The 57671-nt window shown below is 29.8% G+C and carries 59 protein-coding genes and 2 pseudogenes (2 of these 61 only partly in view); 21 read left to right on the top strand and 40 right to left on the bottom strand.

Annotated features, from left to right (window positions below; translation table 11 throughout):
* On the top strand, nucleotides 1-563 hold the 3' portion of the coding sequence (locus AAH949_RS09045; RefSeq protein WP_348518560.1) for a methyl-accepting chemotaxis protein. 1558 nt of this gene lie to the left of the window's left edge; the window shows 563 of its 2121 coding nt (coding positions 1559-2121); the start codon falls outside the window, past its left edge; its stop codon occupies nucleotides 561-563.
* A gap of 218 nt (nucleotides 564-781) precedes the next feature.
* Here AAH949_RS09045 and AAH949_RS09040 read toward each other — a convergent pair whose 3' ends face one another.
* From AAH949_RS09040 to AAH949_RS09030, 3 genes are all read right to left on the bottom strand, one after another.
* On the bottom strand, nucleotides 782-928 hold the full coding sequence (locus AAH949_RS09040) for a hypothetical protein (protein ID WP_166739667.1): 147 nt from the start codon (nucleotides 926-928) through the stop codon (nucleotides 782-784).
* 12 nt (nucleotides 929-940) lie between these two features.
* Nucleotides 941-1108, bottom strand: a complete 168-nt coding sequence (locus AAH949_RS09035; RefSeq protein ID WP_243832604.1) for a hypothetical protein — start codon at nucleotides 1106-1108, stop codon at nucleotides 941-943.
* A gap of 217 nt (nucleotides 1109-1325) precedes the next feature.
* Nucleotides 1326-1502, bottom strand: coding sequence for a hypothetical protein (locus tag AAH949_RS09030; protein WP_166739668.1), 177 nt, complete (start codon nucleotides 1500-1502; stop codon nucleotides 1326-1328).
* 168 nt (nucleotides 1503-1670) lie between these two features.
* On the opposite strand from AAH949_RS09030, the gene AAH949_RS09025 reads away from it, so the two are divergent.
* On the top strand, nucleotides 1671-3662 hold the full coding sequence (locus AAH949_RS09025) for a methyl-accepting chemotaxis protein (RefSeq protein WP_134238773.1): 1992 nt from the start codon (nucleotides 1671-1673) through the stop codon (nucleotides 3660-3662).
* 175 nt (nucleotides 3663-3837) lie between these two features.
* On the opposite strand, the gene AAH949_RS09020 is transcribed toward AAH949_RS09025, so the two are convergent.
* From AAH949_RS09020 to purM, 4 genes are all read right to left on the bottom strand, one after another.
* The gene (locus AAH949_RS09020; RefSeq protein ID WP_348518559.1) at nucleotides 3838-4803 is read right to left on the bottom strand and encodes a glycosyltransferase family 9 protein; all 966 of its coding nucleotides are present in this window, start codon (nucleotides 4801-4803) and stop codon (nucleotides 3838-3840) included.
* A gap of 121 nt (nucleotides 4804-4924) precedes the next feature.
* Complete coding sequence (locus AAH949_RS09015) at nucleotides 4925-6130, bottom strand: hypothetical protein (RefSeq protein ID WP_348518558.1); 1206 nt, start codon at nucleotides 6128-6130, stop codon at nucleotides 4925-4927.
* 9 nt (nucleotides 6131-6139) lie between these two features.
* On the bottom strand, nucleotides 6140-6883 hold the full coding sequence (locus AAH949_RS09010) for a class I SAM-dependent methyltransferase (RefSeq protein ID WP_348518557.1): 744 nt from the start codon (nucleotides 6881-6883) through the stop codon (nucleotides 6140-6142).
* Nucleotides 6880-7869 carry a phosphoribosylformylglycinamidine cyclo-ligase gene (purM, locus tag AAH949_RS09005; RefSeq protein WP_348518556.1) on the bottom strand — a complete coding sequence of 330 codons (990 nt, stop codon included), beginning with the start codon at nucleotides 7867-7869 and terminating at the stop codon, nucleotides 6880-6882. Before purM ends, AAH949_RS09010 begins: the two co-directional genes overlap by 4 nt.
* 57 nt (nucleotides 7870-7926) lie before the next feature.
* On the opposite strand from purM, the gene coaE reads away from it, so the two are divergent.
* The 3 genes from coaE to AAH949_RS08990 are packed head-to-tail and all read left to right on the top strand — an operon-like array spanning nucleotide 7927 to nucleotide 9969.
* Nucleotides 7927-8532, top strand: coding sequence for a dephospho-CoA kinase (coaE, locus tag AAH949_RS09000; RefSeq protein WP_348518555.1), 606 nt, complete (start codon nucleotides 7927-7929; stop codon nucleotides 8530-8532).
* A complete protein-coding gene (gene dapF, locus AAH949_RS08995; protein ID WP_348518554.1) occupies nucleotides 8529-9278 on the top strand; it encodes a diaminopimelate epimerase in 750 nt (249 codons plus the stop codon). The genes coaE and dapF overlap by 4 nt, the downstream gene beginning before the upstream one ends.
* Complete coding sequence (locus tag AAH949_RS08990) at nucleotides 9253-9969, top strand: glucosaminidase domain-containing protein (RefSeq protein ID WP_348518553.1); 717 nt, start codon at nucleotides 9253-9255, stop codon at nucleotides 9967-9969. The genes dapF and AAH949_RS08990 overlap by 26 nt, the downstream gene beginning before the upstream one ends.
* On the opposite strand, the gene AAH949_RS08985 is transcribed toward AAH949_RS08990, so the two are convergent.
* The 10 genes from AAH949_RS08985 to purB form a co-directional block, all read right to left on the bottom strand.
* A complete protein-coding gene (locus tag AAH949_RS08985; protein ID WP_348518552.1) occupies nucleotides 9966-11000 on the bottom strand; it encodes an ATP-binding protein in 1035 nt (344 codons plus the stop codon). The two genes, AAH949_RS08990 and AAH949_RS08985, sit on opposite strands and share 4 nt — an antisense overlap.
* Before the next feature lie 108 nt (nucleotides 11001-11108).
* Entirely contained in the window at nucleotides 11109-11657 is a 549-nt protein-coding gene (locus tag AAH949_RS08980) for a hypothetical protein (RefSeq protein ID WP_134238781.1), read from the bottom strand.
* A gap of 90 nt (nucleotides 11658-11747) precedes the next feature.
* Nucleotides 11748-12842, bottom strand: a complete 1095-nt coding sequence (locus tag AAH949_RS08975) for a DNA adenine methylase (protein ID WP_134238782.1) — start codon at nucleotides 12840-12842, stop codon at nucleotides 11748-11750.
* Nucleotides 12843-12893: 51 nt separating this feature from the next.
* A complete protein-coding gene (locus tag AAH949_RS08970; protein ID WP_348518551.1) occupies nucleotides 12894-14753 on the bottom strand; it encodes a flagellar assembly protein A in 1860 nt (619 codons plus the stop codon).
* Nucleotides 14746-15447, bottom strand: coding sequence for a hemerythrin family protein (locus AAH949_RS08965; protein WP_348518550.1), 702 nt, complete (start codon nucleotides 15445-15447; stop codon nucleotides 14746-14748). The genes AAH949_RS08970 and AAH949_RS08965 overlap by 8 nt, the downstream gene beginning before the upstream one ends.
* 6 nt (nucleotides 15448-15453) lie before the next feature.
* Nucleotides 15454-15969 (bottom strand): translation initiation factor IF-3, encoded by a 516-nt coding sequence (infC, locus tag AAH949_RS08960; RefSeq protein WP_134238785.1) that lies wholly within the window; start codon nucleotides 15967-15969, stop codon nucleotides 15454-15456.
* On the bottom strand, nucleotides 15966-17774 hold the full coding sequence (thrS, locus tag AAH949_RS08955) for a threonine--tRNA ligase (protein ID WP_134238786.1): 1809 nt from the start codon (nucleotides 17772-17774) through the stop codon (nucleotides 15966-15968). Before thrS ends, infC begins: the two co-directional genes overlap by 4 nt.
* Before the next feature lie 128 nt (nucleotides 17775-17902).
* Nucleotides 17903-18706, bottom strand: coding sequence for an undecaprenyl-diphosphate phosphatase (locus AAH949_RS08950; RefSeq protein ID WP_134238787.1), 804 nt, complete (start codon nucleotides 18704-18706; stop codon nucleotides 17903-17905).
* Between the two features lie 165 nt (nucleotides 18707-18871).
* Nucleotides 18872-21241, bottom strand: a complete 2370-nt coding sequence (locus AAH949_RS08945) for a ribonucleoside-diphosphate reductase subunit alpha (protein WP_348518549.1) — start codon at nucleotides 21239-21241, stop codon at nucleotides 18872-18874.
* 15 nt (nucleotides 21242-21256) lie between these two features.
* The gene (purB, locus tag AAH949_RS08940) at nucleotides 21257-22585 is read right to left on the bottom strand and encodes an adenylosuccinate lyase (protein ID WP_348518548.1); all 1329 of its coding nucleotides are present in this window, start codon (nucleotides 22583-22585) and stop codon (nucleotides 21257-21259) included.
* A 90-nt stretch (nucleotides 22586-22675) separates the two neighbouring features.
* Here purB and AAH949_RS08935 point away from each other — a divergent pair, with 90 nt between their 5' ends.
* The gene (locus AAH949_RS08935; protein WP_348518547.1) at nucleotides 22676-23569 is read left to right on the top strand and encodes an RluA family pseudouridine synthase; all 894 of its coding nucleotides are present in this window, start codon (nucleotides 22676-22678) and stop codon (nucleotides 23567-23569) included.
* Here AAH949_RS08935 and AAH949_RS08930 read toward each other — a convergent pair.
* The gene (locus AAH949_RS08930) at nucleotides 23566-24828 is read right to left on the bottom strand and encodes an MFS transporter (protein ID WP_348518546.1); all 1263 of its coding nucleotides are present in this window, start codon (nucleotides 24826-24828) and stop codon (nucleotides 23566-23568) included. The genes AAH949_RS08935 and AAH949_RS08930 overlap by 4 nt on opposite strands.
* Nucleotides 24829-24953: 125 nt before the next feature.
* Here AAH949_RS08930 and AAH949_RS08925 point away from each other — a divergent pair, with 125 nt between their 5' ends.
* The gene (locus AAH949_RS08925) at nucleotides 24954-25979 is read left to right on the top strand and encodes a glycosyltransferase family 9 protein (RefSeq protein WP_348518545.1); all 1026 of its coding nucleotides are present in this window, start codon (nucleotides 24954-24956) and stop codon (nucleotides 25977-25979) included.
* Here the strand turns inward: AAH949_RS08925 and AAH949_RS08920 are convergent.
* The 4 genes from AAH949_RS08920 to AAH949_RS08905 are packed head-to-tail and all read right to left on the bottom strand — an operon-like array spanning nucleotide 25976 to nucleotide 28705.
* Nucleotides 25976-26995 carry a radical SAM protein gene (locus tag AAH949_RS08920; RefSeq protein WP_348518544.1) on the bottom strand — a complete coding sequence of 340 codons (1020 nt, stop codon included), beginning with the start codon at nucleotides 26993-26995 and terminating at the stop codon, nucleotides 25976-25978. The two genes, AAH949_RS08925 and AAH949_RS08920, sit on opposite strands and share 4 nt — an antisense overlap.
* Nucleotides 26992-27093 carry a hypothetical protein gene (locus AAH949_RS08915; RefSeq protein ID WP_243832605.1) on the bottom strand — a complete coding sequence of 34 codons (102 nt, stop codon included), beginning with the start codon at nucleotides 27091-27093 and terminating at the stop codon, nucleotides 26992-26994. The genes AAH949_RS08920 and AAH949_RS08915 overlap by 4 nt, the downstream gene beginning before the upstream one ends.
* Entirely contained in the window at nucleotides 27090-28154 is a 1065-nt protein-coding gene (gene rlmN / locus AAH949_RS08910) for a 23S rRNA (adenine(2503)-C(2))-methyltransferase RlmN (RefSeq protein WP_348518543.1), read from the bottom strand. Before rlmN ends, AAH949_RS08915 begins: the two co-directional genes overlap by 4 nt.
* Nucleotides 28155-28168: 14 nt before the next feature.
* Nucleotides 28169-28705: a purine-nucleoside phosphorylase gene (locus AAH949_RS08905; RefSeq protein WP_134238795.1), complete on the bottom strand. Its 537-nt coding sequence runs from the start codon at nucleotides 28703-28705 to the stop codon at nucleotides 28169-28171.
* A gap of 90 nt (nucleotides 28706-28795) precedes the next feature.
* Between AAH949_RS08905 and rsmA the strand changes: the two genes are divergently transcribed.
* Genes rsmA through AAH949_RS08890 form a run of 3 tightly spaced genes read left to right on the top strand, consistent with a single transcriptional unit; the run spans nucleotide 28796 to nucleotide 32355 of the window.
* Nucleotides 28796-29593: a 16S rRNA (adenine(1518)-N(6)/adenine(1519)-N(6))-dimethyltransferase RsmA gene (rsmA, locus tag AAH949_RS08900; protein WP_348518542.1), complete on the top strand. Its 798-nt coding sequence runs from the start codon at nucleotides 28796-28798 to the stop codon at nucleotides 29591-29593.
* Nucleotides 29565-31553: a ribonuclease J gene (locus tag AAH949_RS08895; RefSeq protein ID WP_348518541.1), complete on the top strand. Its 1989-nt coding sequence runs from the start codon at nucleotides 29565-29567 to the stop codon at nucleotides 31551-31553. Before rsmA ends, AAH949_RS08895 begins: the two co-directional genes overlap by 29 nt.
* Nucleotides 31554-31593: 40 nt before the next feature.
* Nucleotides 31594-32355: a pseudouridine synthase gene (locus AAH949_RS08890; RefSeq protein ID WP_134238798.1), complete on the top strand. Its 762-nt coding sequence runs from the start codon at nucleotides 31594-31596 to the stop codon at nucleotides 32353-32355.
* A gap of 15 nt (nucleotides 32356-32370) precedes the next feature.
* Here AAH949_RS08890 and AAH949_RS08885 read toward each other — a convergent pair whose 3' ends face one another.
* From AAH949_RS08885 to AAH949_RS08860, 6 genes and pseudogenes are all read right to left on the bottom strand, one after another.
* The gene (locus tag AAH949_RS08885) at nucleotides 32371-33393 is read right to left on the bottom strand and encodes a hypothetical protein (RefSeq protein WP_348518540.1); all 1023 of its coding nucleotides are present in this window, start codon (nucleotides 33391-33393) and stop codon (nucleotides 32371-32373) included.
* A gap of 122 nt (nucleotides 33394-33515) precedes the next feature.
* A pseudogene (locus AAH949_RS08880) lies at nucleotides 33516-33716 on the bottom strand (NADPH quinone reductase MdaB); the annotation flags it as partial.
* Nucleotides 33674-34783, bottom strand: coding sequence for a hypothetical protein (locus AAH949_RS08875; protein ID WP_348518539.1), 1110 nt, complete (start codon nucleotides 34781-34783; stop codon nucleotides 33674-33676). The gene AAH949_RS08875 and the pseudogene AAH949_RS08880, both read right to left, overlap by 43 nt.
* Before the next feature lie 83 nt (nucleotides 34784-34866).
* Nucleotides 34867-35451 carry an NAD(P)H-dependent oxidoreductase gene (locus AAH949_RS08870; RefSeq protein ID WP_348518538.1) on the bottom strand — a complete coding sequence of 195 codons (585 nt, stop codon included), beginning with the start codon at nucleotides 35449-35451 and terminating at the stop codon, nucleotides 34867-34869.
* An 8-nt stretch (nucleotides 35452-35459) separates the two neighbouring features.
* Nucleotides 35460-35894, bottom strand: coding sequence for an aminoglycoside 6'-N-acetyltransferase (gene aac(6'), locus AAH949_RS08865; protein WP_134238802.1), 435 nt, complete (start codon nucleotides 35892-35894; stop codon nucleotides 35460-35462).
* Between the two features lie 7 nt (nucleotides 35895-35901).
* On the bottom strand, nucleotides 35902-37092 hold the full coding sequence (locus AAH949_RS08860) for an MFS transporter (protein WP_348518537.1): 1191 nt from the start codon (nucleotides 37090-37092) through the stop codon (nucleotides 35902-35904).
* Nucleotides 37093-37230: 138 nt separating this feature from the next.
* Here AAH949_RS08860 and AAH949_RS08855 point away from each other — a divergent pair, with 138 nt between their 5' ends.
* Nucleotides 37231-37581 (top strand): helix-turn-helix domain-containing protein, encoded by a 351-nt coding sequence (locus AAH949_RS08855; protein WP_348518536.1) that lies wholly within the window; start codon nucleotides 37231-37233, stop codon nucleotides 37579-37581.
* A gap of 101 nt (nucleotides 37582-37682) precedes the next feature.
* On the opposite strand, the gene AAH949_RS08850 is transcribed toward AAH949_RS08855, so the two are convergent.
* From AAH949_RS08850 to AAH949_RS08840, 3 genes are all read right to left on the bottom strand, one after another.
* Nucleotides 37683-38315: a CatA-like O-acetyltransferase gene (locus tag AAH949_RS08850; RefSeq protein WP_348518535.1), complete on the bottom strand. Its 633-nt coding sequence runs from the start codon at nucleotides 38313-38315 to the stop codon at nucleotides 37683-37685.
* 167 nt (nucleotides 38316-38482) lie between these two features.
* Nucleotides 38483-39562, bottom strand: a complete 1080-nt coding sequence (locus AAH949_RS08845; protein WP_348518534.1) for an NAD(P)-dependent alcohol dehydrogenase — start codon at nucleotides 39560-39562, stop codon at nucleotides 38483-38485.
* Between the two features lie 527 nt (nucleotides 39563-40089).
* Complete coding sequence (locus AAH949_RS08840; RefSeq protein ID WP_348518533.1) at nucleotides 40090-40227, bottom strand: hypothetical protein; 138 nt, start codon at nucleotides 40225-40227, stop codon at nucleotides 40090-40092.
* 236 nt (nucleotides 40228-40463) lie between these two features.
* On the opposite strand from AAH949_RS08840, the gene AAH949_RS08835 reads away from it, so the two are divergent.
* The 6 genes and pseudogenes from AAH949_RS08835 (at nucleotide 40464) to AAH949_RS08810 (ending at nucleotide 47145) form a co-directional block, all read left to right on the top strand.
* Entirely contained in the window at nucleotides 40464-42716 is a 2253-nt protein-coding gene (locus AAH949_RS08835; RefSeq protein ID WP_348518532.1) for an N-6 DNA methylase, read from the top strand.
* Complete coding sequence (locus AAH949_RS08830; protein ID WP_348518531.1) at nucleotides 42713-43396, top strand: restriction endonuclease subunit S; 684 nt, start codon at nucleotides 42713-42715, stop codon at nucleotides 43394-43396. The genes AAH949_RS08835 and AAH949_RS08830 overlap by 4 nt, the downstream gene beginning before the upstream one ends.
* Entirely contained in the window at nucleotides 43362-43766 is a 405-nt protein-coding gene (locus AAH949_RS08825) for a hypothetical protein (RefSeq protein ID WP_348518530.1), read from the top strand. Before AAH949_RS08830 ends, AAH949_RS08825 begins: the two co-directional genes overlap by 35 nt.
* Before the next feature lie 224 nt (nucleotides 43767-43990).
* Nucleotides 43991-45604, top strand: coding sequence for a hypothetical protein (locus AAH949_RS08820; protein ID WP_348518529.1), 1614 nt, complete (start codon nucleotides 43991-43993; stop codon nucleotides 45602-45604).
* 168 nt (nucleotides 45605-45772) lie between these two features.
* Nucleotides 45773-46239 (top strand): annotated as a pseudogene (locus AAH949_RS08815) (SAM-dependent DNA methyltransferase); the annotation flags it as partial.
* 27 nt (nucleotides 46240-46266) lie between these two features.
* The gene (locus tag AAH949_RS08810; RefSeq protein ID WP_348518528.1) at nucleotides 46267-47145 is read left to right on the top strand and encodes an aminoglycoside 6-adenylyltransferase; all 879 of its coding nucleotides are present in this window, start codon (nucleotides 46267-46269) and stop codon (nucleotides 47143-47145) included.
* Between the two features lie 2 nt (nucleotides 47146-47147).
* On the opposite strand, the gene AAH949_RS08805 is transcribed toward AAH949_RS08810, so the two are convergent.
* The 9 genes from AAH949_RS08805 to AAH949_RS08765 form a co-directional block, all read right to left on the bottom strand.
* Nucleotides 47148-47555 (bottom strand): cyclophilin-like fold protein, encoded by a 408-nt coding sequence (locus tag AAH949_RS08805; RefSeq protein WP_348518527.1) that lies wholly within the window; start codon nucleotides 47553-47555, stop codon nucleotides 47148-47150.
* 91 nt (nucleotides 47556-47646) lie between these two features.
* A complete protein-coding gene (locus AAH949_RS08800) occupies nucleotides 47647-48078 on the bottom strand; it encodes a MerR family transcriptional regulator (protein WP_348518526.1) in 432 nt (143 codons plus the stop codon).
* Between the two features lie 26 nt (nucleotides 48079-48104).
* Nucleotides 48105-50744: an AAA domain-containing protein gene (locus AAH949_RS08795; RefSeq protein WP_348518525.1), complete on the bottom strand. Its 2640-nt coding sequence runs from the start codon at nucleotides 50742-50744 to the stop codon at nucleotides 48105-48107.
* A gap of 68 nt (nucleotides 50745-50812) precedes the next feature.
* Nucleotides 50813-51577, bottom strand: coding sequence for a carboxymuconolactone decarboxylase family protein (locus AAH949_RS08790; protein WP_134238813.1), 765 nt, complete (start codon nucleotides 51575-51577; stop codon nucleotides 50813-50815).
* A 132-nt stretch (nucleotides 51578-51709) separates the two neighbouring features.
* Entirely contained in the window at nucleotides 51710-52129 is a 420-nt protein-coding gene (locus tag AAH949_RS08785) for a cupin domain-containing protein (protein WP_134238850.1), read from the bottom strand.
* A gap of 75 nt (nucleotides 52130-52204) precedes the next feature.
* Nucleotides 52205-53221, bottom strand: a complete 1017-nt coding sequence (locus AAH949_RS08780) for an alpha/beta hydrolase (protein WP_134238814.1) — start codon at nucleotides 53219-53221, stop codon at nucleotides 52205-52207.
* 49 nt (nucleotides 53222-53270) lie between these two features.
* On the bottom strand, nucleotides 53271-54149 hold the full coding sequence (locus AAH949_RS08775; RefSeq protein ID WP_348519158.1) for a glycosyltransferase family 9 protein: 879 nt from the start codon (nucleotides 54147-54149) through the stop codon (nucleotides 53271-53273).
* A 16-nt stretch (nucleotides 54150-54165) separates the two neighbouring features.
* Entirely contained in the window at nucleotides 54166-54297 is a 132-nt protein-coding gene (locus tag AAH949_RS08770; RefSeq protein ID WP_348518524.1) for a hypothetical protein, read from the bottom strand.
* Nucleotides 54298-54341: 44 nt separating this feature from the next.
* Nucleotides 54342-55535 carry an MFS transporter gene (locus AAH949_RS08765; RefSeq protein WP_348518523.1) on the bottom strand — a complete coding sequence of 398 codons (1194 nt, stop codon included), beginning with the start codon at nucleotides 55533-55535 and terminating at the stop codon, nucleotides 54342-54344.
* A gap of 154 nt (nucleotides 55536-55689) precedes the next feature.
* On the opposite strand from AAH949_RS08765, the gene AAH949_RS08760 reads away from it, so the two are divergent.
* The 4 genes in view from AAH949_RS08760 to arsB are tightly spaced (at most 10 nt apart) and all read left to right on the top strand, a layout consistent with a single transcriptional unit that may run on beyond the window.
* Nucleotides 55690-56631, top strand: a complete 942-nt coding sequence (locus AAH949_RS08760) for a permease (protein ID WP_134238816.1) — start codon at nucleotides 55690-55692, stop codon at nucleotides 56629-56631.
* A gap of 10 nt (nucleotides 56632-56641) precedes the next feature.
* Entirely contained in the window at nucleotides 56642-56962 is a 321-nt protein-coding gene (locus tag AAH949_RS08755; RefSeq protein ID WP_134238817.1) for a metalloregulator ArsR/SmtB family transcription factor, read from the top strand.
* Complete coding sequence (locus tag AAH949_RS08750) at nucleotides 56959-57381, top strand: arsenate reductase ArsC (protein WP_134238818.1); 423 nt, start codon at nucleotides 56959-56961, stop codon at nucleotides 57379-57381. The genes AAH949_RS08755 and AAH949_RS08750 overlap by 4 nt, the downstream gene beginning before the upstream one ends.
* Nucleotides 57375-57671 carry the start of an ACR3 family arsenite efflux transporter gene (gene arsB / locus AAH949_RS08745; protein WP_134238819.1) on the top strand. Its footprint extends 729 nt past the window's final position, so the window shows 297 of its 1026 coding nt (coding positions 1-297); it begins with the start codon at nucleotides 57375-57377; the stop codon falls past the right edge of the window. Before AAH949_RS08750 ends, arsB begins: the two co-directional genes overlap by 7 nt.

Genomic DNA, 57671 nt, shown 5'->3' with positions numbered 1-57671 from the left:
ATCTTTTATCTGTTGAGTCTGAAAAACTTCAAAAAGCCGTAGAAACATTAAATCAAAGCTCTAGTTCTCAAGCCGCATCTTTAGAAGAAACAGCTGCTGCTTTAGAAGAAATTACTTCTTCAATGCAAAATGTGTCACAAAAAACAAGTGATGTTATTACTCAAAGTGAAGAAATTAAAAATGTTACAAGTATTATTGGAGATATAGCTGATCAAATTAATCTTTTAGCATTAAATGCTGCTATAGAAGCCGCAAGAGCTGGAGAACACGGAAGAGGTTTTGCAGTTGTGGCCGATGAGGTTAGAAAACTAGCAGAGAGAACTCAAAAATCTTTAAGTGAAATAGAAGCAAGTGCAAATTTACTTGTTCAATCAATTAATGATATGGCAGAAAGTATTAAAGAACAAACCATAGGCATTACTCAAATTAATGATGCAGTTGCCCACATAGAAAATGTTACTCAAGAAAATGTAAAGATTGCTAATGATTCTTCTATTATTTCTAATAGTGTTAGTACGATTGCAAATAATATTTTAGAGGATGCAAAAACTAAAAAAATCTGATTTTAAGAATAAAGGAGCTCTGTTCCTTTATTCTTTGATATTTCTCAATATTTAAAAATTCTAGTTTAAAATCCCATTTTTACTTTATTTTAGCATTTTTGCGATGAAAACTACAGCTTTTTCACCTAAGCTTGATGAAAAACTAAAATTGACGGTATTATATTTGATGATCTTTTGGCAAATTAAGTATTTGGATAAATTTGAAAACACAAACTAAATCATATCTTAGCTACAAAAAACAATCTTGGCATAGACAAAAGCACATTATTATCTTTTTGTGGTGGAAAAAAGGTGCAAGTTTTACTTTTAATTCTTTGTTTTTCTAAATATGGACGAAGTCCAGAGCCTTTATACCACTTAATCACTTCATCGAAATTCTATAAAATATGATAATAAGTGCTTTGCCAAATTTCAACTTCTTTAAAATAATTTTGTAAAATATCATAATACTCATAAGGCTCTAAAGCATAAAATATCCTAGAATTTAAGCCATATTTTTGTGTAAGTGTTTCTAAATTTTGATGAAAAATCGAATTTTTGATCAAAGGAAGTTGTGCTGCAAAAATACCATTTTTATTTAAAAGCTCTGAAAGTTCTTTGAAAAGCTTGTTTTGATTTTCTATCCAATGGATACTCGCATTAGCAAATATAGGATCAAATTTAGTCTGTATATTTAAAAGTTCGTAGTTAATATCAAACTTAGCAAAATCATAATTTTTAAGATTCTTGCTTTTTCAAGCATATCCAAAGAATTATCAATGCCTAAAATTTGAGCATTTTAAAAGAATTTTGTAAAATTTGAGTGCTATTTGCAGGACTACAGCCTAAATCCAAAATATTATTAATATTGCTTTGATTTTCAAATTTATTAATCAAATCAAAAACTGCCACATTGCGTTCTTGTTCAAATTTTAAATATTGAGTTGCATCCCACTGCATTTTGTTTCTTTTTTCCTATTTAATCTATTTTAATAAAAACAATCTTTAAAATTTTTAAGGTTTTATATTTATTTTTATATGAAAAAATTTATTACTTAATATTTTAATTTATAAAAATGTAATATAATTGTTTTTGGTTTTTGTATGAAATAATCGAGGAGAAATATTATGAAACAAAGAAGTGTAAAAAGTAAGTTGATTTTACTTATTGTAATCGTTTTTGTTGTAATTATAGGTGTATTAAGTACCTTTAATTATAAATCCACTTCAAATGAAGTTATGAATCTATATGGAAGTATACAAAGAGGGGTTTTGGATGCCTCATATACAACTGTAAATATTTCTATGAATATTGAAGCTCAACAGCATTTAGAAGCCATTGCAAAAGAAATTTTAGCTATGGATCATCAAAATATTATTGCTCAAAGACAAATTCTTCTTACAACTCAAAATCTTATTAAATATCCAACAATGTTTATTGCTTATGAAAATGGAGATATTATTATACAAGATGAAGGACAACGCAAAGAGCTTTCTAATAACTGGGATCGTACTGCTACTGATTTTAGACAAAGAGATTGGTATAAACAAACCAAACAAAGCTTAAAAAGTATAGTTACTCCTGTTTATGAATCAAATTCTGGAGCGAATGCTGGAAAAAGTGTTGCCACTATCACTTATCCTTTGATAAAAAATGGACAATTTATTGGAGTTTTGGGTTTTGATATTTTTATTGAAGGTTTTCAGGAAAGATTTGTAAATTTCAAAAGAAGACAACTTCCTAGCTTGGATGTATATATCACCGATACTACGGGTAGAATTATTTCTCATGCAGATCCTAAGGTTGTTGCGCATAAAGAATTGTATCCACAAGAAATTCAACTTCAAAAACTTCTTCAAACTTCACAAAAAGGTAGTTTTGAATATATTGATATGACAGGATATGAAAGAATAGGTTATTACAAACAATTTCCTTTTGGCTGGACTATAGTAGCTTCTGTAGCAAAGAAAGATTATGTTGGTGGCATCAGAGATAATTTCTTATATGCTACAAGTATATCGATAACTTTACTTTTGATTGGTTTGATTATATTATTTTTCTTTATTAAAAAACTCATTAGTCCCTTAGAAAAAATTAAAGATGTTTTATTGCACTTCTTTAATTATTTGAATCATGAAACCAAAGAGAATCCAAAATTGCTTAATATATCGAGTAATGATGAATTTGGTGTGATAGCTAAGGCTATTAATAATAATATAGAAAAAACAGAAAGTAATTTAAAACAAGATGAAGAATTGGTAAAAAATGCTCTTGAGGTTATTGAAATTACTAAGTCAGGTGATCCAACAAAAAGAATTACTCCAACAGGTTCAAACCCTCAATTAAATCAACTTAGAAATTCAGTTAATGAGTTGCTAGATCTTATTTGTTCTGCTGTATGCAAGGATTTACCAGCTCTTAATAAGGTATTTGATTCTTATACAAATTTAGATTTTACCACAAGCATTGATAATGCTCAAGGTAGAGTTGAGATTGTAACTAATATACTTGGCGATGAAATCCGCAAAATGCTAAAAGCTTCTTTAGAATTTGCTCATTTACTTTCTAGCGAGTCCGAAAAACTTCAACAAGCGGTTGGGGATTTAAATAAAAGTTCAAATGTTCAAGCCGCATCTTTAGAAGAAACAGCTGCTGCTTTAGAAGAAATTACTTCTTCAATGCAAAATGTGTCACAAAAAACAAGTGATGTTATTACTCAAAGTGAAGAAATTAAAAATGTTACAAGTATTATTGGAGATATAGCTGATCAAATTAATCTTTTAGCATTAAATGCTGCTATAGAAGCCGCAAGAGCTGGAGAACACGGAAGAGGTTTTGCAGTTGTGGCCGATGAGGTTAGAAAACTAGCAGAGAGAACTCAAAAATCTTTAAGTGAAATAGAAGCAAATGCAAATTTACTTGTTCAATCAATTAATGATATGGCAGAAAGTATTAAAGAACAAACCATAGGCATTACTCAAATTAATGATGCAGTTGCCCACATAGAAAATGTTACTCAAGAAAATGTAAAGATTGCTAATGATTCTTCTATTATTTCTAATAGTGTTAGTACGATTGCAAATAATATTTTAGAGGATGCAAAGAAAAAGAAATTTTAAAATAAAAAAGAAGGATTAATTTCCTTCTTTACTTCAAATTTTTTAAATTCTTTCTTATTTTTTAAATAAAATTCCATAGGTTTTCCTATATTTTCTTCTTTTTAATCATCTGTGTGCAATAGCAATTTTATGAGATATTTTTTAAGCAATTTGCAAAATATTATGAAATTTCTATTTAATCACTCATCAACTCATCCAATCTTTTTAAAACTTCTTCTATGATTTCCTCGCTTTCGCTTTTACTTAAATCACTTTGCTTTTTAGAGATGAAAACATAATTTTGATTAAAAGTTTTCCAGTATAAATCATCTTTATAAGGATATAAACCTATGCTTGGAATTTTAATATTAGAAGCTAGGTGAATAGTTCCTGTGCTAGGACTTATCAAGCATTTTGAAAAATAAAGCAAAGCAAGTAAATTTAGAATATCATCATCATTTTTAAAAATATAAATTTGATTTTTATCTGCATTTTTAAAAGAATTTAGATTATCAATGAAATTTTGATGCACTGCTTCAAAGGTTGGGATAACTATTTTGTATTTTAAACTAGCTTTACAAATTAATTTTATATAGCAATTTATGCTTAAATTATAAGGCGTAGTGATAGCAAAGGGATTGATAATGAGAAAATCTTTTTCTTTTAAATTATGGCTCATTAGAAATTCTTTAATTATATTTTTATTTTTTAATGGAATTGGAATTTGATTATTAAATGTTAAAGTATTGATTTTTTTATCATAAAGTTTTGGATTTATTTTTCTTGCATAATAAAGCATTTTTGCTCTTATGGTTTTATCTTTAAAAAATTTCTTAATAAAACTATCATTAATTGTAATACACCTAAAGTTTAAAAAACTCAACCATTTAAGACGAATTATAATGCGTTTGGCATTGCTTTGAAGTAAAAATTTGATCAAAAAACTTTTAGAATGAAAAGCTATCAAATAATCGCAATGATGAGCATTGATTTGTTTTATAATTTGGGGATAATTTTCTTTTGCAGATGAAGAAATGAGTTCAAAATTATCTATAAAGTCAAAATTTTGTAATAATTTTTGAGTATTTTTTGCACCAAATACAACAAGTTTTGCTTTAAAAATAGTTTTGATCGCATAAAGCATATCTAAGCTTGCAACCATATCTCCTATAGAATGTGGGCAATAATATCCTACACAAAGACGATTGCCCCCCCCCTAAAATTTCATTTAAATTTCGCATTTTTATCCTTTATTTATTTGTATAAATTTCGCTTTTGCTATCTTAACAAATTTTAACACTTTTTTGTCCTTTTAATTTAAGCCAAAAAATTAAAAATGAAATGAAATAAGCAACTTGAAAAAGTATTATACCTACTAAGAATAATTTTTCAAATACAAGATGATTAAGCGTTATAAGCAAGGATGTATAACATATTGCTACAAATCCATTGCAAGTAAAAAATATAAAAACAAGATAGAAAAGCTTTTCTTTTGTAATTTGAACTAAACTTTTAAAGAATAAAAAGGCGAGGATAATACAGCATAGGTTTAATACTATTATCAAACTTCCATATGCAGTTTTAGACATTATAATAGAAGGAGGAGTAAAAAGAATATAGTCACAAAAAACACTTAAGCCTTGCCATATGAGAAAATAAATAAAAAGTTTGTAAGTTTTTAACTTTTTACAAAACAAAAACACGCTAAGCAAAGCTAAAATTGTTGCTATATAAAATAAAGTTCTTCTTATATAAAGCTCTGCGTTATAATCAAGGCCAACAAAAGATATAAAATATTGAAAAATTATAAATACTAGAACAAGCAAATTTAAAATTATAAATGAAGCCATTGTGATTTTAATCCATTTTAAATCGAAAACCTTTTTTTGTTCTTTAGCCAATCTTTCTTCTAAATTTACAATTTCTTGCTCGTCAAATTCTTTAAATTTTATCCATGCTACAAGCTTTAAAATATAGCCTATTAACACTCCTATAGCACCCAAACCAAATAAAGGTAAAGTACAAATTCCTATAAAATAAGCCCAAAAAGCATTAATAAAATACTTTTGCTTCGTTACTCTTGCAATTTCATAATAAAAGGCTTTAAAAAAAGGAAAAATTAAAGCCAAAGTAATATAAAAAAGCACGCAAAAAGTGCCTATGGCCAAAAATGCATTATCTTCATTAAAATAAAGTCCACCAAAAATATCGATTCTAGGCTTTAGAATTACAAATAAAACACTTACATTAATAAGAATTCCAAAAAATCCAATTCCTGCAACGATAAACAAATTTTTAAATAAATTCTTAGTACCACCATAAATTTTTAAATCATAAAGCACAATAAAAAATAAAATCCAACTTGCAAGAGCAAATAAAACTCCAAGATAAGGAATGATACTTAAAAAGCCACAAACAATACTCGCTATGGCTTTGAAGCGAATTTCTTTTATCTTTTTTTGAAGTAAAATTTCATTTAAGCTTTGCATTTTTATCCTTTACTTAATACATTCACACAAAAACATTTCGCTTTTATCATCTTTAGCAATTTTTTTATCAAAAGAAGAATAAATAAAAAAACGCTCAAATTCAAGTTCTTTTAAAATATTTTTAATTTCTTTTAAATCATAAAGATGAATTTTAAAGTCCATCTTTTCACTTTGCAAAAGCTTATCTTTATCATATAATTCATAAATAGAAGGCGAAAATTGTGTTTTAGAAAATTCATCATAATGATTTTTATTCTTTAAAATGAGATCAAAATTTTGTTCTGTTTTGACTTTAACACTTATTTTATAATCATTATCATCTTTGTATCTAGTCATAATAGTATCAAGTGCAAAGACTAATTTTCCATCTTTTTTCAAAAAAGATTTTAAATTTCTTAAAAGCCTTTTGCACTCATTTATATCAGTAATCAAGCATAAAGAACCTGAACTAATAAAAATATAATCAAAACTCTCATCGCTTTTAAAATCTAAAATATCACATTTTGTGATTTTTGCATTAGGGGTTTTTTCTTTGAGTTTTTCTAACATACTAGCAGAATTATCCACTCCGCTAATATCAAAACCTTGCTCTACAAAGGGCAATAAAAACCGCCCACTTCCACACATTAACTCTAAAATTTTTTCTTCCTTTTTTGCATAAGAAAGATAAAAATCTAATTCATCCTTAGGGGCTTTTGCATGCAAAATTTCATACATTTTCGTACATAAAAAATCATAATAATTTGCTCTCACTCTAAAACAACGCCTTCATTAATCGTGATTTCACCGATGATAAACGCGTCTGAATTTTCTAAAACTTTGCTTACACTAGAAGGATCAACGACTAAAACCAAACCAACTCCCATATTAAAACTTCTATACATTTCGCTTTCTTCTACTGCTTCGCCTATATGGTAAAAAATTTCCGGAGTTTTTAGATGATGTTTGCGTATGATTGCACCCATTCCGCGAGGTAAAACGCGTGGTAAATTTTCCACCAAACCTCCGCCAGTAATGTGTGCTAAGGCTGATATATAAGGCTTTAAAGCAAGAAAATCACGCACATAAATCCTTGTAGGCTCTAGTAAAACATCGATTAAATTTTTACCTTCTATCTTATCATCAAATTTAAGTTTTAAGCTTTCAAAAAGCACTTTTCTAGCTAAAGAATAGCCATTTGAATGGAGTCCAGAGCTAGGAAGTGCTAGCAAAATATCGCCATTTTTTACAAATTTACTTCTATCGATTTCATCTTCTTCTGCTACTCCCACTGCAAAACCGGCTAAATCAAAATCATCTTTTGCATACATTCCAGGCATTTCAGCAGTCTCTCCGCCAATTAAAGCACAATTTGCCATTTTACATCCATTAGCAATACCTGCCACAACAGCTTTTGCTACTTCTACTTCAAGTTTAGCCGTAGCATAATAATCCAAAAAAAACAAAGGCGTAGCAAAATTACAAATTAAATCATTAACACACATTGCAACCAAATCTTGCCCTATGGTGTCGTATTTTTTTGCATCAATAGCTAAGCGAAGTTTAGTGCCAACGCCATCAGTTGCACCTAAAATTACAGGATTTTTAAAGCCACTTGGCATTCTAAAAGCACCTGCAAAAGAGCCAATACCTCCTACAACACTATCATTAAAAGTTTCTTTTACTAAAGGTTTTATTGCCTCTACAAAGGCATTGCCATTGTCTATACTTACTCCAGCATCTTCATATGAAATTTTCATTTATTTTCCTTTAAGAATTAAAAAGGTATTTTATCTAAAATATCTAAAGGTTAAATTATGAAAAATGCCTATTTTGTAACAGCTTCCATTGCTTGTGGCAAAAGTACTTTTATACAAATAGCCAATTCTTTAGGCTTTAAAAGCCTTAGTGCGGATGCGATTGCACATCAAATTTTGGATGAAAACGCTTTAGAGCTCGCACAAATTTTTTCTCAATTTAGCACACTGAATTTATTAAAAAAAGATGGGAAAATAGACAGAAAAATTCTTGGAGAAATTATTTTTTCAAATAAAGAAGCTAAAAAAACTTTAGAAAATTTCACTCATCCAAAAATAAGGGCAAAAATTCTAGAACAAATGCAAATTTTGGATAGAGAAAACAAGCCTTTTTTTGTTGAAATTCCGCTTTTTTTTGAAAGTGGTGCTTATGATAATCTTGGTAAAGTGATTTTGATTTATGCTCCAAAAGAACTTAGTTTAAAAAGGATAATGCAAAGGGATAATTTAAGCTTAGAAGCTGCAAAATTAAGACTTAATTCTCAAATGGATATTGAAGAAAAATTTAAAAAAGCGGATATAGTCATTAAAAATACCCTTTCTTATGCTGATTTTAGGCAAGAATGTGTTAGAGTAATAGAAAATATTTCCAAAGGAAAAGCGTGAAATTTTATAAATATTGTGCAAGTGGTAATGATTTTATCATAACAAATGCTGATGAAAAAAAAGACAGAAGCGCTTTAGCTAAAGAGCTTTGCAACCGCTATAAAGGCATAGGAGCAGATGGTTTTATCGCAATCTTACCGCATGAAAAATACGATTTTGAATGGGAATTTTATAATAATGACGGCTCAAGAGCCTCAATGTGCGGCAATGGCTCAAGGGCTGTGGCGCATTTTGCACACCATATCAATAAAATACAAAATAAAATGGCTTTTTTAACCGGTGCTGGCATCATAAAAGCGGAAGTAAATAACAATATTGTCGAAGTTTCTTTGGGTGAGGTAAAGAATGTGGAAAATGCTTTTGATGAATTTGGAAAAACTTGGCAAATTTGCGATACTGGGGTTCCACATTTAGTACATTTTTGCGAAAATTTAGATGATTTCGATCTTAGACTTTGTAAAAAAATGAGAGAAAAGTATAATGCAAATGTGAATTTTGCACAAATTATTGATGAAAACACTTTAAAAGTTCGCACTTTTGAAAGAGGAGTAGAGGACGAAACACAAGCATGTGGCACCGGAATGGGAGCTTGTTTTTATCTTGCTTTTTTAAATAAATTAGTTAAAAATGAAGTAAAAATTTTTCCAAAAAGTGGCGAGGAAGTGGGTTTTAAATTTGAAAATGAAGAATTATTTTTTAAAGGAAAGGTGAGATACTGTTTTGAGGCAAATTATAATTTTTCTTAGTTTGTTTCCTTTGATGCTTTTTAGCATAGAAAAAAATGGTTTTGGGGAAAATTACTATCAATTAAATATCAAGGAAAAGCAACAAGTCTTTTTTGAAAAAATGAATCAAATGTTCGATATTTCTTTTGGGAAACTTCAAAAAGAATTAGAATTTGTAGAGTCCTTTTTAAAAGAGGGTGCAAAAAGTGGTTTTAGGGATTTAAATCCAGTGCAGTTTTCAAGACTTATTGAGATTAAAAATAAGTATCGTATAGAGAAAATTTTTGATTTAGAAGATTATCAAAAGCGCATCGGCGTAATTCCAAAATCTATGGGCATAGCGCAAGCTTTAGTAGAAAGTGGTACAGGTACTAGTCGCTTTGCAAGAGAGGCTAATAATCTTTTTGGAGAATGGACTTGGAGTGAAAAAGGTTTGACTCCAAATGCTAGATTAGAAGGAAAGACTCACAAAATTCGCATTTTTGATACTTTACAAGAAAGCGTGGATTCTTATGTTTTAAATTTGAATCGTCACGCTGCTTATACTGATTTTAGAAAGGCTAGAGAAGAATTTGCAAAGCAAGGTAAAATGATTGATGGAATTAGTGCCATACAAACTTTAGATAAGTATTCAGAAACGGGCAAACATTACATAGAAGTTATTACTAAAATCATCAAAAAACATAATTTAGAAAAATACGATTATAATTAAAAGCCTAAAGCCCATTTGTCAAAGGGCAGAATTTCAAATTTTATCCCTTGATCAAAAAAGCTATCTTCATTGGAAAGAGTGATAAAAAAAATGTGAAAGATATGAAGTTCTAGAGCCTTTGGTAAAATTTTCTTGGCTTTAATTTTAATGAGATCAATGTCTAAAGTAGGACTTGAAATATAAGCAGTTTGTGTTTCTTTATTATAAAAATTAAAAAATTTATTATAAAAAAAATCTTTTTTAAATTTAAATAATTCGCTAAAAATTAAATTTTCAAACAAGGCGTTAAAATCTTTTTGTATACATAGGGCATTTTTCATTGCAAAATCTCTAAAATAAATTTTTTGTAGTTTTTTTTCATCATGATTTAGATTTTTGATAATAAAAGTATTTTCTAAATTTTTAATGCTTTGATAAACGCTATCTTTTGAAGTTTTGATTTTTGTTTTAAGCTCTAAAAAAATTTGAGAGATGCTAATTTGTTGCCCAAGATTTAATGCAAGGTATTTAAGAATTTCAAGATCAAGTAAGGAAAAATCTTGCTTTAACAGCTCATTATTTTCACCAAATTTTGATCGTCCTATTTGCAAAAAAAGTCCAACCAAATGATTTATAGGAAGGTTTTTATTGATACTTATAAATTCTTCAAAATCAAAATAATCAAGTTCTAGTTCTTCAAATCCTTCAATATACAAATTTTTCTTATTTGTGCTTAATATAATAGGAATGTTTATTTTGTCAAATTTAGGCACGAAATCTAAATCACAAATGCAAAGAATTTTAATCTGTGGGTGTGTTTGTAAAAAAGCTTCTAAATTCAACAAACTATTTTTTTCAAAGCGTATATCATTTGTGTTTAAAAATAAAACTTCATTGTTTTTAAAAGAAGATAAAAAATTAAAAATTAATTTTTTCTTACCACAGTGTTTTGGGCCTTTGATGATAATATTTGTTTTTGTAATCTGTGTTTTTCTTTCATTGCTTGCTTCAAATTTGGGATGATTTTCATAAAAAAATTGGAGTATTTTCATTTTTTATCCTTTTATAAAGGACAATTATAGCATTAAATTTTTATTAAAATGAAAATTTATAAATTACATAGAAATTATAAATTAGGTAAAGCTTTCGCTCTACCGTTATTATAAGCTTAAATATCCAAGAATTAAAGTGATAGCAATACCGCAAACCAATACCGCTATTTGCTTATCACGATCTTTTTTAATAGCAAAAAGCGTGATGATTAATCCCGAAAGATATAAAAGCATTAAGGCTATTCCAAAACCTATTCCTAAGATAGAGAAATACCACTCGCCTTTATTTTTATGAAGCATTATCATATCGCCCAATATACTTCTTGTTTTTGTTGTAAGTGTAGATTTTTCTATAGATAAGCTTACGCTATAATGCGATGCACCCATGGTTAATTCTTTGCTTTTTGCATTCATTTTTAAGTTTGTGTTGGAAGGAATTTTTAAACCATTTTCTTTTAAGAAATTGAGTACAAAATCTTGCTCTTTGCCTTGTTCTGGAAGAGTTTTGAGTGTATAGCTTTTTATGTCTGCACCTGTATCTTGATCCGCGCCCAATATATAAGCAATACCGGATATGGCATACAAAAGTGCTAAAGGCAAGAAAAATAAACTCACATAAATGTGAATTTGCCTAAAAAGTTTGTTTTTGTTTATCATTGTGACTCCTTAATGAAAAATAGGTCGTAATCATAAAATATGAAAGTGAAGTAAAAATAAAGTCCCATGATAACAAAAATCAAAATAATTTTAAATATTTTTTAATAAAATATAAAGTTGCTCATTGACATAAAGGCTACGATTTCTTAGGTTTCTACTTGCTTTGAAAGTATTGTATTTTTGTTCAATAATATTACATTTTCCAAGTTTTTCAAGTCGTTTTAAGAACTTTTCTTTTTTGATAAAACCTTCACAATTATAAGAGAGCAAAATAACTTTTGCTTTGAGATTAAAAATGAGTTCAAATAAAGCATCTTCAGCTTTTTTTGCTTTATTAAAGTCGCTACGATTCCAATTTTTTGGAATTCCAGAAATTTTTGAAATTTCTTTTGGCTTTTGGTAACTTGCTATTAAATTTAACATAAAATAATTAGAACTATAAGGATGCTGGTTATATGGGGGATCTAAGTATGCCACATCGATTTTATCTAATTCCTTAGCTAAATCGTTTGCATCTTTTTGTGTGACTTCAAAATCACAGCAAAAATTTGAAAAAATAGGCAGAGATAAACTCATTTCTCCTTTAATGCGCTTTAAGGCATTTTGCGCTTCTCCGCCAAATTTACCGATTCCATTTTTTCCTTTGTAAAAGCCTTTAAACACACCGCTAGTATTTGAATGCACGCTTGCTTCATAAATGAGTGGGGCTATAAAAAAATGCTTTAAATTTTGAGGAATTTCTTGCTCGATTTTTTGTCTGATTGTGTCCAAAAACATTGCATTTTTTAGGGTGTAAAAAACGCGTTCATTTTTTTTGATATTATTTTCATCTTTTGGAGCATAAAGTTTGCTAATAAAGCCTTTTTCTAGCTCTAAATCGCTTAAAAGTTTTTTATGATAATGTTTTAAATCTTTAATGAGTGAGGAATTTTTGTTGCTAAGATAGCATTCATTGATGATTTTAGAATAAAGCTCTAAGTCATTTGCAACTAAAAAATCACAGTGCGCTTTTGCAAAACGCGAAACTATACCCGAACCGCTAAAAACATCGCAAAAACTGAATTTTTCTTTATTAAGCTCTGTTTTGGCAAAATCAAAACCTTGTTTTAAAAAATGCAATAAAGTGCGTTTATTTCCAAGATAAGTGATGATTTGTTCTTTTAAAAATTTAGTATTTTCTTGCATATAAGCTCCACTTGAATCGATCTTTTTGAACTAATAAATGAATAATTTCAATCAATTAAAATAATTTTCTTTGTTTGTCTGAGTCCATTTGATAAATTCATCAGGGAAATTTTCTTCTTTGTGAATGGTTGGGTTTTTATCATTGCGTTTGAGATGAAAAAGCTTGAAAGGGTCATTTTTTTTCAAAATATAGCGAAGTTCTATTGATCTTGGATGTATGACTTTAAATTTAATCAAATTATCATTTCCTTCATTATTATAAATCATAATTTTTGCATTAAAAGCTACTCCATAAATTTCGTCAAGTTTTGTGTCCAATACATAGGCAAAGCATACTAATTCTTGATAATTTTCGAATAGTTTTTTATATCTTACAAGGGAATTTTCATAGTTCTGTATAAGTTTAAGATGAGTGGGGTTGTTTGAATTGATATTTTTAAAATAATGCACTTTGTTTTGGTTTTTGAAGATAAAGTCGTAAGATTCTTTCATTTGGGCGTTAATATGAGAAATTTTATTATGCAATTCTTTGGCAAGTACCATATCCTCATAAAATTCATTATTAGCAGTAACGACATGGTTAGGACTTACGCTAAATTCATTCATATCGCCATTAATATTATCTACTAATAGAAATTTTTTTGGATGAATGCAATTATAGCTTAGAGCATTTTTAACATAAATTTTATCTGCTTTAATGGTTGCACCCATGCAAGTGTTAATAATAACAGTATTGGCAATTACGGTTCCATTTTCTAAATTATCAATAAAAGCAATATCAGCCTCTAAATAACCTTTATGCGTATTAATATAAGCATTTTTAGCATATAGCTTTGATTTAGAATGTGTTTTTCCACCTATAGACAAAAATTCTGATTTTACGCTAGCTATATCAACATTTCCTGCTATTTTTACATTATAGGCTTCGACTTTTACACCGGCCTTGATGCTTTCATCTAAATAGTTATTATTTGTGATTTCGACACTAATTTCTTCGAGAGTATTTGATTTTATAGAGCCTGTATTTTTAAGGCTGACATTATACAAAATCAACTCATCAATAATAGAATAATTAGAACCTATTTTTTTTAAATAACCATAAGAACTTGCATAATAAGAAATTTTTTCCCTTGTGTCTTTGGTAATAATATTTTTATCAATTTTTAATGTATTTCCATTATTTTGTAAAGGTTTTGGCTTTAAAATTTTACCTTTTAAATTTCTTCCTATTTTGCCTTCTATGGGTTTAATGTATTCAAAAAGCAATTCATTTTTTTCTATAGGCTTAGCATAGGATTTTTGATCGTAAGAAATTTTCCCTTCGTTTAAATTTTTTACATTTTCAATGCTTTTGTAAAAAATAATTTCATCCGCTTTTCCTTGTTTGGGCTCAACTCCATTCGCTACGCTAAATATAGCTTTTTTGGAGGTGGTATTATTTTTTAATTGAGCAATGATTGTATCAATGTCATTAAAAAATTCTTTTTTAAGTCTAATACCTATTAAATAGTGTTCTTTAAGCATATTTTTGAAGACTTCTTGGATTAAATCTTCTTTGAAATTATCATAAAATCGTAGGAAATTTTCGCCTTCGAATAGTATTTTTATAGAGCTAGAATTTTCATTTGAACTAAGTATGGTTTTGAAATTTAATGCAAGTTGTTCTTTTGGGAAAAGTTCTATAATGAATTTTTGTTCAATCTTTTTGATTTTATTGACAAAGAAATTATCATCATTAAAAATTGATAATTCATCACTTGAGTACTCTTGAATTTCATCTTCATTGCTTGTGCAGATGGTTTTAAAATCTAAAATTCTAAAATTTTTATTTGTTTGTTTTTGTAATAAAATATAAGGATCTTCTGATTCTATAATTTGTGAATTTGCATATCTGGCTTTAAAATTAAACATTGCTTGTTCCAAAAAATTTGAGTTTGAAATTTTTTAAAGCCTTTTCATTTAAATCTTTATTTTCAAGATAAACTAAAGGTTGTTTGCAAACTTTGCACCTAATAAAACTATTTTCCTTTAATAAATGCTCATGTAAGGTTTGACAAATTTTATGAGTTTTTAACATACACGAGCAGACATAGCTATATTGGCTTTCTTTTTCAATATCTTTATTCATCGCTAAAATTTTGTTATATTGTTCTAAACTATAATGAATTTCTTTAATATCTAAAGCGGTTTCAGCATAGTGCTTGATGAGCATATCTTCACCAATAATATGCTTTAAAATCCATTTTTTGGTTAATAGTGCAAGTTCTTTGGATAAAATTTGAGTGTCGCTGATATTTTTAAGTATGTTTTTAACCTTTTCTATAAGCTCTCTATGAGATTGTTTATGTTCTTTTAGTAAAGGAAAATTTATGTTTTGCATAAAAATTTCTTCTTCTTTAAAATGTGTGTTAATGTAATCAAGTAAGTGCAAAATAATTTGCTTAAGCTTTTGTTGTTCTTTTGAACTTGGTTGCGTTGGTATGTCTTTTGCAATCAACCAAGCTTCGTTTGCGATATCAAATATCTTTTTATGTTGAGCGTCAATTTGCATATTTTTAACGCTAAATTCTTTGCTCCATTCAAATAATATTTGTTTATTATCCATCTAGCTTTATCTTTTTGGAGTTACGAGCATATTGACATAACGGCCTTCAAAATTTGGCTCTTTGTCGCGATTAGCTTCATTTTCTATCATAGTCCAAATTTTTTCAAGCAAAGCTACACCCGCTTCAGGGCTTGCCATCTCACGCCCTTTTAAAAATACACGAAATCTCACATGCTTTCCTTGTTCTAAAAATTCTAAAGCATGTTTTACCTTGTAATTAATATCATTTTGTGCGATTTTTACAGAAAGTTTAATCTCTTTTATATCAATTACTTTTTGTTTTTTCTTAGCTTCTTTTTGTTTTTTCTCTTGTTGATAGCGGAATTTTCCAAAATCCATTATCTTACAAACCGGTGGTTTGGCATCAGGAGCTATCATAACAAGATCAAGTCCTAAGCGATTTGCAATCTCTAAGCCTTCGTCACTACTGATGATACCATAAACCTTGCCATCATCACCTATACATCTGATTTCGTCTGCTCTAATCTCTTCATTGAGCAATACTTCTTTTTCTTTACTCAAAAATGTACCTCACTCATTTTCTCCTTAACTAAATTAATAAATTCATCCAAGCTAAGATTTTTTTGCTCCTTAGCTCTTCTATCTCTTAAAGCAACACCACGTTTTGCTACCTCTTCATCACCCAAAACTAAAATCATAGGTAGTTTTTGCTTTTCAGCAGTGCGAATCTTTTTGTTTAAGCTTTCATTTTTTTCATACACCTCGCTATCTACACCCAAATTCAAAAGTTCTCTTTGAATTTCTTTAGCATAGGCTAAATGTGCTTCACCAATAGGCACAATCCCCACTGCTGTTGGCGCGATGAAAAATGGAAATTCTCCTGCGCAATGTTCAGTTAAAATGCCTATAAATCTTTCAAAAGATCCCAAAATGGCACGATGAAGCATTACAGGTTGTTTTTTCTCGTTATTACTATCTGTGTATTCTAATTTAAAGCGTTCTGGGAGATTAAAATCCACTTGTATGGTACCACATTGCCATTTTCTTTTTAGTGCGTCAGTAATTTTAATGTCAATTTTTGGCCCATAAAAAGCTCCACCACCTTCATCGATGCCATATTTTAAACCTTGTTCATCAAGCGCTTCTTTTAAAGCTTTTGTGGCGCTGTCCCAAATTTCATCATCACCTATAGCTTTAGCGGGTTTAGTTGAAATTTCCATTTCATAACTAAAGTCAAATAATTTCATTAAATTATCCACAAAGGCTAAAATTTCAAGCACTTGTTCTTTGATTTGACTTGGCATACAAAAGATATGCGCATCATCTTGAGTAAATTCTCTTACTCTAAAAAGTCCGTGTAAAACACCACTCTTTTCGTGTCTATGTACCACGCCATACTCAAAAAATTTCAAAGGCAAATCACGATAGCTTCTCACATCACTTTGATAAATTTTAATATGTCCCACGCAGTTCATCGGCTTAATGCCGTATTCTTGTTCATCAATTTGCGTAAAATACATATTTTCTTTATAGTTTGCATAATGTCCGCTAATCTTCCATGCATCAGCTTTTAAAAGCTCTGGCCCACGCACAGGCTCATAGCCACGCAAACGATGGATTTTATAAAGCATTTGTTCAAGTTTTGATCTAAGTCTTGCACCATTGCTTAGCCAAATAGGAAGTCCGCCACCTATTTCATCATCAAAAGTAAAAAGCTTAAGCTCGGTTCCTAGCTTTCTATGATCGCGTTTTTTGGCTTCTTCTATAATTCTTAAATGTTCTTTTAAGCTCTCTTTATCCGCAAAAGCTGTGCCATAAATGCGTGTGAGCATTTCTCTTTTTTCATCACCACCAAGATAAGCTCCCGCTACGCGAGTGAGTGCGAAATTGCGCAAAAACTTGGTATTCGGTACATGAGGGCCACGGCATAAATCTTCAAATTCACCTTGCTTATAAATGCTAACTTTTCCATCAGGAATTCGTAATAAGACTTCTTGTTTTAAATCATCATCTTTAAATTTAGCTATTGCTTCGCTTTTTGTGATTTCGTATTTTTCTATTGTCTGTTTAGCTTCGGCAAATTCTTTCATCTTTTTTTCAATTTTTACTAGATCTTCTTCGCCGATTTTTGAATTCACACGAAAATCATAATAAAAGCCATCTTCTATCACAGGGCCTACGAAAAATTTCGCCTCCGGATATAAACTTTTAATCGCTTGTGCCATCAAATGCGCACAAGAATGCCTAATAACTTCTAAACTGTGCTTGGAATTGTCAAAGTAAATTTCTTTTAAATTTGCAGAATTCTTACTTTGAGAATCAACTATTTTTTCATTATCTAGATATGCAATGATTTCTTTTTCCATATTAGTTTTTACCTTAAATTGCTCACGGACTTTGTGAGTGTTTATAGAGTTCTAATTTTAACTTTGTGGGGCTTAAATTAATTTTAAATTTAAGAAATTTTTAACAAATCTTAAAAATTTCTTTTTATTTACATTTTAAATTCACTTCCCACATCTAAAGTGCCTGAAAAATAAAGATAGAAAAATAAGATTCCTAAGATAATTCTATAAATTCCAAAAGGAATAAAATCAAATTTTGAAATGAATTTTAAAAAGAATTTAATGACAAAAACCGCTACAACAAAAGCTGTTATAAAACCTATGCTTAAAGGCAATAAAGAACTAGTATCACTTAATAAAATAGGTTCTTTATAAATGCTATAAGCGGTTGCAGCTATCATTGTCGGAATGGCTAGCAAAAAACTAAATTCAGCAGCTACTTTCCTATCAAGCCCAAGCAAGAGTCCTCCAATGATACTTGCTCCGCTTCTTGAAGTGCCTGGTATGATGGCTAAAGCTTGCATTGTGCCTATTAAAAAAGCTTGCAAATAGCTTATTTTATCTAAAGAATGGATATTATAATCTTTTTTTCTGTGTTTAAGTTCTATAGCAATAAAAACAATACCACCTAAAATGAGCATAGTGGCAACGGTATATCCATTGAAAAGTTCTTTTAAAAATTTATAGGCTATAAGACCTATGATGCCAGCAGGGATAAATCCAACTGCTAATTTAAGCCAAATGTCAATTCCTTGAAAAAGTTTGCGCCAAAAGACAAAAAGCACTGCTAAAATAGATCCGAGTTGAATGATGATGACAAAATTTCTTAAAAAATCATCAATATTAAGCCCTAAAACCGTTGCGCCTAAAATCATATGTCCGGTTGAGGAAACGGGCAAAAATTCAGTTAAACCTTCGATTATTCCGAGTATTAACGCATGTAAAATTTCCATAATGTTCCTTAAATATTAAAATAAGAATTCTACATATTTTTTTTAAACCAAATCAAAGTATGAGAAAGAAAAATTTACTTTTAGCTTAAAAAAGGAGTTGTTTGGGGTTGTGGATGAGTTTTATTCATAAAAAGAAAATAAAGAATAACTTTATTTTCTTGATGTTTATTGACAACCTTCGCACTCTATACTGCGATCAGCTACATTTACTTTTTCACTATCAGGACTTTCACTTCTTAGGTAATAAGTTGATTTTAATCCAAGCTCCCAAGCAAGTTGATAAATTTCATTTAAGTATCCACCTGTGGCCTTGTCAAGCGAGATGAAAATATTCATCGATTGTCCTTGATCAATCCATTTCCCACGCACTGCTGCGGCTTTAACTAAGATTTTTTGATCAAGCTCATAAGCTGGGGTGTAATACTGCCAAGTATCAAGGCTTAAGTTTGGCACTACAACAGGTATCATACCGCTTAAATTTTGCTCAAACCATTTGCGTTTATAAACAGGTTCAATCGTTTGGGTTGTCCCTACTAAAATAGAAATAGAAGAAGTTGGTGCAATAGCCATTAAATAGCCATTTCTCATACCATCTTTTTGAATTTTTTCTCTAAGTCTTGCCCAATCACACTCACTTTGATCAAAAAGTCCTTCTCTAAGAGTGAGCTTTTTGGCATTTTCATTTGCTAAGTCTATAGGTACTATGCCCTTACTCCAATTTGAACCTTCAAAATCAGGATAAGAGCCTTTTTCTAAAGCTAAATTTGAACTAGCTTGTATGGCTTCAAAGCTGATAAATTCCATAATTTCATCGATTTTATGTAAATGCTCATCGCTTCCCCAGTGAATTTTGGCTTCTGCAAGCATTTGTGCTTCGCCCATAATGCCAAGTCCTATACTTCTTGATTTTAAATTCGTATCTTTAACTTTGACATGGGGATAAAAATTTAAATCAATGACATTATCAAGCATACGAATGGCAATTGGTACAACTCTTTGGATATCTTCTTTGGTGTTGATTTTGCTTAAATTAATGCTAGCAAGGTTACAAACTGCGGTTTTGCCATCATTTTTATATTTTTCAACTATATAAACTTTTTTACCGTTAATACTATCTAAGGTAGAAATCTTTTTGGCAAGTTTTTTATACCCTCCATCAATGATAATTTCTTCCATTTCATTTAAATGCAACTCAGTTTTATCTTCAAATACAACTTTAATTTGATAATAATTCGGTTCTGTATTTTGAAAGATTTCTGTACATAAATTTGAGCTTCTAATGAGTCCTGCATGAGAATTTGGGTTGGCTTTGTTTGCATTATCTTTAAAACATAAAAATGGCATACCTGATTCAAAATAATTTAATAAAACTTTCTTCCAAAGTTCTTTTGCATCAACGATTTCTTTAACTATATTTTCATCTTTTTCGTATTCTTCATATCGTTTTTCAAAAGCTTCCCCATATAAATCACACAAATCAGCTGTATCAGCAGGATCAAAAAGAGTCCATTTATCATTTGCCCTAACTCTTTTCATAAATAAATCATTGATCCATAAAGCTGGAAAAAGCTCATGCGTCCTTCTTCTTTCTTCACCTGAATTTTTGCGTAAATCAAGAAAATCATTAATATCCATATGCCATGGCTCTATATAAACCGCAATTGCCCCTTTTCTGGTACCTAACTGATCTACTGCTACTGCAATATCATTTGTGATTTTTAGAAATGGTATTATCCCACCTGCGGCATTTTTGTGCCCATCTATGCTTCCACCCATAGCGCGTACTTTAGACCAATCCCAGCCTATACCACCACCAAATTTAGAAAGCAATGCCATTTCTTTGTAAGAGTCAAAAATACCTTCGATATTATCAGGAGTGCTTCCTATATAACAAGAACTAAGTTGATGACGCGTTGTTCTTGCATTTGATAGGGTAGGAGTTGCAAGCATAAGTTCAAATTTTGAAATAAGATCATAGAATTTTTTCGCCCAAGTTTGACAATCAAGTTCGTTTTGTGCCAAAAACATTGCAATAGCCATAAACATATGCTGCGGAAGCTCTATTGGTATGCCTTTACTATCTTTGATTAAGTATCTATCATATAAGGTTTTTATGCCTAGATAATTAAATTGCAAGTCTCTTTCAGGCTTTATATAGTCATTTAAATCATCTAAGTCGTATTTTTCTTTAAGACCGAGTAAAATTCGACCTTCTTTTTCGCCTTTTTCAAAATACTCTCTTAAATGATTATAACGATTCATACCATTGACTTTTTTATACAAATCATAAAGAAATAATCTTGCGGCAACAAAAGTCCAATTAGGACAATCAATATCTATCTTATCCACAGCAGTTTTAATTAAAGTTTTTTGTATTTCTTCTGTTGTAATTCCGTCTCTAAATTGAATTTTTGCATCAAGTTCAAGCTCACTTAAATTTACCCCACTTAACCCCACAACAGCTTCGCTAGTGCATTTTTTGATTTTAGAAACATCTAATTCTTCAGTGCGACCATTTCTTTTTAATACCTTCATCTTAACGCTCCTAGCTTATTTAAAAGTTCTTGCAAAAATTGCATCAACATTTTTTGTGTAATAATCATAATCAAAGCACTTTCTAATATCTTCTTCGCTTAAACTTTTTCTTAAATCTTCATCATCTAATAACGCAAGCAAAAATAAACTCTCATTTTTCTCATTTATCGCCGCTTTTCCATTTTGCAGATCACTCCATACTTTCATCGCATTTCTTTGCACGATTTTATAAGCTTCTTCACGACTAATTCCTTTAAATGGAAGCTCTAACAAAACGCGTTGTGAAAACACAAGTCCACCGGTGAGATTTAAATTTTTCATCATATTTTCAGGATAGATTAAAAGATTTTCAATTAAATTAGTAAGTCTTGCAAGCATAAAATCAGCTGTTATAAAAGCATCAGGCAGTATAAATCTCTCAACACTAGAATGGCTTATATCTCTTTCATGCCATAAAGCTACATTTTCTAAAGCTGGAGTTACGAAAGATCTTAATACCCTACAAAGTCCCGTGATATTTTCACTTAAAACCGGATTTCTTTTATGTGGCATAGCAGAACTTCCCTTTTGACCTGCACTAAAATACTCCTCAGCCTCATAAACTTCAGTTCTTTGAAAATGTCTTATTGCAACTGCAATTTGCTCACAAGATGAAGCTAAAATCGCAATGGCTGAAATGACTTGCGCGTAACGATCTCTTTGAATAACTTGATTTGAAATCGGTGCAGGTTTAAGATTTAAATTTTTACATACTTCTTCTTCAAATTCTAAAGGTGCGTGAGCAAAATTTCCCATAGCACCACTTATTTTTCCATAACTTATCACTTCTTTTGCATGTTTTAAAAGCTCTTTTGCGTGTAGTATTTCATCATACCAAATACCCATCACAAGTCCAAAAGTTATAGGCTCACCATGAATTCCATGACTTCTTCCTACCATTAAGGTATTTTTATGCTCCATAGCGCGTTTTTTTATCGCTTCTAAAAGCTTTTCTATATCTTCTAAAATAAGCTCTAAACTTTCTTTTATCTGTAAGGCTACGGCAGTATCGATACAATCAGAACTAGTCATTGCATAATGTACAAAACGACTCTCTTCTCCCAAGTTCTCACTCACGCTTGTAAGAAAAGCAATAACATCGTGTTTGGTTGTTTTTTCTATTTCATCAATTCTAGCTATATCAAATTTAGCATTTTTTAGAATTTTTTCACAATCACTATCGTTAATAAGACCTAGCTTATTCCAAGCTTTTACGGCAGCAAGTTCGACTTTAAGCCACGCATCGTATTTTGCTTGCATATCCCATTTTTTAGCCATGATTTCTCTGCTATATCTTTCAACCATTTTTTAAAACCTTTTTAGCTATAATTTTTAAAAAAAGAAATGAGATTTTAGCTAAAAAAATTTTATACTTTGGTTAAAAAAAGGTTAAAGTTGGCTTATATAAAAAAGAAACTCTCAAACAATGGAAAAAAGGCGTTTTGTGTACTTATGGAAAACTTAAAAATTTCTATGAGTGAAGCACAAAAACTCATTGATAAAAAAAGATTGTTTTGTGATGGAAAATTAGTAGAAGAAAAAAACAAAATTTTAAACGGTTTAGTGGAATTAATCGTTTATGAAAACAATCCCAAAGGAGTAGATATTGTTTTCGAAAATGAAGATTTTGCTGTCATTGAAAAACCAAGCGGAGTACTTACACATCCTAATGGAAGAAATTGTGTTTATAGTCTTTGTGATGAAATTTGGCATTTATGGGGAAAAGAAGCCTGTGTAGCTCATAGACTCGATAAAGAAACAAGCGGACTTTTACTCGTAGCTAAACATAAAAAATCACAAATTGAGTTTAAAACTATGTTTGAAAAAAAACAAATTCAAAAAGAATATTTAGCTTTAGTCGAAGGGTGTGTAAAAGAAAATTTCATCGTGGATAAGGCTATGGATTTAGTGAAAAATTATGATGACGTCAAAACAAGAATGCAAATTTGCGAAGATGGCAAAAAAGCAATCACTGAATTTGAAATTTTAGAATTTCACTCTGATTTAAATGCTACGCTTTTGCTTTGCAAACCACTCACAGGAAGACAACATCAAATCAGACTTCATTTGTTTCATGTGAAACATAAAATTTTAGGTGATCCGCTTTATGGCTTAGAAAAAGATAAAATTGAAAGAATTTTAGATGAAAAAATGAGTAAAAAAGAACGCATACAAATAAGCGGTGCTAAACGCTTATGCTTGCATTCAAATTGCTTAAGATTTATTCATAAAAATGAAAAATTTGAGATAAAATCAAACGCAGATATAAAAAAAGAATTTTTTGATTAATTTGATTTTGTTTTCATAAATAAAAAAATCATACCAACAAAATAAATCATCACAGCCCAAACCAAAAAGGCATTAATAAGTCCTATTTGTCTGACGATAGGTTGAGAAATAATAGGGCTTAAAAATTGCCCTAAAAACATACAACTCGCTAAAATGCCATAAGCCCTTGCCCTAGCATTTTCAGGGCAGATTGAAAAAAGATAGGCTGAATTATTTACAAGCATTATCCCGCCACCCATTCCAAGTAAAGCTAAAGCCACTAAAACAGCTAAAAAATCATGGATAAAATACAAAAGTAAAAAAGCACTTGCCACAATTAAAAGCGTTAAGATATAAATAGTTTTAATATTAATCCTTTTGACAATACTTTTATAACTTAGAGAAAAAATACCATAGCAAAATGCAGAAATTGACATAGAAATTCCTATGTATTTTGGATCAAGTCCTAGATGATTTTCTATATAATAAGGCAATTGTGTAGGCGATATATAATATACAACCATAATGAAAAAACCTATAAAATATATAGGTAAAAATTGCCAATAATTCGTTTTTGCTTCTGCTTTTGTGTGATTGTAAAATTTAAATTTCCTTGGCTCAAAAAGATAAAAAAATGCCAAAAGTGTGATTAAAATTCCAAGTGAATAAACTAAAAAAGGATAACGCCAAGAATAACTTGAAACATAACCGGCTATGGAGATAAAAATCGCCCCACCCACAGCACAATAAAACCCTTGCCAAGAAAGTGCATTTTCTCTTCGGTTAAATCCACCCCTACTATAATAATCCCCAAGTAAGGCCGAAGCACCTGTCATAATAAAAGCCGTAGCTATTCCAAAAATCGATCTAGAAATAAGTATGGCATAAATATCATTGAGAAAAAATCCAGAAATTCCGGCCAAAGTCCAAATAACCATCGCAGGAAAAATGAATTTTAATTTACCAAATTTATCCATAAGCAAGCCAGCAATAGGCGATAAAATCACAACAAAAATCGCCGGTATAGTTAGCACCAAACGCGTTAAAATATCTAAATGTTCCAAAGTAAAATTAGCTATTATTCCGCTTTGATTTTGCAGTATTTCTTCAAAATGTTTATTGATAGCAGGTAGAGCCGAGGCTATCACCACACTTCCTAAAACCGTCATGGCTGCCATAGAAAAAAGGGCTATTTTAAAGCCGCCCCGTTCTGTAAGTTCAACCATTTTTTTATCTAATTTTGTGTCATTTATATGAAATTTGTATTGTTTTTTTCTCATGTGTATCGCTTTTGTATTGTTTTAGAATGTTATATTCTAGTAGAATAAAAATTAATGTTTTATAATTTTTGATAAAATTAAATCTATGATACAATATTAGTTTTAAAAATTTATAAGGAAAAACTATGCGAAAATTACCAAACAGGGGGGGGTATAGGCTTAGAATAGGTTATTATTGCCCAGATGCCCTAGGCGATATGATAGCAAGCTTAGATATGCTTTACGCAATCAAACACATATATAACGCAAAAATCATTGTCTTTGCAAAAAATAATACTTTTAGTCTCTTAAAAAATTTAACTTTTATCGACACAATTGAAATTTTAAAAAATCCTACAAGCAAAGATAATATAGCAAAAATCAATCAACACAATTTAGATTATATTCTTTCTTATAAAGCCAATACTTTTTTAATTAAACAATTTATCAAAAGCAATGCCAAAAAGATCATTACTAGATTAAAAATCAGAAGCTTTTTTTCTATAAAATGTAGAACAATTTGGATAAAACTCATCACTCGCCTTTATAAAAAAAGAACAGAAAGGGATAGATTGCTTTTTTATGCTAGAAAAATAAATACTAAGATTTTTGATGAAAAAATCAAAAATTTAGAGTTTAAAACACAAATTCAAAGCAATTTAACACATAAAAATCTAATCACAAATTTTTTAAATCAAAGCAAAATTAAAGATTTTATAATACTCAATCCTTTCAGTATCACTTCAAATTCTACCTTAGACACAATTTCTTTTTTGAAATTAGCCAAAAATATCAAGCAAAATTATCCAAAAATCAGCATTATTGTGCCTACTTATGATCTAGTTCATGATGATTTTATGGATAAACTTTTAGGATATGATAAAAATTTACTCAAAGAAATTGTGATTTTTAAAAATAATGATGATATTTTAAACTTAGCAGAGCTAATTTCAAGATCAATTTGCGTGATAAGCCCAAGCACGGGTCTCATACATATCGCTACAAATTTGAAGATTTCTAGTATAGCGCTTTATCCGCCAAAAGATGAGATATTTTGGCCTACCTATAATAATGATTATGTTTTTATAAAAAAATCTAAAGATGAGTTAAGTGAAGATGAAAAACGAGAACTTATCGTAGATATCACAAGAAGACTAGAAAAATATCTCTAGTCTTCTTTTTCTAGTTTTAAAACCTTGTTAGTTTGTATAGCTATTGGGATTTTTTTATAAGGTTTGCTAAAATCTCTACAATAATCACAGGCTTTGTAAAAATCTTGGGTATAAAATTCAAAAAATCTTTCTTTATCGTCATCTAAATTTAAAAAATCACCCGCAAATTCATCTAAGCCTTTAAGCCTTGTTAGAGAGCTTGAAATTGGACATACAAAAATTGCTCCATTTGGGGCTAGTTCTTTGCCTTTTAGATTTTCTCCTTCACTTGTCATTAAGCTTACGCAAGGCATTTTGCAATGATGATAATTTTTGATAATCTCTTCTTTGCTGCGTCCTCTTTTGTAAATTTTTTCAGTATCATACCAATGATCGGTTGTATTATAAGAAAATGCGATTTTATTTTCTTTAAGTTTTTTGAGTATGCTTTCTTGTTTTAGTGGAATTTTTAAATTTGGGGCTTGTCTATAATCTGAAATACTTATCTTTCTCACTTTTTTAGATTTTTTAAATCTTTGCACTAATTCATCTTTAAAATTAATAGTAGCATTGGTTAAAATATCAAAGGTTAAAATCTTTTTTTGTAAATCTAAATAATCCACAAGTTGTGGTAAGTCTTTAAATAACAAAGGCTCACCACCTATAATCCTAACCCTTGCTATGCTATCTACCTTAGAAAGTAAAAGCTCAAGGGATTTTTTAATGCCTTCAAGCGTGCAAGAGTATTGATTGCTTGGGGAGAAGTACTGCATTAAATTATTGCACGACTGACAACGCATAGTGCATTTTGTGGTTAAAACAAGCTCAAGATAAGGTATGTCGATAATTCCATTTTTAACGCGTTTTTCGAAATATTTTTGCAAGAAAAACTTTTTCATTAAGGCTGCGTAAGGGACTTTGTAAATTCTAGAAAGTCCTCTTTTTCCATTTAGATAAGAAAAATACCAAGCAATATTTGCTTTGATATATCTTTCTTGAAAAAGTTTATTTTCAAGTAATTTTGTCGTATCTATCATTTTTTATCCTCATTTTTTAAAACATAAATTATACCACCAATTCCCACCAAAACAACCGCACTTATAAAAATAATTTCTGCAATATCTAAAAAAGTCATTTTGCCCTTTCTTTAAGCTGCCCACAAGCTGCTGATATATCAAGCCCTTTGCTTTCTCTTATGGTGCAAGTTACACCTTTAGCACTTAGCAAATCTTGGAATTTAATCGCATTTTCAAGACTAGGACGCTTGTATAAACTGCCTTCGTGTGGATTAAAAAGTATTAAATTTACCTTTGCTTTTATACCATTTAAAAGTTTGACTAATTCTTTTGCATGTTCTATTTTATCATTAATACCATCGATTAAAAGGTATTCAAACATCACTCTTTTTCTTTGATCTATAGGAAATTCGTGCACTGCTTCCATAATCGCAGCGATATTATAGGCTTTATTGATTGGCATTAATTCGCTTCTTAGCTCATCATTTACTGCATGCAGTGAAATAGCAAGTAAAACGCCCAAATTCATTTGCCCTAGTTCTTTGATTTGTTTAGCCAAGCCACTTGTGCTTATGGTTTGTCTGCGTGGGCTTATAGCAAGTCCATCATTTTGCGCCAAGATTTTTACTGCTTTTGAGACATTTTTAAGATTATCTAACGGTTCGCCCATACCCATATAAACTATATTTACACGGCGTTCGTAAGGGATATTATTTTGTTTTTTGATCCACAAAATTTGTCCGACTATTTCTCCAGCGCTTAAATTTCTTTTTAATCCTCCTTTAGCAGTAAGGCAAAAACTACAACCACTTTTACAGCCAACTTGAGATGAAACGCAAATAGTATATCTTGTGTGCGAAATTCTTTTGCCTTCCTCATCGAATTTTTCTTCTTTCATCGGCAAAAGCACACTTTCTACTCTTAAACCATCGACAAGTTCAAAAAGATACTTTATGCTTCCATCTTTACTTTGCTCATTTTTAACGCATTTAAGGGGCGAAAAATGATAAATTTGTGCAAGCTCTAAACGCAAATCCTTAGGCAAACTTGACATATCAGAAAAATTGCTTGCGTATTTTTGGTATATCCATTGATAAATTTGTTTCACGCGAAACATTGGTTTAATTTTTTCTTCTAATTCTTGGGGCAAAAAATCTAAAATATTAATGAGTTCTTTCAAAAAATTTCCTTTTTTTAAATATAATTATTTTCTTTTAAATAAAATTCTAATTTTTCTTTGGCTTTTTGATGATTTTTTATAAAATCTTGATGTGCGTTTTCATCACAAAAATTTGTAGCACACAAAATACACTCTGCATCAATTCCAAAATTTTTAGCCACACTTAACACAGCAAAGGCTTCCATATTTTCAGCAAACAATCCAAGTTTTGCGAATTCTTTGGCTGCATTTTTGTTTTGACAGATATAATTTGATGAATTGATTTTGATTGTTTCACGAGAAACATTTTTATTTTCTATATAAATTTCATCTTTTGCAGGCGTGTAAAAAGCACTTGAAATTTTTGAAAATTCTATATTAAAAGTATGAGAGCTTTTGTAAATTTCTAAAATTTCACCCCTATCATAAAGCCCACAAGTCCCTATAAATACTATATTTGAAGGCTTTTGATTTTGACAAATTTTAGTTAAATTACAAGCCGCTTCTACAAGCCCTATACCTATGGCTTTTGCAAAATAAAAATTTTCATTTCCACCTGCACAAACTATCATTTTGTTACATCCTGCATTTTTTTGGTTTAAAAATGAGAATTTTAGCTAAAAAGACTTAAAATTAAGATTTTTTTGCTACAATAAAATCCGATGATTAAGGCAAAGAAACAATATGGACAAAATTTTTTAAACAACAAAAGTGTTTTAATAAAAATCACTCAAGCCATACCCAAAGATACAAAAAATATTGTAGAGATTGGGCCTGGCTTAGGTGATTTAACGCAAGAACTTTTAAAAATTTCAAAGGTAAAAGCTTATGAGATTGATGATGATCTTATATCTATTTTACAAAAGAAATTTCAAAAAGAACTTGAATGTGGAAAATTAAATTTGCTTCATCAAGATGCAAGCGAGCTTGTATGTTTTGATGAAAATAAGTATTTTTTGGTTGCAAATTTGCCTTATTATGTTGCAAGCCATTTGATATTACAAGCTTTAGAAGATGAAAATTGTCAAGGGCTTATAGTAATGGTACAAAAAGAAATGGCTTTAAAATTTTGTGCTAATAGCGGAGATAGCGATTTTTCAGCTCTTGGGGTTTTAAGCGCAATGATTTGCGAAAGAAAAATACTTTTCGATGTTGAGCCTTCTTGTTTTAATCCACCACCAAAGGTGATGTCTTCGGTGATGTATCTAAACAAAAAGGGCGAATTTAAGGATTTTTGTAATTTAAATGGATTTAAAATTTTATTACGAGATTGTTTTAAAGCTCCTAGAAAACAACTAATTAGTAATTTAAAACAACACAAAAGTATAATTTTAAAACTTCTCAAAGATCTTGATTTAAAAGACAATGTCAGACCACATGAACTTTGCGTTGATTCATACCTTAAAATTTATGAAAAATTAAAGGATTATTATGAATATGGAAGAGAATGTAAATATTGAATCGCAAGAACAAAATCCAAACGCGAATTCTAAAAATAACAAGAAATATAAGCATAAAAATAGAAGAAAAAAACTTTCTAATTCAATAAATAATAATGGAAAGCAAGAAAATATTGACAATTCCGCACAAGAAAATGCAGAAGTATCCCAAAAAAGCGAAAAGAAAAAGAAAAAAAATCGCAATCTTCCTTCAAAGCTTACTGGCAATGAAGACTGGCAAATCGCACTTGCACAGTGTATAGAAGCAAATCGTGTTTCACATGAAAACCGCTTACACCCTTTAAAATATAACAATTCTAGCGAGCATAAAATCCGCATTACTCCACTAGGTGGCTTAGGAGAAATTGGCGGAAATATCAGCGTATTTGAGACAAATAACGATGCAGTAATTATTGATATTGGTATGAGTTTCCCAGATGGGACTATGCATGGGGTGGATATTATTATCCCTGATTTTGATTATGTGAGAAAAATCAAAGATAAAATTCGTGGTATCATCATCACTCACGCACATGAAGATCATATTGGTGCGGTGCCGTATTTTTTCAAAGAATTTCAATTCCCTATTTATGCTACGCCTTTAGCACTAGGTATGATTTCAAACAAATTTGAAGAACACGGCTTAAAAGCAGAACGCAAATGGTTTCGTCCAGTAGAAAAACGCAAGGTTTATGAGATAGGAGAATTTGATATAGAATGGATCCATATCACGCACTCTATCATAGATGCTTCTGCACTTGCTATTAAAACTAAAGCAGGGACTATCATACACACAGGAGATTTTAAGATAGATCAAACTCCAATCGATGGCTATCCGACTGATTTAGGGCGTTTAGCACATTATGGCGAAGAAGGGGTTTTGTGTCTTTTAAGTGACAGTACCAATTCTTACAAAGAAGGCTATACTAAAAGCGAAAGCTCCGTAGGGCCTACTTTTGATCAAATTTTTGCCAAAACCAAAGGTAGAGTGATAATGAGTACTTTTAGCTCTAATATACACCGCGTTTATCAAGCTATCACTTATGGTTTAAAATATGGTAGAAAGGTTTGCGTGATCGGTCGTTCCATGGAAAGAAATCTTTATACGACTATGGAGCTAGGATATATAAAGCTCGATAGAAAGATTTTCATTGATGCAGATGAGGTTAGCAAGTATAAAGATAATGAAGTTTTAATCGTTACCACAGGAAGTCAAGGCGAAACGATGAGTGCGCTTTATAGAATGGCAACCGATGAGCATAAATTCATAAAAATTAAACCTACAGATCAAATCATCATTTCAGCCAAAGCTATCCCAGGTAATGAGGCAAGCGTTTCTGCGGTGCTTGATTATCTTTTAAAAGCGGGCGCTAAAGTAGCGTATCAAGAATTTAGTGAAATTCATGTAAGCGGTCATGCGAGTATAGAAGAGCAAAAATTAATGCTGACTTTGGTTAAGCCTAAATTTTTCTTACCAGTGCATGGAGAATACAATCACATTAACAAACATAAAGAAACCGCTATAAAATGTGGAATTCCTGAAAGGAATATTTATCTTATGAGCGATGGCGATCAAGTCGAGCTTTGTCAAAAATATGTAAAACGCGTTAAAACTGTTAAAACCGGCAAAGTTTTTGTGGATAATCAAATCAACAAACAAATCGCTGATGATGTGGTAATCGATCGTCAAAAATTAGCCGATAGTGGTATAGTTGTCATCATCGCACAGCTTGATAAAACAACAAAAACACTCATCAACAAGCCAAGAGTATTTAGCTATGGTCTTGTAGCGGATAAACAAGATCACGCATTTTCTAAAGAAATGGCAGAAGTTTTGGGACAATTTTTCATCAATGTTAAAGATGAAGTGCTTAATGATCCAAAATTTTTAGAAAATCAAATTCGCCAAGTGCTAAGAAAACATATTTTTAGAAAAATCAAAAAATATCCAACCATAGTTCCAACTATTTTTGTGATGTAAAAATAAGGCGATTTTTCGCCTTAAATTTTTAGGAAGTCAAATGAGAATCAATAAATTCATATCACATAATACTCGTTATTCTCGTCGTGAAGCGGATGAGCTGATTAAACAAGGCTTAGTTAAAATAAATAATAAAATAGCTCTTCTAAGTGATGAAGTAAAATTTGATGATAAAGTTTTTATCAAGGGTAAAAGAATTCAAAAAAGAACTCAATTTAGTGTGATTATTTATCATAAACAAAAAGGTGAAATTGTTAGTAAAAAAGATGATCGTGGAAGAAAAACCATCTATGATACTTTGCCAAGACAATTTAGTACTTGGCTAAGTGTTGGTAGGCTTGATTTTGCTAGTGAAGGTTTGCTTTTACTAACTGATTCTCCTGTGATCGCACATGCTTTGATGAATAGCGACTTAGAAAGAGAATATTATTTAAAAGTTAAAGGCATAGTAACAAAGCAAGTTATAGAAGCTATGCAAAATGGACTTGAAATTAAAAATGAAAAAAAAGGTGCACATGCGAAAACAAAAATTACTTCTATGAGTTTTGCTCCTTTTATAGACTTTGAAATTTTTGGTTCAAGTGGTGGATATACTAAGCTTAGAGTTATTATAAATGAAGGTAAAAACAGAGAGCTTAGACGCTTTTTTGGGCATTTTGACTTAGAAGTGATGGACTTAAAACGCGTGGCTTTTGGGGCTTTAGATCTTGGAATGCTAAAAGCAGGAAAATACCGCTATTTGGAAAATGGAGAATATGAAAAATTAAGAGATTTTTTAAAAATGAATGAAATAAGGTATTAAATTTTTAAAATCATTTTAGTTTTTCTTACTTAAATTTGAAATTGTTTTGTTTAAATCTTTGTTGTTTAAAAGACTAAAAACACTTTTTTTATCCAAAGAAAAGGTATTGTTTTCACCGTTTTTAATCAAATAACTTTCTCCAATATTTGAAAGTATATACAAATCTTTTACAATCAAAGTTGCATTGTTTTCTTTAAAAATAGGAATATGATTAAAGTCTAGTAATTCTTTAACTTCGGTTTTATTATAAAGCATAAAGCTTTGATTGTAATTGCCTATTTTGCTTATTCTAATAATATAAGGGTTTAACTTAATAACCGCCAAAATAAATGCAAATATAGTAGCGAATAATAAAGTATATTTTTTATGAATGATAGAAAGCCATACAAAAACAATTGCATAGTATAGAATATACGTAACTATTAAACTAATGGTATCTTGAATTTTAAAAAATAAAATAATAAAGCAAAATCCACAAAATAAAACACATAAATTTACAAAAAATAATGCTATGCTAGAGTAAAATTCTTTTATAAAAAATTTCTTTATACCAAATAAAAATAATGAAGCAACAATAAATGGAAATAAAGGAGTTATAGCATATACTAAGGAATTTAAATTTGAAAAGAAATTAACAATGTTATCCAAAAAATAAAAAACTACAAAAGCTCCAATACTAGATATTATCATAGGCAAAAATATAAAATACACTTTTTGCTCAGTTTTAATATCAGAAATATTTTTTAAAATTTCTTTAAAAAAGAATAAAGGTGCAATACAAAAAATAATAAAAAATGGAGCAAATACAATTCCCGCCCAAGCTGTTAAAAAAATAATAGAAATAATCAAGTCTTTACTAAAGTCAGGGATAAAATTAATAGTAAAAAGAAAATATTGGGTTAAAATCAAAGTTCCTAAAGCAAAACTTATAAAAATACTACTAGTGCTTATCACTACTAAATATTGCTTTAAAAAATCCATTATCAGAAAAAATTGTCGCTTAAAATTTTCAAATTCATTTATATTTTCTTTATTCATCCATCTATCTTTTAAAAATTTATAAAAGATGATTTTACAAGAAAATGCTTTTTTAAATCTTTAAGTGATGTCTAAATCAAAAAATTAAAAGATTTTCAAGCGTTTAAGCCCTTGAATTTTCCTTAATTTCCAAACACCTTCAATAAATGTGCTTTATAATTCTTAATATATTTCTCTACTTGTGGATTTTTCATCACATCATTGCAGATAAAAGTAGGTAACGCACTCATACCCAAAAACTGATTTGCTTTGTGTAAATGCAAATACACTCCATCTACGCCTACATCTTCAAAAAACTCATTTTGTCTTTTTTCATCATCAAAGTCCCAAGTATAAATAATACACCAACAAGTAATTCTCGTAATATTGCGAGTTCAAACGCTATAGGACTTGAAAGCATGGGCTTAATATCCCATAACATAATAGCTAATACTATGTTAATAAACAACAAACCTGCATAAATATATGCAATAATCTTAAAAGGCTCTACTTGAGTAATTTTGCTAAGATGTAGAAAAAACAAGATTGTGGCAATATTGGCTAATACAGAAAACCACTCAAAATGCAATCCATAATAAGCAATAAGAATTGGAGGTAAAAATGAAAGTATCCAATACAATACCAAAAGCCATTTTTTAGTATTTTTAGCAAATAAAACACAAGCTATAAGCCCAGCAATCTCTATTGGAAAGACAAAAATCCCCAAGTAATATCTAAATATAGGTAAGGCATTACATACAAACAAGATCCCAACTAAAGCAAAAAGTATTTTTACAAAAGCCAAATTGCCTTTATAGGTTTGATACTCTTTTATCTCTTTAAGCTCATAAGAAAGCTCTTTTACCTTACTCCAAGCAACGATATAAAAAATCGCACTTATAAATAGTAAAGATAATGCTACAAATTCTAATCTATACATAATCTCATAACGAATTCTTGCAAAGAATGAAAAAGCTATCAAAAGAAAAATCGCTATAGGATAATACCAAAAAGCATAGATAAAAGTTTTTTGAGAGCTTACTCTTGCAAGCTCATAATGCAGATTTTTAAATGGTATAAAAATCGCACAAGCAAACATAAATAACAACATAATGGTATGGGGAGCAAAATACTTTATGTCTGCTAAACCAAGCTCCATAATAAAAAAGGTTACAAAAACAATAACAATACAAGCAATTATAAAAAGATTAGCAAACAAATCTTTCGCACTTGAATGCTTTGTAACCCCATAAATAGCGACTAAAAAACTCATTAAAGAAGCTAAACCCAAAAGCATACTTAAAATAAAATCCCATGCAATACCTACAAAAAAAGCCAACAAATAAAGCCCTATACTACTTAACGCTGCCATCTTTATGAATTTAATATACTTTTGTGTATTATCTGGCACTTTTTCTCCTTGTGAAAATATAGATTATAGCATCCTCTAAATTGATTTTAAAATATTTTTCCAAAAAGGTGGTTAATTGCCCTTTAGATTTGAAATACTTTTAATAAATGTTCTTTATAATCTTTGATATAATCTTGTACTTGTGGATTTTTAATCACATCATTGCAGATAAAAGTTGGTAATGCACTCATCCCCAAAAATTGATTTGTCTTGTGTAGATGTAAATACACTCCATCTACGCCCACACCTTCGAAAAATTGATCCTTTTTATTAAATGCTTCAAGCGGTGCATTCCAAGTAAGAGAAAACATATATTTTTTATCTCTTATAAGCCCACCGCTGCCGTATTTTTTACTTGTATCTTCTCTACTTCTGCCATCATTTGCATAAAGTTTTCCATGTCCTGCAGTAAATACCTCATCAATGTATTTTTTCACTATCCAAGGCTCACCCATCCACCAGCTGGGCATTTGATAGATGATTGCATCGGAATTTAAGATTTTTGCGACTTCTTTTTCTATGTCATAGCCTTTATCAATATGCGTTTCATCAACATTTAATCCTAAACTTAAAAGACTTTCTTTTGCCACTTCGTGTAAGGTATCATTTAGCTTCCCACCAGAATGCCCAAAACTTTTAGCTCCATTTAATAAAAGTATATTTTTCATCTTTTCTCCTATAATTTTTTGATAAAACAAACAATTCTATTTGCCTCACTAAAGCCCAAAGCTTTGTGAAAACTAAGACTTTTTTGGTTTTCTAATTCACAATCACTTGCGAATTCCTTTGCACCTTGCTTTTTTGCCCATTTTTCGCAAAACTCTAATAATTCTTTAGCAAAACCGCGTTTGCGAAATTCTTCTTTTATAAAAATCCCTTCTAAATATCCTACAGGAGAGCTAGAAGATCCCTCTACATAATCATTTCTTAAACTCACATAGGCAAAGCCTATTGCCTCTATACCCATATATTTTAGAAAAATAACAGATTTTTTATCTTCTAAAATTTCTAAAAATTCTTGCTCCAAATCTTTTAAATTATGATTTGGCCAAAGCAAAAGGGCTAAATTTGCTATTGTTTCGTTATCATTTTTGTTAGCTTTTTTTACCATAATAAACCTAAATTTTCAACCTTTTATCTTCTAATTTCATCCTAACCAATACCAAAATAAGCCCTAAACCCACCATGATAATAGAACTTATCGCAATATATTTAGTTTCTTTTATAGAAATGACTAAACCACAAAGAGTAGCACCCACACTGATAGAAATATTTGAAACGCTTATAAAAAGCCCGTTGGTAAAATCTTTTGCCCTAGGGAAAGGAAAAGTAATGATATAATGCATTGCATTATTCATAACTCCATTTAAAATTCCCAAAACCAAGCTCAATGTAAGCATGATTGCAAATTGCACTGCATTTGCAAAAATCAAAGCATATATCAAAATCATCGCCATAGAAGTAAATATAAGCGTTTGATTTGAATGATTGACTAAAGTTTTACCTGCGATATTATTGCCGATAATACTTGCAAAGCCATAAATAAAAAGCGCTAAACTAATATTTGTGAAGCTCATTTTACTTACACTAAACAAAAATTCAGAATAATAAGAATAAAAACCCAAATACCCCGTCGAAATACAAAAAACAGCAAGCATAGAAACCCACAAAAGCGCATATCTTAGACTTAAAAGCTGTTTTCCTACCTTTATCCTACTTGTCTTTTTAAAATCAGGCATAAAAAACAAAGTAATAAAAAACGCTAAAGAATTGATCGCCACATAAAAAGCCATTGCCATTTCAAAGCTAAAATTCCCACCAAAATAGCTACTCAGTGGTACACCAAGAACCAACCCCGCACTAATAGCCATAAAAATCTTTGCAACTATATGAGGCACTTTACTTTTATCATCTGCTAAATTTGCAGCTGTGCTAAAAGCAAGTGCGAGATAAATAGGATGAAAAAAAGCGGGGATAGCTCTTAAAATCAAATGTAACCAAAAATCATTTACAAACATACTTGCCAAAGAGCTAAGAGAAAAAATAGTCAAACAAAAAAGCATAAGTTTTTTAGGATTAAAATTCGCACAAAGCATAGGTGCAATAGGCGCACAACACATCACAACAAGTGCAAATATACTCACGCTCCACCCTGCATCGCTGACACTCACGCCAAATTTCTCCGATATAAGCGGTATGATCCCCATCACCCCAAGCTCCATACTGATAAGCCCAAACACACCTAGACAAAGTGTGATTAAGATCTTGATTTGATAAGTATTGTTTATAGTTATACTTGATTGTTGCATTAAAAAAACCTTTTTTCGAAAAATTAAACTCACGATTTTAATTTGTGTAAGTTATAATGTCAATACGTAAAATAAAGTAAGATACTATCTAAAAGTAAAGTATAAATACTAAACATATTTAAACGATTGGAGGAAAATATGCAAAATACCAAAAATTCAAGTTGTAATTATCAAGAATGTGGGTTTAACTACACACTATCGCTTATTGCAGGCAAATACAAAATGAGTGTGCTTTATTGCCTTTATAAAGAAAACATTGTGCGTTATAATGAGCTAAATAGGATCCTCTCTCCCATATCATTTAAAACCTTAACCAATGTCTTGCGTGAGCCAGAGAATGATGGGTTTATTATCCGTAAAGAATATCCACAAATCCCATCAAAGGTAGAATATAGCCTATCACCTAAAGGAAAAAGCTTTATTTCTATTTTACAAGCTATGTGTGATTGGGGCGAGGAGTATAAAAGTAGTAAGACTACCAAAGAATAAACTATAGCATTTTTGTGATTTATCTAAGCTCTCCTAAATTGTACCTCTAAAAGTAGTCAAGCCTTAGTATTCAACCTCTTTCTTTGTCGCTTTTATAATCATCAAATAACTTCTAAAGCATTAATACTCTCTTGCAAAGTTTCTATAAACTTTGATACATGATAACCATCACAAATAGCGTGATTAACATTAATATTTAGCAAAATTTTAGAATCTTTTATTTTAGAAAGTGTAAAGATAGGTGCATAAAATTTACTTCTATCAATTTGCAAATTAAAATCCTTAAAATCAATCCAAGGAAGCGAAGATACAAAAAATATATTTGGCAAATTTGTCGTCTTTGCCTCATAGCTTAGATTCTCTCCAAACTCCGCTTTATCACTTTGCATATTCTCATTAAATTTAGCAAAATCCTCATCATACTCACTCCAAAGGGAGCTAAAAGTCTCGCTATTTTTATGAAAAATTGTATAGCTTGGGTGAGATATTTCATAATAGCCTAAAATCTTATCTTTATAATCCATTCTAAACTCTGCTATCTCATTCACACTCCTAGAAATACAATAAAGAATAAGACTAAAAAAGCTATATCCTTTTTGTTTTTGATTTAATAAATTTTGCACTTCAAGTTCTACACTTAGCGAAAAGCCGCAAGGATTTGCACTAAAAAACCTAAAATGCTCTTTTCTTAAATAAGATTCGAAATCAATGGGGATAAAATCATAATCTTTCACAAAATGCCTTTCATATAAATTTATATAAAGATGTATAAATAGCATATCCGCCAAACATTGTTTAGATATGAAAGTGGCATCAATGCAAGTTTGTATTAAATTATTTCGTAATAGCTTTAATTACCGTATAAGGTAAATGAATTTAAGGCTCCTTAAGAGCCCTAAATTTACTCATCTCTCATATCGATCACATAGCGGAATTTTGCTTTTCCTGAAGTTAAGTTTTCATAAGCTTTATCGATGTCTTTTGAGGTGATGAGTTCAGTTTCTGGATAAATTTGATTTTTAAGTGAAAAATCAAGCATTTCTTGAGTCTCTGCGATCCCGCCAATTAGCGAACCATAGACTTTTTTACCTGCTTTATGCACAAAGGTTGTTACGCTGATACTTGGAGCAACTTCGTGAGGTGGTAAGCCTACTATCGCCATTTCACCGCCAAATTTAAGCAAATCCATATAAGCACTTGGATCATAAGGGGTTGGAATGGTTGAGATGATAAGATCAAAGCGTTCTTTTACGGCGTTTTTGTCCGTGCTTGTGTAAAAAGAACTCACTCCCATAGCTAAAGCATCGGATTTTTTGTTTTCATTTCTAGCAAAAACACTCACTTTTGCACCCATTTTCACAGCGTATTTAACCGCCATCATTCCAAGTCCGCCAAATCCAGCTACGGCAACGCTTGAGCCTTCTTTAATGTTTGAAAATTTAAGTGGCGAATAAGTGGTAATGCCTGCACAAAGTAGGGGTGCGACCTTTTCCATCGGTGCATCTTTTGGCACACAAACAGCGAATTTCTCGCTTACGACTATGTTATTTGAGTAGCCTCCATAAGTGTTTTCATTGCCATGAAAAATATCGCAACTATTATAAGTGTAAATGGTTTGTCCTTTTTCGCAAAATTGCTCTTGTGATTTTTTGCACGCTTCACATTCTCCGCACGAATTTACCATACATCCAACCCCTGCGTAATCGCCCACTTTAAATTTGCTTACATTCTTACCTATGGCGATGACTTCACCGGCTATCTCATGTCCTGGCACGCAAGGATAAGTAGCCTCTCCCCACTCACTTCTTGCAGTGTGTATATCGCTATGGCAAATCCCTGCGTATAAAATTTTAATCAAAATATCATTATCGCCTATGGCATGACGAGTGAATTCAAAAGGTGTAAATTTCGCATCTTTGTTAAGCATAGCATAGCCTTTACTTTTAATGCGACCATTTTCTAAAAAGATTTTAGAATCCATTTTTCTCTCCTTGTTTTTGATTTTTATAATTATAAAGCATTAGAGTAGCTATAAGTCAAGAGGAAAGTTTAAATTTTTAAAAATTATTATAAATACTTGAATCAATCATGCTTTTTATTACTTCGCTTTTTGTAATTTCTTGGAAATGCAGTCTTACCTAGCTGTCATCAATATGTATCAATTCCTTTTATATTAAAATTATTTATTTTATAACAATCAATAAATTCTTCTACAACCTTATTCTTTTTGAAATTGAAAATATGTTAATACTTTTATCTGCATAATAATCATATTATAGGGAAAACTAAAGGTTTGTGATGTGAACAATACTTATTACAAAAGAATAAAAATTTTTATCTACTCCATTTATTTTAACATTTGCTATTTTGTTAGCTAAGGTTAAATCTTTATTTTTCAAATCCTTATCAATTTTCAAATTTTTTGCATATTTAGCAACTGGAAAAATTGAAAAAATATTAGTACTATAAAAAAATCATTTAACGATAATGTTTTTATCAAAATATCATCTATATCATCATTTTTTGGATAAATTTTTGTAAATATTTTTTTAATGCATTTTCTTGCAAAGCATAATGATCGCTTAACTTAAGATAATTTTGTGCTTCTTGAAAACTTGGTCTATTTATTTTAATTTTGGGAGTCATTTTTGTCCTTTTTGCTCTGAGATATTTTAGCGAAAAGTAATAAAATAAGCGCGAGAAATTATTTTGTATATTATACGATACAAAAATAAAACTAAATAACCCATAAGGTTTAACATAAATTGCTTTATCAAAATGTATTTGTTTTATAATTCTAATTTATTTTGCATATTTATATAAAAATATATAATTATGAAAAATATATTTTTATATAATAATAATTTTTTTAAAGGATTTATATGGATATTTTAGAAGTTAGATATAATAAAGAAGGTAAAATATATTCTCATATTAGAAAAAAATACCTAATCGCAACTCCAGAAGAAAAAGTTAGACAAGAGTTTGTATGTAGGCTAGTAAATGAATATGGCTATAAATTAGAGCAATTAAACGAAGAGTTATCGACAAAGGAAGGCAAAAGAAGCGCAAGAGCTGATATAGTTATATGGAAAAGTATAGAAGATAAGCAAAATAACAATACTCCTCTAATTGTCGTTGAATGCAAGGCAGATTATATCCATATAAATGAAAAAGACTATGATCAAGGTGAAAGCTATGCAAGAATGCTAAATGCTAAATTTTTTATTACACACAATAGTTATGAAACTAGATTTTGGCGAATTTTAAGAGATAAGGTGCCGGGATACAGGCAAGAAATATCAAATATACCATCAAATGGGGCTGATGAAAAAACAATAGAACAGCTTTATAAGGATTTATTAGTTTTCAAAGAAGATGAATTTGCAAATATGCTTCATAAATGTCACAATATCATAAGGAATATAGAAAAGCTAGACCCAGCAGCTGCATTTGATGAAATAGCTAAGATTTTATTTATGAAAGTTTATGTTGAAAGAATGCTTTTAAAAGGACAAAATAAAAAATTTAATCAAGAATATATTAAAGAAGCTAGAAAATATAACGCAAATCCAATTGAAAGTTATTTTGATGGCGCTAAAAAAGAATTTGCAAAAGATAAAATTTTTAAAAAAGATGAAAAGATTAATTTAAAAGAACACACTATATTAAAAATCATAAAAGAGTTGGAAAGCTATAATCTATCTTTAACCTCAGCAGATGTTAAGGGTATAGCATTTGAAAGATTTTTAGGCAGAACTTTTCGTGGGGAAATAGGTCAGTTTTTTACACCTAGAAGTGTAGTTGAGTTTATGGTAGATATGATAGACCCTAAAGAAGGCGAAATTTCTTGCGACCCTGCTAGTGGTAGCGGTGGGTTTTTAATTAGAATATTTAGTAAGGTTAGAGAAATCATACAAAAAGATATAAAAAATCAATATGAAACTTGGAAAAAAGACAATATTAAAGACCTGGAAAATCCAACAAGTGAAGAGGCAAAGAAACTTACAGAAAAATTAGAAGAATTGCAAAGAGAATTAAGTTTAGACAATAAAAATTCTCGCATATATAAGCTTTCAAATTTTTGTATATATGGAGTAGATGCAAACGATAGGATGGCTAGAACATCTAAAATGAACATGATAATGCACGGCGATGGTCACGGTGGCATACACCATCACAATGGGCTTTTAAATATAAATGGGGTATTTGAAAATCAATTTGACATCATCCTTACAAACCCGCCTTTTGGCTCACAAGTAGAAGAAAGCGATGTAATCCAAGAAAGCGATACTTGGCTTACTAGAACAGATCAAGGAAAATTAATAGCAAAAGAAGGCTATGAAGAGTATATAAAACAATATTATGATTTGTACGGAGAAGAAAGATATACAACTACCCAGCTTAAAATTATAGATAACATTGGAAAGCCAATAGCTTCATTGTTTGAACTTAAAGAAAATCTAAAAAGTGATAAAACAGAACATTTATTTATAAATAGATGCATAGATTTACTTAAACCAAATGGAAGATTGGGGATTGTTTTACCTGAAGGGGTTTTTAATACGCCAAATGCTGAATATGTAAGAAAATTTGTAGAAGGAAGAGCCTTTTTAAGAGCTGTTATATCGCTACCAGTAGAAACATTTTTAAGCTCCAAAGCCAGTGTTAAATGTTCAATTTTATTTATTCAAAAATTTGATGAGGCTTCGCAACAAAAATGGAACGACTTAATTGCTAAACATACAAAAGATTTAAAAGCAAAACATAAAGTAACTATAGATAATCTTAATGAAATTATAAAATATCGCAAAAGCAAAGATGAAGAAACACCTTTATATATAAGTGATGATAAAAAACAAGCTAGAAAAGATTTAAAAGATTTAGAAACTCAAATAACAGAAGAAGCATATCAAAATACAAAAAATGATTTTGATTATCCTATCTTCATGGCAGAAGCCGAAGCGGTTGGAATTACTAGCACGGGTGAGACCGGAGAAGATGTAAAAAATGAACTAATGGACATTATAGAAAAAGATGAAAACACAGGAAAAGAAAAAATAATAGAAAAAGGTATAAATACATACTTTAAAGAATTTTTAAAAGACAACAGTATAGTTTGGGGTAAAAAATGAGTAAAACAAAAATTGTTAATTTTAAAGATTTAAACATTTGGAGTGTAAAAAATTTTCTCATTTCATTAAAATCCAATTTTCCATTGGTTGAGTTAAAAAATTATATTGTTGAAAATAAAAATAAAATTAAGCCATTTTTATCTCCGAACGAAGCATTTGATATTCTAGGAGTTAATAATAAAGAAGGTGTGTATTTTAATGAAACGCTATTAGGGTCTAGAATAAAACAGCCATATTATCAAGTAAATAGTGGTGATATTTTTTATAATCCATATAGAGTAAATGTTGGCTCAATAGGTATTGTGCCAAAAGAATTTGATTTAAAATATACAAGCCCAGCATATATTGTATTTAGAACTGTTGAAACAAAATTAATATCAGAATATTTAGTGTTTGTTTTAAAATCAGAATGGTTTAATAATCATTTAAGAGCAAATACAAAAGGGTCTGTAAGACAAATTTTATCATTTAATGAACTCAAAACACTAACAATTCCATTACCACCATTAGAAATTCAAAAAGAAATAGTCACAAAGCTTCAAACTATTAAAAATAAAATTAAAGAATTGCAACTTGAAGAAGAAAAAATCAAAAAAGATATTGAAGCATATATATGTAGCACTTGGACTCAAAAAACCAAAAGATATGGCAAGAGAAAAAATCTTTATTGTATCTTTTAAAAATTTAAATAGATGGGATGTTACACATAACCAAGGTAGTGATAAAATTGATGTAAGCAAGAGCAATTATCCATTAGTTGAGTTAAAAAACATATTAGATTACGAACAACCTAAAAAATACATAGTATCGAACACAAATTATAGCGATAATTTTGCCATCCCTGTTCTTACAGCTGGTAAAACTTTTATATTAGGATATACGGATGAAAATTTTGGCATATTTAACAATCCACCTGTGATTATATTTGATGATTTTACAACAGCAATTCAATTTGTAGATTTTAATTTTAAAGTAAAGTCTGATGCTTTAAAAATACTAAAGATTAAAGATAATACTAAAACAAATATAAAATTTTATATGAAGTCTTAAAAATTATTAAAATAGATTTAAGTAAAGCCCATAGGCGCTATTATTTAAGTTCTTATCAATATTTAAAAATACCACTTCCACCAATTGAAATCCAAAACAAAATAATTGAAGAATTGGAGCAAAAATATGAAAAAATAGAAGAAAATAAACAAAAAGCTAAAAAACTTGAACAAGATTTATATCTAGAGATAGAAAATATTATAATAAAATAAAAGGAAGTCAACATGATTGAATTATATGGAATTAGAGAAACCCTTGGAGTTTGTGAAGAAGTAACAGAAGTTCCTGAAGATTTAATAAAATTTGCAAAGAATAAACATTTTATCTATGATAAGTTAGAAAAATATAAAAAAATAAAACCTTTTGTAGCTAAAAATGGTATAGAGGTTTTTAGAGGTTTTACTGATGTAAAAACAATTGCTCAAATATCTGAAACCAATAAAGAATTTCAAAGAGATATTGATAAAGATCATAAAAATAAAATTATAAATTACGTAAACAATTCTTCTAAAAGTGACATATATTTTCCTGAAGTAACTTTATTGTATTCATATGATGTAGATAAAAATTTAGATGAGCTGGAATGTTTAAAATATGCTATAGAAGATTTAAAGCAAATAAATTCAATGGAGACAGCTGCAACTATGAGAACTTTTGGTTTTGCAGTTTTTAAATTTGATATAGAAAAAGATAAAAGACTATATAGATTAGATGGAAATCATAGAATAGAAGCATTGTTATCAGTAGCCAAAAAAGGCGAAAATCGAATGATTTCTTTTTGTATTTTATTTGTTCCTAAAAACAAAAACTACTCTCAAGAACATCTATATTTTTATTTATTAAACTCAAAAGCACTGCCAGTTACCTCAAATAAAATTTTTGACTTAGTCGTAAAAGCAGATGCTGACGAATTAAAAGAATTTGTAGAATCTGATCAATTATTAAATACTTTAAAAAATACACAAGAAGCATGGAAAGATTTAAATGAAGAAGAAAAACAGATTTTAATCTCTGTAATCAATGAAATATTAAATCAAAAATTTGATCAAAGCATTGTAAATATTATAAAAGATGCTATATATAAATACTACGAATATAAACATGATAACAATATTAAATGTAGTCTATTAGGTGCTATATGTTATCTTAAATATAAATATGATAGATTAAAAATTTTTAATGAACAACTTAAATTGTTCAATAAATGGATAAAAAAATTTAACTACAATTTGGATAATTTTAAAAATTTTGCCGATTTATATGAAAGTTTTAATTCGTATATAAAAACACTAGAAAGAGTAAAACATATTTTCGTTGCCATGGAATACAATGAAACATATATCGATCTATATAAAGATTCTATAGAAAAGTCAATTTATAGAATTCAAGGCTCAAATAAGCGATATAACTTTAAACTAATGAACATCATGAATGAAAAACAAGATGATAATATAATAGAACAAATATTTAAAAATATAGAGGAGGCAGATATTATTATAGTTGATTGTAGCACTAACAATAATAATGTGTTATATGAATATGGCTTTGCAAAAGGATTAAAAAATAAGCATATCATATTGACATATAATAAAGATTGGAGACAAAGCACTATAGATGAATTAAACAAGATTAAGCAAATATATGAATCAGACAAGAGTAAGCAAGAAGACGATAAACACATAGAAAAAATAATTAATAATTTGGAACAAGGATGTTTTGATATCAAAGTAAATAAAACAAATAAATGGACCAATCAAATGGAGCTAGAAGATATATTAGAAAAAGAATTAAAAATATACATAAGAGAGAATAAATATGATATTTTAGACGATAATTGAACATAATAATTTTTATCATGTATTTTCAAGGCAGACGATAGGTAGGGTTATGGAATATTTGGGGCTCATTATTTACCTTTAAAAGCTTACATAAAAATATATTGCACCATCTCTTTAACTCTCATAAAATTGCTTTATTGCTTGGTAAATCTAATTTCTCTAAAACCAAAAAATTCTTATATTTTTATCTTTTCTGTTGTTAAAAAATTATTTAAATAATTTGTTATTTTTTATACTTTTAGTTTAAAAAGTTTTGCTAATCTACTTATTAAATTTATGTAGTGCGGTAAAAACCAATGTGCTTTTTTCTCAAAAGGAAAAAGTTGTATTTGTGGTGAAAGTGATGAGAATGTGTACTATTATGAGCTTATACCGCCTTTTAAACTCACCAAAAACAAGCCTTTAGAATACGCACATTTTGAGGAATTTTTAAAATGCTACAAAGAAAGAACACTTCTCATTCTTATCTAGTCAGCAAAAAAGAGCTTGAAGAAAGAAACTACGATCTAAGTGCTAAAAATCCAAATTTAAAAGAAGAAAAAACCTTGCGTGAAGTAGAAGAAATCCTAAGCGCTTTAAAGGCAAATCAAGAAAAAGCCAACGAGCTTTTGCAAAAAATACAAAGCATTGTTTAAAATATAAAACTTTACAAAGGAAAACCTATGCAAAATCAAGAAAAAATTCTAAGAAAAATCAAAAATTTTGCCCTTTCGTGTGAGCAAATTCGTCTTGCTACACTTGAGGGATCAAGAGTCAATAAAAAAGCAAAAAAAGATAAATATCAAGACTATGATATTTCATTTTTCATAAAACTTAAGAATTTGAGAAAATTTTTAAATTTAAATAAAAACGAAGCGATTAAAAAAGCGAAATTACCGAACTTTGTCAAAGAATTTGGAAAAGTTTTGTTTTATCAAGCACCGGAGGGCTTTGACTTTTATAAGGGCGGTTTGCCAAAAGATTGGGTGAGTTTTTTGGTGATTTTTGAAAGTGGAGTAAGGATAGATTTTAAATTTATCCCTTTAAACGCATTGAAAAATTACTATAAATTTGAGCCTTTAAGTAAGGTGCTTGTGGATAAAGATAAAAGATTTAAAAAAATACAAAATGATAATGCTTTTTGCATAAAAAAGCCGACAAAAAAGGAAATTGATGAGGTAACTAATGAGTTTTATTGGCTTTATGGTTACTTAGAAAAGGCACTTTTAAGAAAGCAATTTATCTTAGCAAATTCTTTGTTAAATTCTATGCGTCAAACGCTTTTTGATATGCTTAGTTTTAAAGTCGGATTTAAATTTAGTTTTGAAATTTGGCTGGGTAAAGAAAATACTGATATTTTAAATTTTTTACAGCAAAAAGAAGCAAATTTTATCTTAAATTCTTTTAACACTACTTCGCTAAAACAAATCAAAAAAGTAAGAAAAAAGCTTGAAATTTTATTTCACAAAAATGCCAAATTTGTAGCAAAAAAGAGTGATTTTAAGCTTTTTCCTTACCAAAAACTTGCGAAAAAATACTGCAAGATTTTAAGAAAATTGTAAGGTTATTTAAGTTTCACAATTTTCATCTTAAAGTCAGCTTTTTGGGCTTTTAGAGCTTCCAAATCCCCTTGCACTTTGCCCAAATACACCAAATCATTACTTGCGTTTTGCAATTCATAAAAAATGCCTATATTTCCCCAAGGCACATAGTAGAATAAATCTCCAATTTGAGGCTTATATGCACTGCTTCCTTTTGCATTTAGCACTTTGGGTAAGTGTGCGATTTTTTCTTTTTTCATAAAATCGCTAAATTCTAGCTCCATTGGAAGCACATTATAAAACTGCTTTGAAGCCTCATTATCCTCTAAAATTACGCGCAATTCCTTACCATTAAAAAGTAATTGTATTTGCATTTGCTCTCCTAGTAAAAATGTGTTTAAAAGTAGTAAAAAGCATAGAATCTTTTTCATTACAATCCTTTGTTTGCATTTTTTGCAATTATAAAATATGAGAGCAGCTCTAAGTCAAGAGAAAAGGGCTAAATTTTAGAAAATTTTGCAATTATCTGCTTTTCTCTTTCAATTCTTTTGTGCCTTTGTATTGGCTGCTTTGTGGGTTTAGCTCATCAATGCCAGTTTCTATCATGCGCGTGTAAATCTCTAGTTTGTGCTCTAGCTTTTCTTTGGCGATTTGTAGATTCTGCAAGTCTTCTTGAATTTTTTGATATTGTTTTTCTAAAAGCTTTTTGCGTCTAGGTGCGGTTTTAATCCCTTTTGGGAAAAGATATACATACTCTCTAATATCTTCAATACTCATGCCAGTTTGACGCAGGCACGCTACCCATTCCACCCAAGCAATGTCTTTTTGGCTGAAGTATTTCACTCCATTTTTATCCCTATCCACAAAGGGAAACAAGCCCTTTTTTGCCCAGAATCGCAGTGTGTGAGAAGAGATTTTGGTTTGTCTTTCTACTTCCTTTATCGTGTAAGCCATAGTGTTCCTTTATCAATAAATTATTGTTACCATTGTTTGTCTAGCTCATTTTTGATTTGTTCTTTTTCGCTGCTACCAATGGTATGCAATCGCAATAAGGGCATATTGCATTTTTCAAAAATACTATTTTTAATCATATCTCTTTGGTTTTGTTTGCTTTTTTTATTATGAAAGGCATAACCATCTACTTCTATAGCAAGTAAAAATTCTTTATTCATCGTATGATAAATAACAAAATCAACATGCGTAAGCGCAGAGCTAAGATAGTTTTGCTCTTGTTCATTTAAAGATGAGGTATCTTTGATAAGCAATCCAAGTCGGACATGATTAGCAACTTTTAAACTTGGATAATCTTTTAAAACTTCTAAAATTGCATGATAAGCAAGATTTTCAGAATCATATATAGAAATTCTCTTTTTGTTTTTTAGGTAGGCTTCTCTTGCTTCTCTATTGGCATTATAAAGCAAATCAAAAATTGAATTTATACTACTTTGAGTAACTTCAAAATTATTATATTGGATATAACGCATAAAATCAGCCACATTACCTTGAGTATTGAGAATCTCACTATTAGCTACAAGATACAAAAAATTCTTTGCCCTCGTGATTGAGACATTAAGCATTTTGGGATCATCGACAAAATTGCTCAGTTGATTATCAACAAGACTGATAATAATGCACTCTTTTTCTCTGCCTTGATATTTATGCACGGTATCTACTTGTATATCTTTGCTATCTTTGTCAAGATGTCGCTCTAATTCTTCTTTTTGTCTCACATAAGGCGTTATAATACCTATATCTTTAGAAGAAGCTTTGTGGCGTAGTGCTGGGATAAGCTCTTTTGTAATAACTTCAATTTCTCTTAGATTATAGCGATCTCGCGCGTGATTGCCTTTAGGCGTAAGTATTGCTTTTATAACATCTTTTTGATTGTTATCTTCAGAAAAAATAAGCAATTCATCGTTATAGAATTTTTTATTACAAAATCCAATAATTTTTGGATGACAACGATAATGCTCTTTCAGTAAAACTCTTGGGGCATTATTTAGGGCTTTTGTTATTGAATCTAAAAAGCTATGGGTGAGATAATTATAAGCTTCTTCAATTTTAAATTCTTTATTGAGCTTTTCTACCTCTTCTATGATATTAGTATCAACAATGCAAGAGAGCTGCTTTTTATCACCGACAATAACAGCATTCTTAGCAATACTTAAAGCCAATATTCCTGTAAGTATATCTACCTGCGAGCTTTCGTCCATAATGATGTAATCAAATAAGGCATTCTTCATATTCAATGAATTTACAATAGAATGTGTCGTGCTAAAAACAATAGGATATGTTTGCAAAAAATCAGCACTATTTGCATATAGATCTTCAAAAGTAAAAATTTTCCTCTCTTTTTTGTATCGCAAGGCTAAAGCATTTTTTAAAAATTTCATAGAATAATCTTGTAAATCTTTTATTGTCTTTTTGGTATTTAAATTGACAAGCTTTTTTGTGCATAAATCAATGCTTTTTTCTAACTCATGAATTGAATTAGCATAAAAGTAAGATTCTAAAGTCTGCAAAATGCTCTCTTTTGTATTTTTAAAAAAGCTAAAATTAGCTAATCGATCTAAAAATACGAGTTTTAGTTTGTGAAAGAAAGAAATATTTGGCACTTCTTCAAGTGCGATTTTTATTTTTAAAAGTTTTAGAGCTAATGTATTTGAGAGCTTTGGAAGAGTTTGGGCATGCGTAAAATTAGCGTGCTTAGTTTGTGTTTTAAAATCACTCAAAAGTTCTTTTTCTTTTGCTTTTTTATTCTGCAAGAAGAATATTTCTTGAATGCTAGAATTAAGGCTTTTTATATGGCGTAAAAGCGTGTTGTTTTCTTCTGTGGTGTTAGGGTGTTTGGGTATTTTTGGTTGATTGTTGATAAAAGATTCTTTATTGTCTTTATTACCCAATGTGGCGCACAAATAATCAAGCTCATAATTTTGTAATTTTTCAAAAACATTTTGTGTTGCTGCATTGTTATTAGAAACAACAGCGATACTTTTGCCCTGCACGATGAGATTAGCGATAATATTTAAAATAGTTTGTGTTTTGCCAGTGCCAGGAGGTCCTTCTATTATGCTGATTTGGGAATTTAGTGCATTTTGAAGGGCGGTATATTGGGATTGATTAGTGCCAAATGGAAATAATAAGTAGTCATTTTTATTAGATATAGCATTATTTTGCTTTGTCAAATACGCGTATAGTGCTGAATCTTTTTTGATATTTTTAATTTTTTTATAATGGCGTTCAAGCAAGGAAGTGTCGTTTTCCGGCATTATGATTTTTTGTGCAATGCGTTGGCAATAACCAAAAATATCAGCTTTATTTGACATTTCTTTATCTTCATTTGCAAGAAATAATTCATTACTTCCATCATCAAAAAATACTTTAACATATTTTCCAAATTGTATAATGAGTTCAGCATTGCAAACTATTGTGTCATTAACATGGTGTGTAGATAGTAATTTTGGCTTGTCAAAAATTTCACAATTATTTAAACTATAACTATAAACTTTTTCTGATCCATTAAAAGTAATCAATATCGTATTATCTTGTTTTTGAAATGAAGCAACTTCATGTGTTTTATCTTTTTCTTTAATAAGAATTAGAAATTTTTTCACATCCATGTTATATCCTCATTTCTTAGTTAAATGAAAATTATAACATTTTTTCATATGGCAATTCATCTTAAAAACTATACCTTTTTCAATAAAATTTCATCTAATATACTTATCGCATTTAAAGCCCTTGGATAGCCAATATAAGGTGTAAGTGCAGCGATGATATTTAGCAAATCTTCTCTGCTTTGTCCCATATTAAGATTGCCTTGCATATGAGCTTTTACTTGGATTTCTGCTCCGCCAAGTGAGATAAGATACACAAGTGTTAAAAGCTCTCTTGTTTTTAGATCAAGTCCTGTGCGTGTGTAGTAGTCTCCAAAACAATTTGCACTTAAAAAATCATTCATAAAGGCTTTATCTTTTGGTGTAGATTCTATCATTTTAGCGATATTTTCTTTGCCAAAGATCGCATTTTGCATTTCTCTACCTTTTTCTTTGCGATTTTCTTCTGTGGTTGTGCCTTGCGGTGCTAAAGGCATTTTAATCCCTAATTTTTTAAATACTTCATTGCAAATATTTAAAAAATCACGCACCTTAATAAAGCCTACATAAGACGTAGCTTGATAAATCACTTCTTTTATAGCAATGGGGCTTATATCGTGATTTATCGCTCCTTTAAGTAAAGTTTTAAACTCCATTTTTCCACCCGCTGCCAAAGTAGAAGCAAGTGTGATTAAAAAATACTTTTCTTTAGGTAAATTTGCCTTTGCAAAGCTTTCACCAAAAGTAAAATTAATGTGATTAGTAAAAAACTCCTTATCACTTGCAAAAAGCGGATCCTTTTTTGCTCCACCCAAAAGCTCTTCATAAATTTCTTTTGCCTTTTGTTTTAATTGCATAGTTTTTTCCTTAATTTGATTTTGAGTTGTTTTTAAAGTTTGCGAAAAAAGAGTGCTTGACATTGCACTTAAAAATATAAAAGTTTTTATGCTTAGATTTAAAAAACTTCTGCGTTTCATTGCAAAAATCCTTTAATTTCTTGCTTCTTTTAGGGCTTTTTCATACTCTTCATCGCTTACAAGTTCAAGCCACTCTACATTTTTACCATTTATTTCACTTGTTAGGGCTATGTGTGCTCCAGCGCTTGTATCGCTTGCTCCGTGAAAATGCTTCACTCCCACAGGACAGCTTATCACATCGCCTTTTTTAGCAATTATCGCTTTTTGTCCTTCTGCTTTTGTGATGATTTCGCCTTCTGTTACGATCAAGGTTTGTCCTTTAGGGTGAGTATGCCACGCACTTCTAGCACCTTTACTAAATTCTACCAAGCCACCGCTAAAATTTCTCCACTCGTTTGCCTTAAACATCATTTCTACTTTAACTTCTCCGCTAAAGATTTTAGCATCTCCTTTAAAGCTTCCGTGAGTTCCTGCTTTTTCTACTATTTGCATATTTTCTCCTTCACTAGCAAGGGCAAAAGCCCCGCTAAGCATTAATAAACATAAAATCTTTTTCATTCTTTTGCTTTATTTTAAATTCGTTTTAAAAAATTGCGCAATTTTGCTAAAAGGGATTTTCTTCGCATTATCATATAAATCCACATGATTGGCATTTTTTACGATAAAAAGCTCTTTATTATCGCCTTTTAGATTTTTAAAAGCATCTTCGCTAAAATACCTACTATGTGCGTTTTCTCCGTGAATAAGAAGCACCGCTGAATTTATTTCATCGCTAAATTTAAGAATAGGAGCGTTGATAAAGCCAAGCGATGAGGTGATATTCCATGCACCATTTGAATTAATCGATCTTTTATGAAAACCTCTTTTGGTTTTGTAGTATTCCCAATATTCTTTTACAAATTTTGGTTCATTTCCACTAAGTTTATCCGGTAATGGAGTTGACATGTTAAAAGTGCCATTTTTAAAATCTTGTGTGCGAATTTCATTTAGTTTTTTCTTTAGCTCGTATCTTGCTTGTTTGTCTAAGCTATCATTATATCCATAGGCATTAACTCTACTCATATCATACATTGTAGAAGTTACAATGGCTTTTATCCTTGTATCCATAGAGCCTACATTTAGTGCAAAACCGCCAAAACCACAAATGCCTAAAACGCCTATTTTATTAGGATCCACTTTTTCGTGATTGCTTAGAAAATCAATTGCCGCGCTAAAATCTTCTGTATTAATATCAGGACTTGCCGCATTTCTTGGTTCCCCGCTACTTTCGCCCGTAAAAGAAGGATCGAAAGCTAGAGTGATAAAGCCAAATTCAGCTAAAGTTTGCGCATAAAAGCCTGAAGCTTGCTCTTTTACCGCACCAAAAGGACCACTAATAGCAATAGCACCAAGCTTTTTAGAATCTGCGTTTTTTGGGATATATAAATCCCCAACCAAAGTAATGCCATAGCGATTTTTAAAGCTAACTTTTTGCACACTCACTTTATCACTTTTAGAAAAAACCTTGTCCCAAGTATTTGCCTCTAGCATACTCACACCTCCAAAAAGTAAAATCACAAAAATTTTAAGAAATTTGCTCATCATAAAATCTCCTTTTAAAAAATTTTTGCAATTATAAAAGATGAGAGTAGCTCTAAGTCAAGAGTAAATTTCGAATTTTTTCTAAAATTTCATTTGGTTCTATGCAATTTATTTCAAAATCATCACTCTTAGAAACCACATAATTATTTCCAAGTAAAACCCTTTCTAGTTTTGTATTTCTCATATTTTTTCCGCTACTTTTATTTGAATTTCCATATAAAGTAATGGTTTTAGAATTTAGTGCCCAAGCAAGGTGTGTTACACCAGTGTCAGGACCTACAACTAAGTCCATATTGCTAAGCGTGAATTTAAGTTCATTGAAATTAAGTCTTGGAAGTTTAAGGGCTTTGATTTTTTTGCTTTCTAAAAGCTTTAAAAACTCATCAGCTATATTTTCATAATCATTAAAAACAACATAAACGCAAATTTTTTGCTTTATCATACTAACTAATTTTGCGTATTTTTCCGCAGGATACATTTTTTGTTTTATGGACGCTTCTAAGACAAAAAGTATTTTTAAACTTTTTTCTTCTTTTATTTCTTTTAAATTTGTTGGAATTTTTTCTTCATCTATGCCTAAAGTTTTTGCTTTGATTATTTCGCTAAATTTAGGTTTTTCACTAAAAAAATCATACAAAACCGCATAATTTCTTTTTAAGATATTTTCATCATAAGCGATTTTTACTTTATGTGTATAAAACAAACTTGCTAAGCTTTCTCTAGCGCTTTTATAAGAAAAACCTACAAAATTATCACTTTGTAAAAATTTCCCTATAAGTGCGGATTTTAAAAGCCCTTGCATATCAACAACCACATCAAATTTAGCACAATTTTTACAATACGCTCTAATTTGCATGATACCTTTGGGACTTTTAAGTAGTTTTTTGAAATTTAAAGAGTGGATTTCGTCTATAAAAGGGGAGTTTTCTATGATGCCTTTAAATCTTTCATCGATGAAAAATTCTACTTGACAATTTTGCGTTTGCCCCCCCCCAATTAAGTGTTTTAAGACCTGCTAAAAGCTTTGAAGATATCACCACATCGCCAAAAGCTGAAAGCCTAATGATAGCTATTCTCATATATTTTCCTTTCGTTTTGATTTTGCTAATTTTAACGAAATTTATTAAAATCTTAATCTCATACTTTGAATTTTGCCTCTTAAAAAAATCATTAAAATTCCAAAGCTTAATAAAATAATAGAACTAATCGCAATAAAACGCGTATCGCTCAAAGAAATCACAAGCCCACAAATAGCAGTCCCAATGCTAAGACCTATATTTGCAACGCTTATAAAAAGCCCATTGGTAAAATCTTTGGCTTTAGGGAAAGGATGGCTTATTAAAAAATGAGTTCCATTATTCATCACTCCACCTAAAACGCCTAAAATAAAAGCTAGAAGCATCAAAATAGCATTTTTGGAATAAAAATTAAAAATCAACACATAAAACGCTATCATCAATAAAAGCGTAAAAATCAAATTTAAATTGACATTTTTTATAAGTAATTTTGGTGCAAGATTATTACCTATGATATTTGCAAAACCATAAAGGGCAAGTATAATGCTAATTATTTCAAAATCTATTTTTGCAATACTTAATAAAAAATCTGAAAAATAAGAATAAAATCCCCAAATTCCAGCATTAATACAAACAACACAAAGCACACTTATCCATAAAAGCGGATACCTTAAAATGAGTAATTGTTTGCCTATTTTAACTTTATTTTCTTTTTTTAAATTTGGTACTAAAAATAAAGTGGCGATAAAAGATAAAAAATTTAAAAACACAAACAATAGCATTGAAATTTCAAAGCCAAATTTTCCACCTAAATAGCTAGTCAGTGGCACTCCTAAAACCATACCCGCGCTCACAGCGGCAAAAATTTTGCCTACATTTTTTGGAATATCTTTTTTATCTAGGGCTAAATTTGCAGCCATACTTAAAGCTAAGGCTATATAAATAGGATGAAAAAATGCAGGAATAGCTCTAAAAATTAAAAGTTGCCAAAACTCACTCACAAAAGCACCAATTAAGGAGCTTAAAACAAATATTAAAAGACAAATAAGCATAAGTTTTTTAGGATTAAAATTCGCACAAAGTAGTGGAACAATAGGAGCACAAAAGGTAATTACTAATGCAAAAACACTCACACTCCACCCAGCATCTGAAATGCTTACGCTAAAATTTTGCGAAACAATAGGAATGATCCCCATCATACCAAGTTCTGTGCTTAAAATTCCAAATACGCCTAGACAAAGCACAAAAATAATTTTTTCGCTAGAAAAAGATTTTAATTTTTCTTGATATAAATTTTGCATTTTTTCCTCTCAACTAAAAAATTTTTGCAATTATAAAAGATGAGAGTAGCTCTAAGTCAAGAGTAAAAAATTACAAAATTAATATATAAAGATATATTGATATATTAATAAATTTATGTTATGCTCCCACAAAAAATATTTTTAAGGAAAAATAATGCAAGTATTTTTGGATACTTTTAAAGAATTTTTGTATTTATTTGTTGAACTTTCTGTGCTTTTTGTGGGGATTTCTTTTTTAATTTTCATTATCAATCAAAAATATGAAGGAATTTTTAAAAAGCAACTAGGTAGTGATAAAATTTCAAGCTATTTTAAAGCCATATTTTTAGGCGCTTTAACGCCTTTTTGTTCTTGTTCTACAATACCACTTTTAAAAGCGTTTTTAGAAGCTAGGGTAAAGCTTAGTGTGTGTTTGGCTTATCTTTTTACTTCACCACTCATTAATCCTATTATTTTTACTATGCTTTTTGTTACTTTTGGATTAAAACTTAGTTTGATTTATGTGGTTTTTTTAGTTGTTTTGATTTTTATCATTTCTTTTGTCTTTTCTAAATTTAAAGAAGAAAGTTTTTTAAAAATTACGAAAAATTCAAAACCAGCTATTTTTACTCAAAATATCAAAAATCCAAGCAATATTGTTTTTAAACCAAAAACTTGTTGCGCCAATGCCCAAAAAAGTGATAAGCAAAAAATAGATTTTAAAATGCTTTTCAAAGAAAGTTTAAAATCTTATAAAAAATTATTACCTTATATTACTATTGCAGTGCTTATAGGGGCTTTCATCCATGATTTTATACCGCAAGAAATTTTACAAAAATATTTAAGTGGTAATGAAATTTTAAGTATTATTTTGGCGGCATTTTTTGGAGTTTTGCTTTATTTAAGAGTAGAAACCATCATTCCCATAGGTTTGGTACTCTTGCAAATGGGAATTTCTCAAGGAGTGATTATGAGTTTTTTAATCGCGGGAGCGGGGTGTTCTTTGCCGGAGCTTATTTTACTCAAACAAATGTTTAAGATGAAATTTTTATTGTTATTTGTAGCTATTATTTTAAGCGTAGCCATATCTTTTGGAATTTTAATCAGTTTTATATAAAGGAGTTTTTATGCAAAAATTTTTAACCATTATTTCAGCGGTAAATGATGAAAGCAGAGTGCTTATTTTATATCATCTTTTAAAGCATAAAGAACTTTGCGTGTGCAATCTACAAGAACTTTTAAATATGGGTCAATCAAGACTTTCAAGGCATTTAAAAATTTTAAAAGATGCAGGATTTTTATATGTTAAACGCAAGGGAACTTGGGCTTATTATGGTATTAGCGATGAGCTTTTAAAACTTCATTTAGATCTTTTTGAAAATATTAAAAATTTAGATATTAAAAATGCTATTTTGGAAAAAATATGTAAGTATGAGGATAAAGAATGAAGATAGCATTTATCTGCGTACATAATAGTTGTCGCTCTCAAATGGCAGAAGCGCTAGCTAGATATAAAGCTAAAAATATGGGAATAGATATCGAAGTATTTTCCGCAGGAAGTGATATTTCTAAAGGTATTAATCCGCAAGCCATTAAACTCATGTATGAAATTTATCAAATTAATATGAAAAAACATTATCCAAAATTGATAAATTCTTTGCCAAAAGATTTAGATATAGTCGTAAGTATGGGGTGTGGCGTGGCTTGTCCAAATTTAAAATCAAGATATTATTTTGATTTTAAATTAAGCGATCCAAGCGGAAGCTGTGATAATGAATTTAAGAAAATAATTCAAATTTTAGATTCTAAACTAACAGCTCTTTTGTGGACTATTAAGACAAATTCTCTTAAAGGTTTTGCATGCTAGGTTTTATCGATAGATTTCTTACGCTTTGGATATTTTTAGCTATTTTTTCGGGACTTATTTTGGGTGTTATTTTTCCTGATATTGCTTTATTTTGGAATTTATTTGCATATAAAGAAATAAATGTATTGTTAAGCCTTTGTCTTATTTTGATGATGTATCCACCTTTGGCAAAAGTTGATTATACAAAGCTTTCAAAGGTGTTTGATTCTAAAAAGATTATTTTACTTTCTATGGTTTTAAATTGGCTTGTTGGACCTTTGCTTATGTTTATTTTAGCTTTTATTTTTTTA

It is taken from the genome of Campylobacter sp. CCS1377, assembly GCF_040008265.1.
Taxonomy (GTDB): Bacteria; Campylobacterota; Campylobacteria; order Campylobacterales; family Campylobacteraceae; genus Campylobacter_D.
The sequence above is the reverse complement of the archived record's forward strand: the minus strand, read 5'-3'. Positions and strand labels throughout refer to the sequence as shown.

Coding starts and splice junctions, on each gene's coding strand:
- AAH949_RS08945 (WP_348518549.1), bottom strand. CDS start 21,241: ATGAAGGTATTAAAAAGAAATGGTCGCACTGAAGAATTAGATGTTTCT.
- AAH949_RS08790 (WP_134238813.1), bottom strand. CDS start 51,577: ATGCAATTAAAACAAAAGGCAAAAGAAATTTATGAAGAGCTTTTGGGT.
- AAH949_RS08855 (WP_348518536.1), top strand. CDS start 37,231: ATGCAAAATACCAAAAATTCAAGTTGTAATTATCAAGAATGTGGGTTT.
- AAH949_RS08885 (WP_348518540.1), bottom strand. CDS start 33,393: ATGAATAAAGAAAATATAAATGAATTTGAAAATTTTAAGCGACAATTT.
- AAH949_RS09025 (WP_134238773.1), top strand. CDS start 1,671: ATGAAACAAAGAAGTGTAAAAAGTAAGTTGATTTTACTTATTGTAATC.
- AAH949_RS08760 (WP_134238816.1), top strand. CDS start 55,690: ATGCAAGTATTTTTGGATACTTTTAAAGAATTTTTGTATTTATTTGTT.
- rsmA (WP_348518542.1), top strand. CDS start 28,796: ATGATTAAGGCAAAGAAACAATATGGACAAAATTTTTTAAACAACAAA.
- AAH949_RS08780 (WP_134238814.1), bottom strand. CDS start 53,221: ATGATGAGCAAATTTCTTAAAATTTTTGTGATTTTACTTTTTGGAGGT.
- AAH949_RS08905 (WP_134238795.1), bottom strand. CDS start 28,705: ATGATAGTTTGTGCAGGTGGAAATGAAAATTTTTATTTTGCAAAAGCC.
- AAH949_RS08785 (WP_134238850.1), bottom strand. CDS start 52,129: ATGCAAATAGTAGAAAAAGCAGGAACTCACGGAAGCTTTAAAGGAGAT.
- AAH949_RS08770 (WP_348518524.1), bottom strand. CDS start 54,297: ATGAGAATAGCTATCATTAGGCTTTCAGCTTTTGGCGATGTGGTGATA.
- AAH949_RS08920 (WP_348518544.1), bottom strand. CDS start 26,995: ATGATAGATACGACAAAATTACTTGAAAATAAACTTTTTCAAGAAAGA.
- thrS (WP_134238786.1), bottom strand. CDS start 17,774: ATGGAAAAAGAAATCATTGCATATCTAGATAATGAAAAAATAGTTGAT.
- AAH949_RS08965 (WP_348518550.1), bottom strand. CDS start 15,447: ATGGATAATAAACAAATATTATTTGAATGGAGCAAAGAATTTAGCGTT.
- AAH949_RS08870 (WP_348518538.1), bottom strand. CDS start 35,451: ATGAAAAATATACTTTTATTAAATGGAGCTAAAAGTTTTGGGCATTCT.
- purB (WP_348518548.1), bottom strand. CDS start 22,585: ATGGTTGAAAGATATAGCAGAGAAATCATGGCTAAAAAATGGGATATG.
- AAH949_RS08860 (WP_348518537.1), bottom strand. CDS start 37,092: ATGCAACAATCAAGTATAACTATAAACAATACTTATCAAATCAAGATC.
- AAH949_RS08985 (WP_348518552.1), bottom strand. CDS start 11,000: ATGAAAATACTCCAATTTTTTTATGAAAATCATCCCAAATTTGAAGCA.
- AAH949_RS09020 (WP_348518559.1), bottom strand. CDS start 4,803: ATGGTTGCAAGCTTAGATATGCTTTATGCGATCAAAACTATTTTTAAA.
- AAH949_RS08795 (WP_348518525.1), bottom strand. CDS start 50,744: ATGGATGTGAAAAAATTTCTAATTCTTATTAAAGAAAAAGATAAAACA.
- AAH949_RS08950 (WP_134238787.1), bottom strand. CDS start 18,706: ATGGAAATTTTACATGCGTTAATACTCGGAATAATCGAAGGTTTAACT.
- AAH949_RS08970 (WP_348518551.1), bottom strand. CDS start 14,753: ATGTTTAATTTTAAAGCCAGATATGCAAATTCACAAATTATAGAATCA.
- AAH949_RS08765 (WP_348518523.1), bottom strand. CDS start 55,535: ATGCAAAATTTATATCAAGAAAAATTAAAATCTTTTTCTAGCGAAAAA.
- AAH949_RS08805 (WP_348518527.1), bottom strand. CDS start 47,555: ATGAAAAAGATTCTATGCTTTTTACTACTTTTAAACACATTTTTACTA.
- AAH949_RS09030 (WP_166739668.1), bottom strand. CDS start 1,502: ATGCAGTGGGATGCAACTCAATATTTAAAATTTGAACAAGAACGCAAT.
- AAH949_RS08980 (WP_134238781.1), bottom strand. CDS start 11,657: ATGATAAACAAAAACAAACTTTTTAGGCAAATTCACATTTATGTGAGT.
- AAH949_RS08750 (WP_134238818.1), top strand. CDS start 56,959: ATGAAGATAGCATTTATCTGCGTACATAATAGTTGTCGCTCTCAAATG.
- AAH949_RS08915 (WP_243832605.1), bottom strand. CDS start 27,093: ATGACTTTTTTAGATATTGCAGAAATTATTTTTATAAGTGCGGTTGTT.
- coaE (WP_348518555.1), top strand. CDS start 7,927: ATGAAAAATGCCTATTTTGTAACAGCTTCCATTGCTTGTGGCAAAAGT.
- AAH949_RS08895 (WP_348518541.1), top strand. CDS start 29,565: ATGAATATGGAAGAGAATGTAAATATTGAATCGCAAGAACAAAATCCA.
- purM (WP_348518556.1), bottom strand. CDS start 7,869: ATGAAAATTTCATATGAAGATGCTGGAGTAAGTATAGACAATGGCAAT.
- AAH949_RS08975 (WP_134238782.1), bottom strand. CDS start 12,842: ATGCAAGAAAATACTAAATTTTTAAAAGAACAAATCATCACTTATCTT.
- AAH949_RS08925 (WP_348518545.1), top strand. CDS start 24,954: ATGCGAAAATTACCAAACAGGGGGGGGTATAGGCTTAGAATAGGTTAT.
- AAH949_RS08800 (WP_348518526.1), bottom strand. CDS start 48,078: ATGGCTTACACGATAAAGGAAGTAGAAAGACAAACCAAAATCTCTTCT.
- AAH949_RS08810 (WP_348518528.1), top strand. CDS start 46,267: ATGCAAAATCAAGAAAAAATTCTAAGAAAAATCAAAAATTTTGCCCTT.
- AAH949_RS08820 (WP_348518529.1), top strand. CDS start 43,991: ATGATTGAATTATATGGAATTAGAGAAACCCTTGGAGTTTGTGAAGAA.
- AAH949_RS08835 (WP_348518532.1), top strand. CDS start 40,464: ATGGATATTTTAGAAGTTAGATATAATAAAGAAGGTAAAATATATTCT.
- AAH949_RS08755 (WP_134238817.1), top strand. CDS start 56,642: ATGCAAAAATTTTTAACCATTATTTCAGCGGTAAATGATGAAAGCAGA.
- AAH949_RS08890 (WP_134238798.1), top strand. CDS start 31,594: ATGAGAATCAATAAATTCATATCACATAATACTCGTTATTCTCGTCGT.
- AAH949_RS08825 (WP_348518530.1), top strand. CDS start 43,362: ATGGCAAGAGAAAAAATCTTTATTGTATCTTTTAAAAATTTAAATAGA.
- AAH949_RS08930 (WP_348518546.1), bottom strand. CDS start 24,828: ATGAGAAAAAAACAATACAAATTTCATATAAATGACACAAAATTAGAT.
- AAH949_RS09015 (WP_348518558.1), bottom strand. CDS start 6,130: ATGCAAAGCTTAAATGAAATTTTACTTCAAAAAAAGATAAAAGAAATT.
- AAH949_RS08845 (WP_348518534.1), bottom strand. CDS start 39,562: ATGGATTCTAAAATCTTTTTAGAAAATGGTCGCATTAAAAGTAAAGGC.
- AAH949_RS08830 (WP_348518531.1), top strand. CDS start 42,713: ATGAGTAAAACAAAAATTGTTAATTTTAAAGATTTAAACATTTGGAGT.
- AAH949_RS08840 (WP_348518533.1), bottom strand. CDS start 40,227: ATGACTCCCAAAATTAAAATAAATAGACCAAGTTTTCAAGAAGCACAA.